The following is a 57,671-nucleotide window of genomic DNA, read 5'->3' as shown; positions in this document are numbered from 1 at the left end:
TATTAACCTCATTCTTGATAAAGATCATTTTTTAGCACTTATTCTGGCTTTTTTATAGTGATTATTTAGCATCATTTTTAACGCCTATACTATTGAAATTAAATAATTTAATTGTTGATTTAGTTTGTTAAGTAAGCACGCTTGCATGGTGTGATCATTGCAAAGAGAGGCTAGTGAGTGTTTTTTTATTGTTGAGGGGCAGTTCACATTCTTAGACGTTACGCGTAACATGTTACCCGTAACGTGATATTGTTTTTAGCAATATTAGTGACATAACTTGATCAACATAAGCAAGATGGATAGGGGAGCGGGATGAATAAACTACCTAGTGGTGCGGTATTGATAATAATGGGAGTCGCAAGCAGTGGTAAATCATCAATTGGCCAATCGCTGGCAAAAGCATTAAATATTAAATTCATTGATGGTGACGACCTACATCCTAAAGCCAACATCTTAAAAATGGCTTCTGGTCATGAATTAAATGATCAAGACCGTGTTCCTTGGCTAGAAAGAATTCGAGATGCGGCTTTTAGCATTGAGAAAAAGAATGAAAATGCAGTGATCGTATGCTCTGCGTTAAAACAAAAATATCGCCGATTAATTTGTGAAGATAACAATCAAGTAACTTTCTTGTTGTTACATGGCAGTTTTGAACTAGTGCTACAACGCATGCAGAATCGCCAAGGACACTTTATGCCGGTGGCTTTATTAAAAAGCCAGTTTGAGGCATTAGAATTACCCACTGCAGATGAAAAGAACGTCATTAAAATCGATATTGATGGTAGTGCCGAAGTCGTAGTGCAGCGTTGTATCGAAGCCACGCAGACGTTAATAAACTAGTTAACCTCAATTCAGGATGATGAAAACGTCTGTATATTTAAAGTCATATTATTGATTATACAGTGCTGCTCGTTTTGTAAAGTGTTGCTTATCCAGAACTGAGGTTAGTTATAAAATAGTTAAAGCAAACCATAACAGTAGCGGCATGCTTAATACCGATAATAGGTTGCCATACAACACCATAGAAGCAACGGTCGCACCATTCAACTGGTATCGCTCTGCAAGTAAATAATTCATAACTGCTGGTGGCAACATCGTAAATAACACCATCATTTGTAGTTGTAATTGGGTTAAAGGTATCCATAAATAGATCACCGCAAAGGTGATCGCGCCGCTTAATAATGAAGTCAGCGTACTTATTAAACCAATTTTAACTCCCGAACGATTAACATAAATGAGTTGGCTACCTAATGAAAAAAGCATCAAAGGGATCGCACTCTCACCGAGTAAATTAGCAGCCTCCCATACCGGTTCCCAAATAGATACATCGAATAGATTCAATGCTAGAGCAGTCACAGTGGCGTACATAATCGGCATGCTTAACAATTGTTTGAAACCTTGTTTATTAATGCCGCTAATAATCACAATGCCCAGTGTTAATTGCAAACAGGTTGAGACTATCATTAATAACACTGCATCACTTTTCGCAATTTCACCAAAGGTATAAACAAAAAGCGGGATCGCTAAATTACCGCTATTACGAAACATGTGTGGAGGCACCCAAACTTTCACGTTCCAATGATAGAAACGGCATAACATAGCAATCAAAAGGCCGGGTAATATCACCGCAATCACACTCGCGGCAATCAAATTAACCTGCTTGCTACCCAGGGGCATATTCACCAAAGAAGCAAACACCAGTGCCGGTACAAAATAATCGAGATTTAACTTATTAATCGGCCCCATGTCGATCGAAGTACGGCGTGCGCAAATATAACCGGCCAATACGACCACAAACATTGGGAATAAAATTTCTATAATGCGTAATAACATAATAATAATTCAACCGTAGCGGAAAGCGGAAGTTGACCGTCATATTGATAGGTAAAATAGCTGCTCTGTTATAACGAGAGAGCAGCTATCAATGTATATATTAGCTTTTAATCGTTTAGGAAAACCATCGCTCAACCTAAAGCCTAAAAGCTAGAACCTAGAGATTGTTGTAATGTAATCACCGTAATACCTTATTTAACGATTCCAGTTGAGATTAAATACTCTCACCATGGCGGATCTCAACCCCTAAATCAATCACTGCATCGGTGATCGCTTCACCTGCTAAACGTGCAATTAACTGTTGCGCGGTGACCTGACCTATCTTTTCACGCGGCGTTACCACAGTTGCTAACTTTGGCACCATAGACTGGCCTATATCGTGGCCATGGAAACCAGCAACTGCAATCTGTTCAGGAATTTTTAAGCCCATTCGTTGCGCTTCAAAAATAGCACCGATCGCCAAGTCATCATTGGTACAAAATAACCCATCTGTTTGTGGGTAGGCAGCTAGCGTACGAGTTAACAGTTCCGCACCAAGTGAAAATGAAGAAGCCGCTTCAGTCATCATACTTTTACAACTAAGGCCATGCTCTCGCATCGCTTTTTCATAACCTTGTTGTCTTAATTTCGTTCGAGTATCTAAGCGCGCCCCTAAATAAACAATATGCTGGTAACCTTTTGCAATCATCGCAGAAACCATCTGATAACTCGCTTCAAGATTATCAACTCCCACTGCTTGTTCAATTGCCGGTGACGCCACATCCATCATTTCTATCACAGGAATACCCGCCGTTTTAATCATCTTTAACGTTCTCGGGGTGTGCTGGCTTTCAGAAAGAATTAAACCGTCGATATGATAAGACAATAAAAAACTAATCCGTTTTTCTTCTAGCTCTGCACTGTATCCATAATGAGCAAACATGGTTTGATAACCCGCCGCTTCTGTCACTCGCTCAATACCACGAATCACTTCAGAGAATACTTGATTGGTTAAAGAGGGCACTAAGATACCAATGGCGTGGCTTTTTGCATTAGACAGTAAATCCGGTGCACGGTTAGGAATGTAACCTAATTCTTCTACCGCGAGCGATATCTTTTTTTGCATCTCTGAGGAGACTTGTTGTGGGTCTCGCAGGTAACGACTAATAGTCATTTTGGTTACGCCGACAATGTTAGCGACATCTTGGAGGGTAGGTCTTCTTTTCTTGCTCATAATCATAGCCTATGGAATGTTACCTGTAACATAACAAGACTCGTTAATGGATGCCACAACATTAATCAACTTGGCACAGACAAATAATAAAAAGTGTTAGCCAGTAACAAAAAATATCAAGTACGCAGTCATAGGACGAATTAATTAACCCTATGACTTTTTGCTATTTCAAAGTGAGCTGACTGCTACGCCAACGTAGTAGGTCGATGATACAAAACAGGGTTAGACTGACATCTGTTAAAGGTAAGGTATAACCTAGGATGAGGGTTATTTGAGTGTTTGTGTTGAGTTTTAACCAAGCTACGGTAAGGGTCTTTTGTTTTTTTGGGCTGGTGGTTTTTATGTTGCGACGACCTAGTTGTAACTATAAAAATATTCCTAATCTAGCGGTAACCCACATCCATGAAGCAGTCAATTCAATGTAATAATGGTCTAATGTGGGATCGATAAATAATAAAATGGAATTTATGGTGTTGATAATGCCGATCGAAGGAGCTGCATTATCAATTAATTGAAAGTTAGAGGTTGTCACTAAGGTACAAGAGGCTTCGACACTGTTTTAGGATCAGCTGTAGGAGTTACCTTAGGTGCCGCTTTGTTGACTTTTTTTGGTATTGTCTTGTGTGTTAGCGCTGGCAATAAATGCAATTTATGATGAATTGCATGGTGGATAAAGGATAGTTTAGTGCGCACAGCTTGCGTTAATACAAAAGGGTAGGCATCTGCTAATCCCATGCTCCGGTTTAAGGAGTTGAGGATCACTGAAAAATCGACCCACGTATCTAGAATATTACTGATCGCTGTTTGCCCTGAAAAAAAGTACGCATCTTGTGGTAAGTTTAATTCTCCTACCTCTTCAGAATCCGCCTGTTCACCAGATGTTGAGCCGGTAATGGAAAAGTTCTGTGCTGTTTCTAGGGTATCAATGATGTGCATATAATGCGCCCAAGACTCTGCCCAGTCTTCATAGGGGTGCATAGTGGCATATTCACTAATATAATGTTCAGGCCAATTTTTTGGTGCGCCATGTTGGTAATGCTGGTCTAGTGCTTCTTGATAATCGAGCTGATCATCACCAAAGTATTGCTTACATAATTGTTGTTTTTCTGGCGTATGGACGATTAATTGGTCAAAGTAGTAGTGCCCTAATTCATGTCTAAAATGCCCTAACAATGTACGATAACGTTCACCCATCGCATCTTTTGTTTGTGAGCGAGAAACATCGTCGGCTTCGGCTAGGTTGATAGTGATATGACCACAATCATGGCCAGTAAACACAGTTTCATGGCCGGCTAATGGGCTAGTAAAGTGGTCATTAACATTACGGTCGGTAATAAAATCAAAACTTAATCCATTGTCTGGGTCTTGCGCGATCGTCTTGAGCGGTAATGAAAGCGCTTTTAAGGTATACAATGCACGACGCTTTGCTACTTCCATTTTTTGCCATAACGGAATATGTTCAGCAATACTCAAATCGGGCACTGTTTCGTTAAAACGACAAGCAAAACACAACACTTCATCTTTGCCTTCAACAGGCACAAACGTATTTAAATTTACCATACCGTTACAGGCTTCAAATTGGGCGTTGTTATCACATTTTTGATAATGGATAGTGGGTGCAATCGCTTTAAAAAATGAACCTGTTACTTGATCAAATTCATAGGGCTCTACTTGATCAAAGTTGTCATCGAGCCCTACGGTTCTGTTACAAGCGAGACAATGACTGCTTTCAAAAAACAAAATAGGTTGATCCGCGCAGTCACATTGAAATGTTTTCATATAAATACTCTATTAACAAAAATAAAAAGCCAGCATATTTAATGCTTTAACTTGCAGAAATACACTTGCTTAAATACGACTTAATAGATCCGACTTTTTAGTATTGTACTCGTCATCTGTTAATGCACCCATCTCATGCAGTTGTGCTAATTTTTCTATGATATCAAGCGTCTGAGTAATAGATTTTTGGTCTTTCTGATCTATCGGTTGCTTGTTGTGGCTGTTGTTATCGTTGTTGATACCGTTTGTATTAGCTGAGTAATTGTTGTCTAGGTTGCCATTTGTTGATTGTTGTTGGCTACTGCTGTTATTCGCGCTGCTATTTAGGCCGTTATTATTGTTAAGGTTGTTATTACTAAGATTGTTATTTGTTGGCATGTTATTCATAGCAGGCGCAGCCACGTCAGCAAAATTAGTGTTCGCTACTACTGGTAATGGTTGACCTGTGATCAAAGGCAAACTGCTTACATTAATGGTGCCCCACTGGCTATTGAAAGTCAGAGAAGTGTTATTACCTTGCTGTTGGCTGACGCCACCAATGTTGTGATCTAATGTGTCATAGACGGACACTTGGCCATTCAATTCCACTGCTAGACGATTTGGAAAAACCGCATAACGGATATTGTTTTGAGCACCGCTACTAAACGGACTGCCGAGGTTACTTGGCCACCATTGATTGCTGCCTGGTGTACCTGCTGGAATGACCGGAAAAATTTGGTTGTTACTGAGTATGTTTGCTAACTCATTACATAAATTGTCGACGGTTGTTTTTAGGCCGTTATTAAACATATCGCCGACCATGGTCATACCACCGCGCATCCATTGTCCTGAACCACCTAATTCAGGGCAGTTAAATTGTGCCATAGAGCCGCCGCCATTATTCACTGCAACTAACATGTGAGTCACTGCACCGTAACTTAAGCCATAACGTGACGCTATATCATTGACGAGGTTTTCACCAACATTAGTTAGTTTTTGCATAATAATATGCCCTTTTTATAAATTGAGTGGGAGTAAATAGCCAAAGAAAAAGGCTGGGTTAGCGTCTGTTGTGTAATAGGGTGTTTAATAAACATCCTGCCTATATTACTCATACTGAATACCGCTTGATTATATCTTAAGGTCGTTTGTTTAACCGCAAGGTGGCGGTTAAAAGATGCACTATCATAGCATCATTCTTGAGCTTCTTAGCAGCTTTATCGAGCACTCTTTTTTATTTTTTTTTAATATAAATTAATCTCTTTTTTAATAGATACTTAAGAGCTCTGAATGATAGAAAAAGAGATTACAGGTAGTCTTTTTTATGATCCTTACATATCTTCAAAAGTTAGACGTTTTCGAACTATTTACATTGCTTTTTTCATCTCTTTAATCGTTTCTTTTTGATGCTTTAAAGAAAAAGATATATGGATTAAGTTATCTTCATTATTTTTTATATTTAATAGAATTGATTTTTAAATTCGATACGAATTAAATCTTTAAATGTTATTTTCCTCAAACATGTGTGATTAAACACTGTTCAATTGTATTTTTTATACGTATAAATGATATTAATTTCATTAAAGATTATTTAATATTTTGTACTTTTAAAGACATTCGCAGTTATAGCGCTTTGATAAGGTAAAGATAAAACAGAATCTTGTATGTATTGTTTTTTTTCTGTTCTAGCGCTGGTTTTTTCGCCAAAAATATTTTTAGTCTATTTGATTTTTAAGGGCTATTTTAGTGCATCACTGCACCATTTCTAAAAAGCTTCGCTATTTTAAAAGCCATTATTGAGCATATTAGCTGTTTAATTGTGCTGTTTGATGATTAATTAACCTAAAACCTTTGTTTTTTATGGTTTAAGTAAGTGGAATAAATATTGCACAAAATAAATACAATACTAAGAAAGATTTTCATGTTATCTATATAGCTGTAATTTATGAAAGGGGATTAGTCGATGACCATTACTGTTGGTATTTCACACCATACTGAATATAAATATGACCGTTCTGTTAACATGGGGCCGCATATATTTCGTTTACGACCCGCACCTCATAGCCGCACTAAGATTAAAAGTTATTCCTTAAAAATATTACCCGAAGATCACTACATTAATTGGCAACAAGATCCCTTCGGTAACTATCAAGCCCGCGTCGTATTTAACAAACCAACCACAGAGTTCAGTTTTACCGTCGATTTAGTCGCAGAAATGACGGTCATTAACCCCTTCGATTTCTTTTTAGAAGAATATGCAGAAGAATTTCCATTTGTTTATGACAGCGTTTCAAAATCGGAATTAGCACCTTATTTAAAAAAACGTAAAGCCAGCCCTAAAATGCTAGCGTTAGTTGCATCGCTGCAACCTAAAGAGCCGCTTCGCAGTGTAGATTTTTTAGTGGCGGTTAATCAGGCCATTTATGAGTTAGTAGGGTATGGCATTCGTTTAGAGCCAGGGGTGCAAACCGCCAATGAAACCCTGAGTAAAAAAACCGGGTCTTGTCGTGATTCATCTTGGTTATTAGTACAATTATTCCGTCATTTAGGGTTAGCTTCTCGTTTTGTTTCTGGTTATTTAATCCAATTAACTTCTGACCAAAAATCGCTGGATGGCCCGAGTGGTCCTGAAGAAGATTTTACTGATTTACATGCGTGGGCAGAAGTTTACATTCCGGGGGCGGGTTGGATTGGTTTAGATCCTACCTCTGGTTTATTTGCGGGAGAAGGACACATTCCATTAGCCTGTACCCCTGAACCAAGTTCTGCAGCACCGGTTACCGGTGGTATTGACGACTGTAAATCAGAGTTTAGCTTTTACAATAAAGTGACGCGTGTGCATGAAGATCCACGTGTGACTAAACCTTATTCAGAAGCACAGTGGTCTGCTATTAATCGTTTAGGTCAGCATGTTGACAAAACCTACGATGAAGAAGGTATTCATTTAACCATGGGCGGTGAGCCTACGTTCATTTCTATTGATGATATGGAACATGCACAATGGAATACGGAAGCCGACGGTAAAGAAAAACGTCAGTTAGCGCAAAACTTATTTGTAGAAATGAATAAGGTATTCACGCAAGGTGGTTTTACCCATTATGGACAAGGTAAATGGTATCCAGGTGAGCCATTGCCGCGTTGGCAATATGCATGTTATTGGCGCAAAGATGGGGTAGCTCTATGGGAAGATGCCAGTTTATTAGCGGATCCCAATAAAGACTACAAATTAGACCATACGGATACCAAGAAATTTGCTGAAAAGCTGAGTGATGCGTTAGGTTTAGGTAAAGAAGCATTGACCACTGCCTATGAAGATATTCTTTATCATCTCTGGCAAGAAGGGTCTTTACCTACCGAAGTTGGTCCCAAACAACCTGAATTATTGCATGCCATGAGCCGCCAAGGCTTTTTGAAAAAAATGGAGTTAGGCATAGAAAAACCAGTCGGTTATGTGCTGCCATTGCAATGGAATGGCGGTAAAAATTGCTGGCAATCTTGTACTTGGGAATTTACGCGCGGGCATTGTTTCCTCTTACCGGGTGAATCTCCATTGGGTTATCGCTTACCTTTAGACAGCCTGGAGTGGACAAGTAATATTATTGACCGCGACCCCTTTGATATTCCAGAAGAATTTTCTAAACCTAAAAAGCTGAAAAAAGGTTTTATTGGTAAAGAAATGATTAAAACGGCAATGGCATTAGAAGTACGAGATGGTCGTTTATATATCTTTATGCCACCGACTAGCCATTTTGAACATTATTTAGGTTTATTGACTGCCATTGAAGGGGTAGCAAAAGCATTGTCTATGCCGGTGGTGATTGAGGGTTATAACCCACCTAAAGACAGCCGTGTTGAAAAGTATGCGGTTACGCCTGATCCGGGTGTGATTGAAGTGAATATTCACCCTTCTAAATCGTGGGATCAGTTAGTTGAAAGAATGACTACCTTATATGCGTTAGCTAAAGAGGCACGTTTAGGGACGGATAAATTTATGGCCGATGGTCGCCATACGGGAACCGGTGGTGGTAACCATGTGACCTTAGGCGGGGAAACGCCGGCTCAAAGTCCGTTTTTACGTCGCCCTGATATATTAAGAAGCTTTATCACCTATTGGCAGCATCATCCTGGGTTATCTTACCTATTTTCTGGTTTATTTATTGGTCCAACAAGTCAAGCGCCTCGTGTTGATGAAGCCCGCGATGAAGTGTTATATGAATTAGAAATTGCATTTTCACATATGCCTGAAGGCGAGGTCCCGGAACCTTGGTTAGTTGACCGATTATTACGTAATCTGTTGGTTGATTTAACCGGTAATACACACCGTGCTGAGTTTTGTATTGATAAGTTATATTCGCCAGACTCTGCAACAGGGCGTTTAGGGATTGTGGAATTTAGGGGCTTTGAAATGCCTCCTCACTCACAAATGAGTTTGGTGCAAATGTTATTACTACGCACCTTGTTAGCTTGGTTTTGGAAAAAGCCATACCACAAACCATTGGTTCGTTGGGGTACTGAGCTACATGATAAATTCTTATTACCGCAATATGTTGAAAATGATTTGGCAGAAGTGTGTCGTGATTTACAACAATCTGGTTTTGCATTCCAATTCAGTTGGTTAAACCCATTCTTTGAATTTAGATTCCCTGTTTGTGGTACCCGTGAGTTGGATAATATTACCCTGGAATTAAGAACTGCGATTGAACCGTGGCATGTACTTGGTGAAGAAGCCAGTGCTTCGGGTACTGCAAGGTACGTGGACTCGTCATTAGAAAGGGTGCAGATAAAAGTGCAAGGTACCATGAGTGATCGTTATATAGTGACTTGTAATGGCCGCCGAGTTCCGCTTAAAGTGGTAAAAGGTAAAGCCAAAGATGAGCGTGTCGCGGGTATTCGTTACCGTGCATGGCAACCACCAACAGCTTTACACCCAACTATTGGCGTGCATGCCCCTCTGGTGTTTGATTTAATTGATACTTGGGAAGGACGCTCTGTGGGTGGCTTTGTTTATCATGTAAGTCATGCGGGTGGACGTAATCCTGAAACCTTACCTGTAAATGCATTTGAAGCGGAAGGAAGAAGAGTGGCTCGATTCTGGGAACATGGTCATACACCTTCTTTATTACCTTCAGATCAACCAAGTTGGAGCCCATCTGCGGTGACACACAGCTTCCAAGTCGCCAATTCAGTCAGTGAGTTTGTGGTACCGGAAGAAGAGAGTGTTAACCAAGATTATCCAAATACCTTGGATTTACGTCGCCAACCTGCTTTTAAATAAAAGAGAGCGACATCAGTCACTCTACCTGTTGATTGTTTAAGGTAGAGTGATTTCATGATCACAGATCTAATGACTGCTGATCATGATGTTTGATAAAACGGAGCAATGTTAAATTGTATATAAAAAACCACACCATGTCGGCCTTACCTAAATGGCTGTCTTTGTATTTAAATAAGGTCCATGTTCATGATGAGCTGGCTAATCATGGTGGGCGTTATCCTGAACATTGGGATACATTATTTAAGCGCTTAGGTAACTTAACTGCGGAAGATTTGAGTAGCCGTGCTGTTGAAATAAGCCAGTTATTACAAAATGGTAATACGCAACCTGAAAGTAATAAGCGCTGGCATTTTGATCCACTTCCTTTTATGTTTTCTAAGTCAGAGTGGACTTTTTTAGAAGAAGGGATCAAACAAAGAACAGTACTCTTAAATGCTATTCAGCAGGATATTTATGGCGAACAGAAGTTGTTACTTGAAGGTCATATCCCTGCACAACAATTATATCAAAATAGTAATTATTTAAGAGAGGGTTTTAGCTTACCAAGCAATGAATTGAAATTGTTTTTTACCGCTTTGGATATTTACCGAGCACCATCGGGTGAATTTAAAGTATTAGCGGATCATTGCCAATGCCCATTAGGGATGGGGTTGTTAGTTGAAAGTCGTATTATCGCTCGACGTGTGATGGCGGAAGAGTTTGCTGATTGTAATGTTCAGCAAATCAAAAACTTTTTGAAAATATTTCAAGAAGGGATCAATGAATATACTCAATATATGGATGATCCTCGTGTGGTTATTTTAACCCAAGGAACAGATGATCCTAACTATAACGAACATGCCTTTTTATCCGTTTATTTTGGTTATACCCTAGTGCAAAGCGCAGACCTAACGGTGCGTAATGGCGAGGTGTGTTTAAAATCGTTACAGGGTTTAGGCAAAATTAACGTGATAGTACGTTGGGTACCGGATCGCAGTATCGACTCTTTAGAGCAAACGGAGTATTCCTTACATGGCATTCCTGGTTTATTACAAGCGGTACGTGAAGGTGCTGTTAAAGTATTAAATCCATTTGGAAGCGGCGTTTTATCTTCTCCTGCTGTGCAATGTAATTTAACGCATTTATCGCAACATATTTTAAAACAGCCATTGATGATTGCCGAGCCTAATTACTATGATGTTGAAAAAGCTAAAACCTTAGATTGGTCGCTATTAGAGTTAGCGAGTTATAAAGATAGAAGCTTGAAGCTTGATGGCAGTGTTGATGCAGAGAAAATAAAAACGCTGATCAGAGCAAAACCTGAAGAATATTATTTTCAAGATAAACCCGTTTTTAGTACCGCACCTTTTTGGGACAATGGCAAGCTGATATCTAAACCAGTGGTTTTTAGATGTTATGCCCTAACTACTGAGAATGGAGTTGAAATATTACCTTCAGCGTTATGTTTTTCCAATGAAATTAGTAATGATCCGAGTGTTTCTGGTTGGATCAAAGATACTTGGATAAACACAGCAAGTGACACCGAGCTAGAAGCCGTTGTGTTGCCTCCGCCGATCAAGAAAAGAACTGATGTTGCGTTATTAGAAGGCGTTATCTCTAGCCGTACTGCTGAGCACCTATTTTGGCTCGGACGTTATTTGGAGCGGTGCGAGAATACGGTGCGTATTTTGCGTATCTTCATTGATAGGTATACGGAGTTGGCTATTTACCCCGATGCAATACGACATAGTATTGTAGGGCGCTTCTCCAACGCGATTAAGTCGCAGCATATTGTTTATCCTTACATTGAACAGGAGCCTAAATTAGAGGGCTTCGACCCTCTTTTATCTAAACAAGTCGCGTTTCAATTATTGGCCGATGAACAATCTGCTGGAAGTATTGTTAATACGCTTAAGTACTTGTCGAATACTGCTTTGCAAACGAGAGAATTATTATCGCATGATAGTCGACGCATGATTGATGATATTAATGATCAAGTTAAACAGTTAAGAAATACTACTCGAGATATCTCAACACGTGCCATGCAAAGCATATTAGATAAAGTGATCGGTTCAATTATGGCTTTTAATGGTTCGATTACAGATTGTATGCCTAATAGTAATGGCTGGTTTTTATTGGAGATTGGCCGTCGTATTGAACGCAGTATTCAAATCACTTCTTTAAGTTCAGCACTGCTGACTGAAGAGATGGATACGCCTAAAGAATTAGGGTTGTTAGAAGCAGTATTGAGCTGCCAAGTGAGTTTAATTACGCATAAACGTCGTTATCGTATGTACCAAACTATTGGCACCGGCTTAGAGTTGTTATTGCTAGATGCCGAGTACCCTCGCTCGTTATTGTTCCAACTCGAGCAAATAAATCAGCTTTGTCAGCACTTACCGACCAAGCGTCGACCGGGTTTAATTGCCGCCCACGAGAAAGCGATTTTACTGTCTAAAACCACTTGTTATTTGACTGAAAAAGATTACCTACAGAAAGCAGAAGATGGTAAGCGTAAACAATTGATAGAGTTCAGTCATAATATCCGAATGAACTTGAATACTTTCTGTGATGTATTGTTATTACAGTACTTCACACATACTAAAACGTCCCATAAATTAAATTGGACCAACATTGAGCAAGCTCAATCGTGAAATATAAAATAAAACATTCAACTACTTATCAATATGCTGATTATGTCAGTATATGTCAGAATCAAGCTCGCTTGACGCCAAAAACGGATCGCGGGCAAATCTGTCATCATAGCCGTATTGATATCTCTCCACCGCCCAGTTATTTACAGCAATTTACTGATTATTTTAATAATAATGTGACTGTTTTTGAGGTTGCAACACAACATAAGACGCTTAAGGTCACTATGACCAGTGAGGTTGAGCTATTAACGGATGCCAAGGCCAATATAAATGGTTTTGATATGCTATGGATAAAAGTACGAGATTTGCTGGAAAGTGCTAACACCATGGAGCTATTAAGGGCCTCTGAATTTGTATTACCTTCTCAGCTCACACCGCTGGAGAAAGGGATAAAAGAATATACGCTGGTATCATTTGCACCCGATGTTAACTTAATTGAAGGTTGTAAAGACTTAATGGCACGAATTTTTCATGAGTTCTATTATGACCCAGGTTTTACAACGATAAGTACGCCCTTAAGCGTTGTTTTTGCACAAAAAAGGGGCGTTTGCCAAGATTTTGCACACTTTGCGCTCGCGTGTTTACGAAGTGTTGGGTTAGCGGGGCGATATATTAGTGGATATATTGAAACCATGCCGCCCGAAGGTGAAGAAAAATTAGAAGGTGCTGATGCGACCCATGCTTGGTTTGCCGTCTATTTGCCTAATTTTGGGTGGGTTGATTTTGACCCTACCAATAATGTAGTACCCACAGACCAACATATCACCTTAGCAGTAGGACGAGATTTTTCCGATGTAACCCCTTTAAAAGGCGTTGTATTTGGTGGCGGATCTCAATTGCTAGACGTTGCGGTAGATATGATTCGATTAGAGTAATTTTAATATTTTATATGAGTTAATAATCAAAAGGTGGAGAAGTGTATGGGAATTGATTGGAAAGCGTATCAAACAAATGGTTTTTTTGATGAATTAATTGACGCTAAAGGGAACGTGAGATTACACGGCAATCAATTAGCTCAGTTTTTTTCGAGTTTATCAAATGAAGAGTTAGTCAAAGCACGGGCAGTTGCTGATTTAGCGATTAAAGAAATGGGGATCAGCTTCACCGTCTATGATGAAGGCAATATGATCGATAGAGCTTGGCCTTTTGATATTATTCCACGCACTATTGGTAAAAAAGAATGGCAAGGTATTGAGGTAGGTTTAAAACAACGCGTTGAAGCGCTTAACTTATTTATTGATGATTTATACCATGACCAAAAAATAATAAAAGATGGGGTTTTTCCAAAAGGTCTATTGGAAAAGTCAGTTAACTTCCGCAAGCAATGTGTAGGGGTTAACCCTCCTAACAAAATATGGGCACATATTTGTGGTTCTGACTTAGTACGTGATGGCAACGGCACCATGTATGTCTTAGAAGATAACTTACGTGTCCCATCTGGTGTTTCTTATATGCTTGAAAACCGATCGGTAATGAAGCGTGTTTTCCCTGAATTATTTGATCAAGTCTCGATCCTACCTGTTGATGATTACCCATCACAATTATTTGATATGTTAGCAGCTATGTCACCTCGTCCACAGGATAAACCTGAAGTGGTTGTTTTAACGCCAGGTGTCTTTAACTCAGCTTATTTTGAACATTGTTATCTAGCACAAGAGATGGGTTGTGAGTTAGTAGAGGGGCGTGATTTAGTCGTAGAGAAAGACGATTGCGTATATATGCGCACCATCACTGGTTTGCAGCGAGTTGATGTTATTTACCGTCGCATAGACGATCTATTTTTAGATCCCGAAGCATTTTTACCGGACTCTCAATTAGGTGTACCTGGATTAATGCGTGCTTGGGCAAAAGGTAATGTTGCATTAGTCAATGCTCCGGGTGCCGGCGTTGCCGATGATAAAGTCGTTTATGCCTATGTGCCTGAAATGATTAAATATTACCTAGGTGAAGATGCGAAATTAGCAAACGTGCCTACGTACAAGTGTTTGGATCCAAAAGAATGTGATTATGTGATTAAAAACATTGATAAATTAGTGGTTAAACCTGCCAATGAGTCAGGTGGTTATGGTTTGTTAATTGGTCCCAAGTCAACCAAGAAAGAACAACAAGAAACCATTGCTCAAATTAAAGCAGATCCTCGTAATTGGGTTGCTCAACCGACGTTAGACTTATCCACCGTGCCTACATTGGATGGAGTAGAACCCGATGGAAGACATGTGGATTTAAGGCCGTTTATTTTATCATCAGGGCATGATACTCAGGTCACTACAGGTGGATTAACACGTGTTGCTATGAACAAAGGCTCGCTGGTGGTGAATTCATCACAAGGTGGCGGTAGTAAAGATACTTGGATTGTTGACGAGGAGGCGTAATAATATGCTATCAAGAGTATGTGAAACTTTATATTGGGTGTCTCGCTATATTGAACGTGCTGAAAATGTAGCACGTTTAATTAATGTTAATAATATGCTGATCATGGATCTACCTAAAGGGGTGAGTACTGGTTGGGAGCCTTTAATTGATATTATTGGTATGCGTCAAGCCTATCAAGAAAATCATACTGACTTTTCAGAATCAAAGGCATTACGTTATTTATTAATCGGCTACGATAATAATTCATCTATCCTGAATTCTGTTATTAATGCTAGAGAGAATGCGCGTACTATTCGAGATGTAATACCAAGAGATGTGTGGGAAGAAATAAACTCTTTATATTATTATGTCAAAGATAATCAAAATGAAGGGCTGAGCAAGCGCGGACGCTTTGCTTACTTAAAAAAGATCATTGAATCAACGCATATGATCTTTGGTACTTTAGATGCCACCCTTAATCATGACCAGGGTTATACGTTTAGTCGATTTGGTTTAATGATAGAACGTGCAGACATGAGCTCACGTATTCTAGATATTCGATCTGCAACGCTGATCACTAATGAAGAAGGTAAACCCTTTGAAAATATTCAATGGATCAGTTTATTACGTTCAATGAGTGCATATCAAATGTATCGTCAGCAAATGGGAGTGCGTGTACAACGGGCTGATGTAATAGAGTTTATAATGCACAGCGAAGTCTTTCCTCGTTCGATTTTATTTTGTTTAAATGAATTAAAGAAAATGATGCAACCGATTATTCATTCTGAGGAGTTAATTAACCTCATTGATCAGGTATGTGACAGTTTAAAAAATGAAGATGTGAGAATGCTAAAGAATGGTGATCTGCATGATTATGTGGATAAAATACAGCTTAAATTAGCTGGTGTACATAATCAGCTCGCTGAACTGTATTTCTTAAAAGCACCTGAATTAACTGAAACTGAAGCGGCTGAATAAGCCACTTTATTAAAACAGTGAGCGAACCTTGTGCGATCAATAAAGCACAAGGTACTTGTGCCTGCTACTCACTTCTCAGGCAGGAAAATAGAGACAGATGCTACCAAGTGCTTGGCTCCTTGTCTGCTCTTGAAATTTTCATTCTAAGTAAAAATCCCCTTTATTCTGCAACCATAGGATTATTTTATGCAAGCGATTCAAATTCATCACCATGGCGATCCACTTTTATTGACTCAATGTGCTGACTTAAGCGTTACAGATGAGGATATTTTAATTGCAGTTAAAGTGGCAGGGGTTAACCCTGTTGACACTTATATCGCTGCTGGAAGCAATGGTTATACTGCTACTTTTCCTCACACCCCAGGCAAAGATGCTGCCGGTGTTATTACTGCGTTAGGGAGTAAAGTCACTGGTTTTAAGATTGGTCAGCGTGTTTATTGTTCGGGCTCTAAAACAGGTACCAGTGCAGAGTTTGCATTAGCAACATCTGCTCAAGTTTTTCCATTAGCCGATAGCCTCAGTTTTGAACAAGGTGCTTGCCTTGGTACTCCTTATGCCACCGCTTGGCGTGCTTTGTTTATTCGTGCAAATTGCCAGCCAGGAGAGACGATATTTATCCATGGCGCGAGTGGTGGTGTTGGTTTAGCGGCTTTGCAGTTAGCTAAAGCAGCGGGTTGTAAAGTTTTTGCAAGTGCGAGCTCTGAACAAGGCAGAGCATTATTACTGCAGCAAGGTGCAGATCTGGTTCTGAATCATCATGATCCTGAACATTACCAAAGCGTAAAAGAGGCCGGTGCAGTTGATATTATTTTAGAAATGCTCGCTAATCAAAATCTAGGTGATGATTTACCTCTACTCAATGTTAATGGCAGGGTAGTGGTCATTGGTAGTCGCGGGCAAGTGGAAATAAATCCGCGTGATTTGATGGCTAAAGATGCTTGTATAATGGGCATAGCGCTAGCAAATGCAAGCCCAGAGCAAGTCACATTAATACATGAAGGCTTGTATTCCGCCGCGCAAAAAGGCGATATTAGCCCCGTCATTGCGAAACGTTTTGAGTTGGCTGATACAACGGAGGCACATATTGCAGTAATGGGTTCTGGTGCAACGGGCAATATTGTTATTAACGTTCAAGAATAATTAAGTCCTCTGAATTCAAGCAATAAAAGTTTAATTATTTTGAAAAAGAGGCGTTATATAATTGAATTTTTGGTCTGTTTACTAACGACCTGAGATTAGTTTTTATGGACTAAAACGTAATCTCAGGTCGTTTTTCTTTTAATTCAACATTTATGCTTAATTTATTGCTGCCACTTAGAACATTGATTTTGTACTTTAGAACAGAGTGTGGGTTAAAGTTCATAGTATAAAGTACAGCTAATGGAGGAGATTCAGAAGCTAATCCCTAAACCCTCTCCTTAAACGCCATCAAACATACGAGTACGGGCATTATTGAGGTGGCTCTTCATTGCGTCTCTTGCTGCTATTGCATCTCCTGCTTTTATTGCGTCTACAATTGCTAGGTGTTCTTGTTGTACAAGCTCTAATCGAGAAGGAGGGTGTCGTAACGATAAGTTTCTGGTGATATTAATTCCTTCTTTGACACTTTTTTCCAGTGATTTCAGAACGGTACTATAAAAATAGTTATTGGCTGCATCGATAATTGCGTAATGAAAGCTGAAGTCTTCATCGGTAGCCAATTTACTAGACGCATTAGCTATATTTATTTTCTCATAGGCATCTAGAATGACTTCAAGCTGTAGATTAGTTCTCCTGCTTGCCGCTAACCCCGCTGCTTCAGCTTCTAAGTTAGCTCGAAACTCAAAACAGCGTTGAATATCTGCAATACTAGAAAGAGGAGAAAATTTTAACACATCACTATCAGGTTTTTTTATTACATAACTACCTGAGCCTCGACGTGAAGTAATTAACTCATCTTCTCGAAGGCGCGCTAAAGCTTCACGAAGAATTGGACGAGAAACTTTAAAGTCTTTACATAATTGCGTCTCTGCAGGGAGTTTTGTATTGAGCTCATAAACCCCTTCTATGATAGCTGTCAGTATTTGTTCATAAACGATCGCACCCAATGACTGTTGATGGCTTTTGGGTAGGTAGTTAGTTTTGCTCATAAGTTGTTTTCCAGCGTCCAGCTATTTATTCTTTATTGACTCTAGCACAGTACTAACATTTGCCTTTAAGGTGTTGATAGTATTGTGATGAAATGCTAATTCCACTGCGCAGCAGATCAATCTTAATGGTTAACACAAACGATAATAGTTTTAACGTTTCCATCAGTGTTTGCTATTAGCTTTATTAAAGAAAAATTATATCATTTTATTGATTAATATTTATTGATCGTAGCCAGTTGTTTAATGAACGCTATTTTCCGACCATTATCTTGGGTCATGGTTATTTAATTAACCGGTGTTATTAAAGCTTTACCAGAAAAATAGGCTTTTAAATTATCTACAACCATTTGTGACATATTCGCTCTCGTTTCTACAGTTCCGCTACCATGGTGTGGTGATAAAACAATATTATTTAAATCTTTAAAAATATCGCCATCACAAGGCTCTTTAGCAAAAACATCTAGCCCCGCACTATCAATAGTTTTGTCAGCAAGCGCTTCTATTAACGCAGCCTGATCCACTACCGACCCCCTTGCTACATTAATTAAAGTACCTTGCTTACCTAGTGCGATAAGTATTTGTTTGTTAATAAGCCCGACGGTGGCTTTACCGCCCGGGCAGCAAACAACTAAAATATCAGCCCATTTAGCGAGGTCAACTAATTGGCTTTCATATTGATAATCGCAATTATTTTGTTTACGACGACCGAAGTAAGCAATTTCTAGTTGCATTGCTTGCGCTCGAGCAGCGATCGCTTGGCCTATTCGCCCTAGGCCTACAATACCTAGTTTCTTTCCTGTCAATGAAGAGGTTAAAGGCATTGGCCCTTTTTCTGCCCATTGATTACTGCGTAGCCATTGGTCACCAAACATTAATCTACGACGGGTTGCAAGCATTAACATTATGGCGATATCAGCGACATCGTTGGTCATTAACCCTGGAGTATTACATACTTTAATGCCACGTATATTGCATAATTCAATATCGATAGCATCGTAGCCCACACCTGATGATGAGATGATTTTTAGAGCTGGTAATCGCTCAATAAGATCAGTTGTTAAGGCAATTGTACCGCTAGTGACTATTGCGATAATGGACGCTGCAACTTGTTCAGGCAATTGCTTTACAGGATTTGTCATGTTGAAAAAATGTAATGTGTAATTCTGCTCTAGTTTGGCCATTTGTTTTGCTTCAAGAGCGCGAAGTACCAATATATTTGGTTTCATTAATATATTCCTTAATAGGATACATGCTTGATTTTGAGATAAAATACAACGGATAAAAGCCTGATAAGTATCAGGCTTTAGTATTATGATAAAGTTTTTTAATTGATACGTTTACCATCTAGTAAATGCGACGTGGCATTTAGATTATCATCTCGAAGGTTTTTTGGAAGTAGCACTTGCGGTAAGTTTTGGTAGCATACTGGACGCAAGAAACGCTGGATAGCACCACTTCCTACGGAAGTGCTTCGTGAATCTGATGTTGCAGGGAATGGTCCTCCATGTACCATTGCATGGCAAACTTCAACACCTGTTGGCCAACCATTTACCATGACTCGACCCGCTTTTTCTTCTAGTGTTGGTAATAATGCAGTAGCCACTTCTAGATCGGCATCATCCATTTGTAATGTCGCCGTTAATTGCCCTTCAAGCTCCGTAGCCACTAAAAGCATTTGCTCGATATCTTTACATTCAACCACTAAAGACGTTGAACCAAATACTTCATCACGTAGTGCTTCATCTTTTAAGAAATCTTCTGCAGTGGTAATAAATAGCCCTGCCTGACAGCCGTTTGGTTGATCACTACTGATCCCATACCCTTTTGATTCAACTGTTTGATTATTAGCAAGTGCGCTTACACCCTGTTGATAAGCTTGATGAATGCCAGGTGTTAGCATGGTTTGGGCTGCAACATTATTAATTGCTTTTGTTGCTGTTGTTAAAAAATCTTCAAGTGCCTTTCCTCCGACCGCAATAACCAGCCCTGGGTTGGTACAAAATTGCCCTGCGCCCATCGCCAATGAAGCGATGAAGCCTTCACCCAACTCAGTTGAGCGTGCTTGAAGTGCTTGAGGTAATAAGAAAACAGGATTGATACTGCTCATTTCTGCATAAACAGGGATCGGTTGTTTACGAGATTGCGCGATATTCATTAATGCTAGGCCTCCACTACGCGACCCTGTAAAACCTACAGCTTTAATACGAGAGTCACTGACTAATGCTTGTCCAAGTTCATTTCCCGAACCATATAATAAAGAGAATACCCCTTCTGCTAAACCACATTTAGCAACGGCAGATTGAATCGCTCGGCCAACCATTTCAGAGGTTCCTGGGTGAGCCGAGTGCGCTTTGACCACAACAGGACAGCCTGCTGCAAATGCAGAAGCGGTATCACCCCCTGCGACACTAAATGCTAATGGAAAATTGCTTGCGCCAAACACCGCCACTGGGCCTAATGCGATATTTTGTAAGCGTAAGTCTGGACGAGGTAATGGCTGTCTATCTGGCATTGCAGGATCAATACGTAAATCTAGCCATTCGCCAGCACGTACTACTGAAGCAAATAATCGCAATTGTCCACAGGTTCGGCCTCTCTCACCCTCAATGCGCGCTCTAGGTAGCCCAGTTTCGAGCATTGTTCGTTCTATTAACGGGTCACCAATCGCGATGATTTCTTCTGCTATTGTTTCGAGGAATACAGCGCGCTCTTCTAAAGAGGTATTACGAAATTCGATACTGGCTTGTGTTGCTAATTCACATGCTTTGTTTACCTCAGCAATACCGCCTGAATAATAGGCTGGCTCTAACAATTCACCTGTTGCAGGGTTAATTGCTCTGATCTCTGCATTGCCAATCGCGACGCTTTTTTTACCTATTAATAGTCGTCCAGTTAATTCCATTTTTGTTCTCCTAAGTAGTTAATATATTGAGCTCTTTTGAGCCTTATTTAATTGATGATGAATTAGCCTAAAAAGGTTTTTTTAATGGTTTCTTGATCGCTAAGAAATACACAAAGACTAAGGTTAAAATGACAAAAAATAGGCTGTCATAATTAGTAAAGAATGTCATCGGGTTACCATTTGATAATGATAATGAGCGTCTTAAAAATTCTTCTAAGTTAGGGCCAAGGATAAATCCAAGAAGCAAAGTGATCACAGGGAAATCATGTTTTCTTAAGTAGTAAGCTAAGATACCTATGATCAATGACATCATCATTTGAAATGTTGAGAAAGTCGCAACGTAACTACCTACCACGGCTAATAAAGCGATGATGCCGTACAAAACATCTTTGCGGATTGCGACTATTTTTATAAAGTATGGGCCCAGTAAATATAGGGTTAATGGGATCAATATTAGTGCGCTAAACAGTAATGAAGCTAACATAGGTGCGATCAATTCCGCTTGTCCTACCATTAGCTGTGGACCTGGTTGGATACCATTGATCACTAATACGCCTAACATAATGGCTGTCACTGGGTCACCCGGAATACCGAAGGTCAACATCGGTACTAATGCGCCACCACATACAGCATTATTAGCACTTTCAGAGGCGACAATGCCCTTCGGGTTACCTTTACCAAAGGTTTCAGGCTCATCAGAAGTACGTACTGTTTCTGCATAAGCGAGGAAGCTACCCATTGAACCACCTGCGCCAGGCAATGTTCCTACTGCATATCCAATAAGGCTAGACTTTAGGTAGCACATTATCCCTATTTTACGTATTTCAGATAAAGGCGGAATAAAGTCTCGACGAGATATCGTTACTTTCTTTAACGCCTCAACCATTTTTTCGGCACAACCGTTTGATTTTGCTTGGATCAGAATTTCACTGATTGCAAATGTACCAATAATCATTGGCATTAAATCCAGACCGGCAGTGAGTTCGCTAGAACCAAAAGTAAAGCGAGTCATTGGCTCCATTGCATCTAACCCGACTGTTGCCAGCATCAAACCAATACAGGCAGCCATGCCCGCTTTAACTACTTTGCCGCGCTGTGCAATCACTATCACTACAATTGCAAAGGCTAATAATGAAAACTTACCCGTTGTTTTAACTAATAGCGCAACCTCTGCTACAAAGGGCGCGAGTACGATCAGCAATATGGCTCCTAATGCTCCACCGACCATCGATCCAAAAGCTGCATGGCCTAAAGCTAAAGGACCTTTACCTTGTAACTGCATTGGGTATCCGTCCAAAGCAGTCATCATCGATGAAGGTGCACCTGGAATGTTAATGGTGGTTGCTGTAATACTCCCTCCACACATACCTGCCATATAAATACTGGCACATGCCATTAGTGCAGTGGATACATCAAGGCTGTAGGTAAGTGGTAGTAAAAGAGCTAATGCAAGTGTTGCCGTTAATCCAGGAATTGAGGCAAAGATAGTACCAATCAGAAACCCTGCAACCACATAAAGAAGAATTTGAGGAGAGAGCAATAATGAAAAACTACCTAAAACAAGATTAATAAATTCCATGGTCTATCCCCATAAAGTCGGAAGTCTTACACCAAACATCTGTTCAAATACCAGATATCCAAAGGAGACTATGATTGTTGATATCACTATTTTTTGAAGCACTTTTTCCAGTGATGAAAAAATAATAATGATTGATAAAACAAATAAAATAGATGAGAAAAAGTAGCCTAGAGGTGAAAATAGCAAAATATATAAAAAGATTGATAGCATCACCGCAAGTGGTGCAAATCGGCCTTTCCCTGATAAAGCATTATCTGTTTGAGCGTCGTCTTCTAAAGAAGAAGCCTTACTTTTCATTAATTTCACTTCTCTATACAGCAAAATTGAACTGAACATCATTGCAAAAAGACCAACAAGCAAAGGAAAAGAGGATGGTTGCAATCCATTATTAATAAATGGAGCCCCTAAATTGATCGCAATCACAAAATATCCGACTGATAGAAAAAAAAGTAAAAAATGAAATACTACATTCTTGTTTAAAAGCATAACCCCTCCATTTACGCCTCAGTGTTTACGTGAGGCGTATATTACTAAGTCCTTATAGACCTAATGCATCCATCTCTTTGAACGTACTAGATTGAAGTTCGTCAACCCAAGCTTGCACATCTTTAGATCCTAACCAGCTAGGTGTAACACCCACTTTTAATATCCACTCTTGAAATTCAGTGCTGTCGTAAGCTTTTTTGAATGAATTTTCAATAATCGCAATGGTGTCTTTAGGCGTGCCTTTAGGCGCGGCTAATAATATAAAGCTACCTGTTTCTAGTTGATAACCGAGGGTACTGATTGGTGGGACATCTGGGAAAGAAGGATTCTGTTCAGAAGATAATTCGATAACACCTTTAGCATCACCTGATTCAATGATGCCGCTGAAATCACCTAAACTTGAAATTGCACCATCAAGTTCACCTGATAATAATGCTTCTGTTTCTGCACTTGATGAACCAGGGTAAGTAATAACGTTAAATTTAACACCGGTAAGTTTTTCTAACCGATGTACCGCTAAGTAAGGACCTGAACCTTTTGGTGCAACGCCAATTCGTACTGTATTTGGTTTGGCTTTTGCCGCCGCAATCAGCTCTTCAAAGCTGTTAAAGCCGGACTGTTTAGAAACAACAATGGAATCTGCTTCCTTGGTGATGCGTGCAATCAGTGACATTTTATCGAGAGAGTAACCTGGTACCATTTTTCCACGTGGCAGAGTGATCACACTGTCATAGGTTAAAACCCCAATTGTTTGACCGTCTGGACGTGCTCGCGTCATTTGCATTAAGCCAGTTGCTGTAACGGCTCCATTGACGTTTTCAACATAAATAGATTTAGGTAAACCTTGCTCTGCAATATTACTGATCTTGCGTGAAATACCATCTGCACCACCACCTGCTGCCCAAGGAACAATTAAACGAATATCTCTTGATGGGAAGTCTGCTGCTATGACTGAAGAGCTAAGAATACAAGCTCCTAATGCACACATTAATTTATTTTTTAATCCTTTGTATAACATAACTATTTTCCTTTTTTATAAAACGGTTGATAATTAAACAATAAATGAAATATATAAATAAACGATCCACTCTGTTTAATATTGGTCACTGTTTGTACTAATAAATGAAAAGCTGCTTGAATTAATTAGCCTCAGCTAATTTTGTTTGGTTATATTCTTCTAATACTTTGTCTGTTGGTGGGTAAAGACCGATGACTTTGCTGCCAGTGCGTACTTTAGCAATCACGTATGCTTCAAAACGTTCCATTGCTATTGCTTCAAGTGATATTTCTTCAGCAATTTCAAGTGGAATAACCATTACTCCATCGCCATCGCCCACTAATACGTCGCCAGGGTAAACGGCAACACTGCCACAGCCGATAGGAACTTGAAGTTCAACACCGTGGTGTTTGGTTAAATTTGTAGGTGCGCTAGGTTTGGCGCAAAAAATAGGTAAGTCCATATTTGATGAGTCATCAAAATCGCGAATACCGGCATCCGATACAAAACCACCACATTTTCTAAATTCTAATCGAGCTAATAAAATACTGCCTGCACTTGCTGCAGATGCATCTTGGCGACAGTCTGAAACTAGGATCATGCCTTCAGGCACTGTTTCTACTGCGACCCTTTGTGGATGTTGCGGATCTTTGAAAGCGGCAACCGTATCAAGGTCTTCACGAGCTGGTATGTAGCGCAATGTGTATGCTTGCCCAACCATTTTTACTTTCTTTTTGTTAACTCGGCTGACATTCTGGATGAAGGTATTACGTAACCCTCTTTTAAAAAGAGCGGTATGTAAAGTCGCTGTAGAAACTTTACGGAATCTGTTTATTATTTGTTCATCTAATTCTTGAATGCTATTTACATTACTCATTAATAATCCCCTTGTGTGTATGGCGTTTGACCATTAATAAGATATGACTAAAAAAAGGACAATTCAAACTAATTATTACTAATATTTACTAATTTAGGCGCGATATCTCACTTTCTTAAATAATGAGATATAGCGCATGTTTGCCTTTTATCCTTATTTTTAAGTGATAATTCATAATGATAACTGTTTTTGTTTCTATTAACTTATTGATATTTATTGTTTTTATTTTCATTGTGGAATTTTAGAATAAATAATAGATTTCGATATTGGTATTTTTGTTGTTTTATTTTGTTTACATATTATTACAACTATTTGGAGGTGAAGTATTACATTAATGGGTTATTAGCATTCATATTGCCGTTAGTGATTATTGTACTTTTTGAAGATATCGAGGATTGTGGGATCGACTAATAAGTGCGGCAATACTAATTGCAACACTTATTAGTTATTGAAGATAATTGATTTAAATTTATGTTATTAGGTAGACATAGACATAGACATAGACATAGACATTTATTTGTTGAAATAGATAAGAGTTTTTAGTCGTTTTTTATCTTAAAAAAGACTTAACTATAATAAAGTGAAATACGCTTACCCTACACTCTTGCAACAGCAAGCAGGGCCTTGCTATTAATTTATTTGTTGTGCAATCAGCGATGCCAATTCATCTAAACCTTCTGCAAGTGCAATCACCAATTGTTGATAACCTTCACTTTTTAGCGGTTTGATTATTTCGAAATTGTCACTTTGAATAACCTTGCCCTGTGAATTAATCAGTAACCACTCGCCACTTAATTCAGCATTACCGGTATATACGCCATTGAATCTAGAGAGAGAGAGGTGTAATTGCGGTTGATTATTCAAAACCATTGCTGCGTTTAATTGCACTGGCCAGTAAGCGCTTTGTTTCGCCCGTAGATTAAGTATCATTTGTTGATTAATTTGCGTCGATATCTTTTGTGCCCAGCGATTATGTTTGGCTAATATTACTTCGGTATCAGAGACCCTATACACTAAACCAACTTGATCTAAATACTCATCCAAATTTGTTTTAACTACTACAATCGGTGCACTTTTAGAGGCGACGACTGCAGCGCTATTCACTGGTAGTAAAAACAATGAATCTTGTTGTATTTGATTATTGCTACACCCAGCAATAAAGAGGGTGAATAACGTAAGCCATATTTTCATTAATTTACTCTCTTCGCTGGGATCGGATCTTGTACGGTGTCTGTGCCAAATATAAGTGAATTTGGTTTATCATTAATTTGTTTCAAAACAGGCTGTAATTCAGATATGACTTGCTCAAACTTTTTCATTGTTTGCTCTAAATCATTGTACATTACTGAGTTCGGACTGAACCCATCTAATGTTTTTTGTAGCTGTTTTAAACTAGTTTGAATATCTGCCGGTAGGTTTTGAGTTGCTTCTTCAGAAACCAAACCATTTAAGTTTTTGATGGTAGTATTGGCTGACACTAAGGCTTTATCTAAAGAGTTCATTGAGCGCGCCATCGACTCGACGGCATCATTTAAAGGTAGATCATTGACCTTGTTAAATAATGATGAAAGTTGCTGTTGCACCATTGCAAATTCCCCTTTTTTTGTTGGGAATACATTGTATTTACCAACTTCAGTCATCTTGAAGTTTGGCTCAGGTGCATCAAATTCAGTATCAACAAATAAAGCACCGGTTAATAAATTACCTGTTTCTAGTTTCCCTTTTAAGCCATTTTTAAAGTGTTGCTTAAAGGCTTGTTGGAACGTATTTAAAGAAATGTTGCTACCTTTATCAAACAGCCTACCTAGTTCGAGTTTTACTAAAATCTGAATTTTGTTTGATGATGCATTATTTTCAGAAAAGGCGACATCATAGGGCGCTTCTAATACGGTGCCGATACGTATACCTCGATACTCTACGGGAGCACCTGCAGTCAAACCTCGAATGCTTTCATCAAATTCCATAATAAACTTAACGTATTGTTTATAAAGTCCTTCTTTAACTTGTTCATAATTATCAAAGAGAGGCAGTTTAACTAATTCATCGTCAAAGGGTTGTCCAACATCTTCTCCCGCAGGAAGACCAAAAGTCACACCACCGGATAGTAGGCTTTGTAAAGAGTCGACTTGCACATTAAAACCATCGGCATTCAGTTTTACATCAATACCTGAGGTGAGCCAAAACTGTGAGCCGGAAAGAAGTAAACCATCATAGGGTTCAAAAATGAACAGTTGATACAGCGCTTTTTTTTCTGCTAAATCAAAAGATGTTTTTTCTACGCGCCCGACGGTAAAACCTTGATAGCTGACTGGATCCCCTATGTGTAGTTTTCCTGCTTGATCATGGCTTAATAAGACTCGTATCCCTTTACTACTAAGAGGGGTAATAGGAGGTAACTCTAAAGCAGTGAAATTGAGTTTGCTGGTCGTAGATTCACCGGGTTGAATCTGAATATAAGCACCGGATAAAATAGTCTCTAAACCTGAAATACCCGCACTACCAACCCTCGGTTTGACGACCCAAAATTGCGTTGTATCATTAAGCATTCGATCGGTATTTTTATTCATTTGAGCTTTTATTTTTATATAATCATAGGTTTCACTGAGCGTGATATCGGTCACCATACCTACTTTTACATTTAAGGATTTTATCTCAGTTTTTCCAATATTAATGCCTTCTGCAGTGGGCATGATAATAGTGATTTCTGGGCCTTTATTATTAATAAATTGAAATAGCATCCATAGTGCAATGCCCAGTGCAACTAATGGCAGAATCCATATCGCTGATATTTGGTTTTGTTTCTTTATATTAGCTTCTGTCTGAGTACTATTACCCGTCATTTTTTATCTCTTTTGCATTATTGGTTAAGTGAGAGGAACTATCTATTTTGCTGTGCACTTTTAGGTTTTTATTGCTGCTATCAGGCCAAAGCATTCTCGAATCAAATAACATCGCCGAGAGCATGGTAAATATAACCACAATAGCAAATGAAAGTGCAGCGGGTCCGGGATAAATCGCCATTAGGCTTTGTAATTGCACCAGTGCAACTAATATTGCCACCACAAAAACATCTATCATAGACCAGCGACCAATAAATTCGGTTATTCGATACACCTTTAGTTTTTTAAGTGCATCTTTATCAGGCGACGAGTGCATTTTTTTTGCGCTGATGAAAAGCCAGCAAAGCGCAAATATTTTTACTAAGGGGATAAAGACACTGGCAACAAAGATAACTGCAGCGATCGGGTAAGAGCCTAATTGCCACAATACAATAACGCCTTCCAAAATAGTCGATGGACTGCTTGAACCTAGGCTAACCGTGTACATTATCGGGTATAGGTTCGCGGGTAAATAAAAAATAATGGCTGTGAATAATAGTGCCCATACCTTTTGCAGGTTTGCTTGCATATTAAAGGGATGTATTGGGCTGTCACAACGAATGCAGGTGTGATTATTGGTTATTGGTTGAGGATTTATCTGGTGGCATACATGGCAGTTAAGATGGGTGTTGGAATGATGAGTATCACCTTGATAATCTTTTTTGAACTGTATCGAAGGAATAAATTGTTCCCAGAGCCAACTTTTATCAACTAAAGAAACGCACTTAACAACCAATACGGTATAGATGCAAAATGCAAAAAATGAATAACCGAGGCTAATATCTGCCAGTGACGAAATTTTTATAAGGCTGACTAATACACCCAATAAAAATACATCAACCATCAACCACGGCTCTATTTTTAGCAACAGTTTACAGAGTCGCTTAATATGCTTTTGCGATGATTTTACAACGAGGTTAGGCTTATTTTTGGCCGCCATAAAATACAGATACAGCATTGAACTGATGTACAGGGTCGGTAATACAATCACAGTGGCTAATAACAACAAGGCGAGTAATGAATTTTGAAATTGGTCGAGCATTTGCACAGCATGAAGCAGGGTTATTTGTTGCGTTAATCCCTGCACTGAAAATGACATAAATGGGAAACTAACGCTTAGCACCATCATTAGTAAACAGGCCGATGCATAGGCGATCGCTGTTTGATGAGGTTTAGTGATAGTTTGTGTCAGCATATGCGCACATCTTGGGCAATGGGCTTTCTGTGCTTGGTGTAATTTAGGTACAGCTACAACTAATCCGCACTCCTCACATGGGATCATTAAATTAACTGGCGTAGTGTTAATGTCTATTGTCACGTTATTGATAGGCTCACTTATTTTGCTACAGGTTAATTTGAAACTGGTACTGGTTAATTTAAAACTGTTGGCGGGTATATACCCGTCACTCTCTCATACGTAAAAATCAGTAAGACGTGAGGAGAACAGATTCTAGACATAAAGGTGAAGATCTAACCAACATAATAACAGAACTATTCTGTTTAGCGTTAATCCTGACAATTCACAGCATTATATTTCCAATAACATTAAGTTATGTTTTCAAAAACATTTTGTCGTGTTTTTTACCTTAAAAGTACTTTGTAACTATCAAAGTAACAACAAAGAGGTAATTCCTAATCTCTCTCTTTTTACACTGCAATTTCACATATCAACCACTTATGTTTACGCAATCATTTTTATCGTTATCTAGATCTCATTATGTTATTTGGCAAGGTGACCCACCTCTCAATATGTCCTTTATAAAAGAGACTCTGTCGTGAACACTGCTAATATTTACCAATGTTTACGAAAACATTATCAAACTTCCTTATTACTTTAAATAAACCGGAGAAACATCATGCCAATAACAATTCTTTTGTCATTTTTGTTCTTTACCGGCCTTGTGGTTTTTGTCACATGGACTCGTGTAAAGGCAGATAAAAATGACTCTAAAGATGGCTACTTCCTTGGTGGTCGTAGTTTAACAGGTGGTCTTATTGCAAGCTCACTAATCCTTACCAACCTTTCAGCGACTAGTTTTGTTGGCATGAGCGCACTTGCATATAAAGGCAATATGTCAGTAATGGGTTATGAAGTAGCGTCAGGTATTACCCTGGTCATCATTGCACTTTTTTTAGTGCCGCGTTATTTGAAGCAGGGCATAACAACGATTCCTGATTTCTTAGAATCACGTTATGACATGTCGGTAAAGAAATTTGTCACGATTCTTTTCCTGTTAAGTTACGTGATTAACTTATTACCTAACACGCTTTATGCTGGTGCTATGGTAATTGGTGGTATCTTCGATGTTGAAGCGCTACTCGGCATTGACCGCTTCCAGTCTGTGTTACTTATCTCTGCTGTTATCGGATTTTTAGGTTTGTTCTATGCTATTTACGGCGGTTTAAAAGCCGTTGTTATTGCCGATAGTATGAATGGTGTTGGTCTTATTGTTGGTGGTTTGATGATTCCAATCTTTGGCCTTTATGTCCTAGGTGATGGTAGCTTCATGGATGGTTTTACAATAATCACAACCCAAGCAACAGATAAATTACAGGCTGTTGGTGCATCAGATGATCCGAACGTACCATTCTCAACTATGTTTACAGGTCTGTTACTTGTTAACTTATATTACTGGGGTACTGACCAAGCGATTATCCAGCGTGCCCTTGGTGCAAAGAACCTTAAAGAAGGCCAAAAAGGGGTTATTTTAGCCGGTGCGATTAAAGTAATTACACCGTTATTCTTAATCATCCCAGGTATTATTGCTTATCATATGTTTGGTACTACCGATGCTGCTGGACAAGCCTTTGAAGCCGATACCATGTACACACGTTTAGTTGGCGAAGTACTGCCTAAGCCATTAGTTGGTTTCTTCATCGCAGCAATGTTTGGTGCTATTCTGTCTACTTTTAACGGTGTATTGAACTCATCAACAACGCTGTTTACGCTCAATGTATATAAGCCTTTCTTTGATAAAGAAAATAAGCTTTCTGACTTAGAGTTAGTACATAAAGGACGTGTATTTGGTGTGTTAATTGCAATCTCATCGGTGGTTATTGCCCCGTTTGTTATGTATGCACCAAATGGTTTATTTGATCTATTACAACGCCTTGCTGGTTTATTTAGTGTGCCGATCTTTACTATCGTATTTATGGGCTACCTTACTAAGTATGTTCCTGCTATCGCTGCAAAAGTTTCGCTAGCATTCTTCGTGGTTGCTTACGGTATTATTCAGTTTATACCAACTCAATTCCAAGATTCATTAGGCCCACTTAAACCGCTTGCACAGTTACATTTCTTCCATCAACTAGCAGTACTATTCGTTATCTGTTGTGGAATTATGTATGTTATCGGTAAATTGCGTCCTCGTGAAACTGCCTACGTCATGCCTGTTAATGAAAATATTGATATCACACCTTGGGCATTCCGCTTTGAAGCGTCAGGTATCATTCTTTATATGGTATTAGGTGCATACATTGTATTCTCTGACCTTGGTCTGGTAACCGGAGATAAAGGCTTGATGGTTATTTACGGCATCGTTGGTTTGGTTCTTCTTGTTGGTATGTACTTCAGAATTAAAACAAAACATAAAAGCATGCGCGAAATGGAAGCGTTATCTGCTAAATAATAGATAATATTTTACTCCTTCCCGAAAGCAGAGTTATTTAACTCTGCTTTTTTCGTTTGTAAAACGGCCTAATTTGTTTAGGATCGAAAACCTTGATTTGATTGATAACCTATTTTTTACTAAGTGTGTAAAATAAAGGTTTGCTTAAATAAACCCTATTCTCTCCTAGAAAGTTTGTTCGGTGTAACAAGGAAGTGAGGCTATTATTATGTGCTTGGTATTCACATTTACATTAACAGAAATGGAAACAGATTATGAATGTAACTTTTAAAGACGTTGCTAAACTAGCGAATGTATCCACGCAAACTGTTTCTCGTGTCACTAATGGCTCATCTAATGTGGCTGAAGAAACACGCATCAAAGTGAATGCTGCGATTAAAGAGCTTGGTTATATTCCCAATAAAGGCGCGCAAATATTAGGTCGAGCAAAATCAAATATGATTGGTGTGGTGACCATTGATATCTTGCTGCATGGTGCCTCACTGATTGCTAATGGTATTCGCGAGCAAGCAAAAAAATTAGGTTATGGGACTTCTTTAGCGGTTGTTTCCACGCATTCCTTGGATAAAATAACGGCGGCAATCGATGAGCTAAAGTCACAGCGCGTAGAGTTTATCATCATGAATATTCCACTTAGCAAAGAAGAGTCGGAAATATTGGTCGAGCGTTATGTGGGTATCCATTTTGTATTTATTGATGTACCGCTTGATAGCCGAGTCAATGCGGTATCTGGCGCCAATTATGAAGGTGCAAAAAAAGCAGCTGAATTGATGATCTCATTGCAAAGAAAACGTTTTTTAGTGATCACTGGACCACATGATTCAAGTGCTGCTGAACAACGTTTAAAAGGGTGGTTAGATGCACTTAATGAACATGATGATGTACAGGTTACTAGCCAATTTGAAGGTGATTGGCAAGCTGGCAGTGGTTATTTACATACGCATCATGCATTAACTGACGGTATTCATTTTGATGCGGTGTTAGTGGGCAGTGATCAGATGGCGCTTGGGGTATTAAGAGCATTAAATGAGTTTAACTTAAGCGTACCACAGCAAGTCTCGGTTATTGGCTTTGATGATACCGCGGATAGCGCGTATTTTTCGCCTCCACTGACTACGATCAGACAAGATTTTTTATTAATCGGAGAGCGCAGTGTATTAATGGCGTTAAGTATGGCTGAGAAACCGGATGCTGCGTTTAAGCAGGAATCTATTGTAACTGAAGTCGTTGAACGAAAAAGCACTCAAATCTACCAAAAAAATCTGACCGATAAACAGGTATTACGTAAATTACTCAAGCAATGTGAACAACTGCTTGAGTAATTATATATAAGGAAATATATGGTCTTAGTGATTTAGACTTTGATTATTTTACAGGTATTAGTTGAGCCTTCAGAATGATCATCTCCGTGCGTAATTAAGATCAGGTCACCAGTTTTTATATAATTAGCATCTTTTATCGTATCAATGGCATTACGGATATAGTCACTATTATTGGTGGCTGTGGAATTAAATCTAATCGGTGTAACCCCTCGATACAAAGCACAGTAATTAAGTGTTTGGGTATTACCAGACAGTGCAAAAATAGGTAATCCAGAACTTAAGCGCGACATTAATAATGGTGTCGAACCTGACTCAGTTAAGGCAATAATAGCTTTGATACCTACTGTATGGTTTGCCGCAAACATTGCTGTCATTGCTAGGGCTTCTGTTGGGTCATCGAAGGTACAATCCATACGATTTTTAGATATATTAATACTTGGATGTTTTTCTGCCCCTAAGCAAACTTCACTCATTGCTCTCACGGTTTCTAATGGGTATTCACCTGCGGCTGTTTCTCCAGATAACATCACCGCATCGGTACCATCTAATACCGCATTAGCAACATCCATTACTTCAGCACGAGTAGGCATTGGGGCGCTGATCATTGATTCCATCATCTGCGTCGCAGTGATCACCACTCTATTTAAACGACGAGCAGTACGGATCATGTTTTTTTGCACACCCACTAAGCGTGCATCACCGATTTCTACACCGAGATCTCCACGTGCCACCATCACTACATCAGATGCTAAAACAATATCTTCTAATGCTTCTTGTGTTTCCACTGCTTCAGCACGTTCTACTTTAGCGACTATTTTGGCATGACTACCTGCTTCTTTTGCCAATTGGCGAGCATAGTGAATATCAGCGCCATTACGAGGAAAAGACACCGCGAGGTAATCGCAACCAATCTCAGCTGCTGTAATAATATCTTTTTTATCTTTTGGGGTTAAAGCTGGAGCAGATAAACCACCGCCTTTTTTATTGATGCCTTTATTGTTGGATAAAGTACCGCCGATTGAAACAATGGTGTGTACTTGGCTACCCGTTACCTTCTCAACAATCAGTTGGATACGGCCATCATCTAACAGCAATACATCTTCTGCAGCCACTTCTTGTGGTAATGTTTTGTAATCTAAGCCGACCGCTTGTTGATCGCCTTGGCCTTTATCGATATTGCTGTCTAATATAAATTTATCACCGATAGCGAGTTGAATTTTACCTTCTTTAAAGGTCGATACGCGGATTTTAGGACCTTGTAAATCACCCATAATGGCAACTTCAATACCTAAGCGTTGAGCAATATCTCGCACTTCTTTTGCACGTTTTATATGGTCTGCTGGTTCGCCATGAGAAAAGTTCATGCGCACCATATTGGCACCCGCGGCGATAATTTTTTCTAAGTTATTATCACGGTCCGTTGCAGGGCCTAATGTTGTCACTATTTTTGTACGTCTAGTCATGTGAGTTCCTCATTATATATTGGGTTTTTTTATGACGTTTAATCAGTTCAATGTCAGATAGTGTGTGTTGATTGTTTATTATACTAAACATGTTCACTTATTTATCTTACAATTTGAAGTCATTGTTTGAATTTATAACGACTCACTATTGATATAGTGGGCCGTTATATAGAGGGGTTAGATTTTTTTCAAAGAAAGTATCAGTGCAGATTCAGGATCAAGGATCGGTAATGTTAGCCCAATTTCTTTAATATTTTCACCACTTAAGGTTAATGTTTTATCTAACCATTGCGGGCGTTGCTTCATCAGCTGGAAACTAGTCTCTGGCATCTCAACTATCTGCACTTGGTATTGTGCATCTGTATCAATACAGCTAATCAGTAGCGGTGATGGCAGTGCATAATCAGGCATGGTTAGCTGACAAACAGTCAGCAACATTTCTTGATCATTTTGTACACCATAGATGTTTTGGCGCTTATCGGGTGTATCTAAACGGAAACTGCGACCACTGTGCAATAATTCACGGTATTGTTTATGTAATGCGATGTATTTAGCGAATGCTTGTCTTTCATCTTCAGGTACTTTCACTGGATCTAATTCAACACCCATATGGCCACCCAGTGCGGTAATACCACGCATATTGATATGGTGACGACGATTAGTTGAATGACATTCTTCAGGCCCAATATGTGACCCCATTACTTCTGGCGGAAAGAAATAACTCATACCACGTTGGATTGCCTGACGCTCTAATGCATCGTTACAGTCGGATGCCCAAAAACGATGGGTACGCTTAAGAATTTCAAAGTCAATTCGACCGCCACCCGATGAACAAGATTCAATTTCTACTTCACTATGTGCTGCTAATAATTTATCTAATAATGCATATAATGCTTTGGTTTGACCATTTACTGCCGGTTTTCCTTCGTGACCTGGTTGAACTAACTCACGGTTCATATCCCATTTTAAGTATGAGATATTGTAGGTAGTGAGTAGATCATTGAGGCGATCAAATAAATAGTTAAAACAATCTGGATTTTGTAGATCCAGCAGATACTGCCAACGACCTGATGGTTGATGATAACCCTTCAGCTCTAAAACCCAATCAGGGTGTTCGCGGTAAAGATTTGAGTCTTGGCTAATCATCTCTGGTTCAACCCACAGACCAAACTCCATGCCTTGATTATTAACGTGTTCGATAACAGGTTCTAAACCATTTGGATATTTATTCTTATCTAGGTACCAATCACCTAACGACGTGCGATCATCATCGCGACCAATAAACCAGCCATCATCAATAATAAAGCGTTCAACACCCATTACTGCCGCTTCAGTTGCCATTTTCATTATGTATTCAGGATCATGCTCGAAGTAGATACCTTCCCACGTATTAAGATGCACTGGACGTGGTTTATCAACGGGGAGTCTTAAAATGTTGTTGCGTACAAAGTGGTGGAAATGTTCAGAAATACCATTTAAACCGTTGGCACTGTAAGTTGCGTATAACCAAGGTGTTGTATAGCTTTGTGATTGTTCAAGAACGGTTTCACCCGCCAGTAGTAATTCACCTGCTTGTACAAAACGACGACCATCACTTTTAACATCAGCACGTAGTTGGTGATTACCGCTCCAACCTAAGTGAAAACCCCAAACCTGTCCATTTTGTTCAGTAAAGTGATCCGTGCCCACAAATAAACCAGGGAAGTTTTCGTGAGAGGTTCTGCCGCGACGGTTTTCTTGCATGAAACCACCGTGCGAAAATGATTGACGATGTGTTTGGAATTCTCGTGTCCAGCGACCATAGAAAGTCATTAATTCATTAGCATGGTTTGGCACTGGTAACGTAGAAGAAAGCTTGGTGAGATGGTATTTACCTTCACCAACATTAGTGACGGTTACGCGTTTTTGCACAACATCACTTTCAAAATCAAGCTTCAGTTCAATATCTAATTGTAGTTTGGCGACATTGTCTTGTAGTGTGAATGTAACAGATTGCTCTGTGAGCACTTGCTCGATGACTTCAAAAACCGGTGCCCAATCATGGCTATTGCGATGTCCTTCGATACCTGGTGCATTAAAGTGTCCGCGCCCAAGCTCTGGACATAAAGACAAAGGCACATCGACGTCAAGGCGAGCTTGAGAAATAGGGCGCTCAGTAGATAACATAATATCAGGGTCAATCTGACTTATTTTTGCGCCCCAATGTAACACCTCAGGAGTACGATCAACCTTGATTATTAGGCTACAGCTTTTGCTTGTTAGGTGAATAATGTCGCTCATTTTATCTCCGGTGCATAAAGAATATTTTAAAAGTTGAGTTGTTTGCGAAAACATTGATTTAGATTGTCACTTTTTAAGCGCTTTGTCAGCCTTTAAGTTGATATATGTGATATAGGGCAATAGATTTTTTGTAACCAATTGTTTTTGAAAACACACACTGAGCTTTTGTATTTAGTTTGTAAGTGAATGATAAGTCCTCCATAACATAAAATCTGTTAATGTGATTAGAGTCTGTTAATTTTTGTGCTTTTTAATTAAAAAATTGGAAACGTTAACATCTTCTGATTTTGAGCATCGATAACGTTATAATGATTACACTAATGAAACTAAATAAACTTCTTTTAAGAGAATCAAATGGCAACCATTAAAGATGTAGCGAGAGAAGCTGGCGTATCCATTGCGACGGTATCAAGGGTGATAAATAATTCCCCTAAAGCAGGGAAATCATCAATAAGCGCGGTGCAGTGTGCTATGAAAAAATTAGGTTATCGTCCTAACGCCAACGCACGCGCTTTGGTTAGCCAAAACTCAAATACTATTGGCGTGTTGGTGAGTGATATTTCAGATCCCTTTTTTGGCACTTTAATTAAAGCGGTTGATCAAGTTGCACGAGAAAATCATAAACATCTGTTAATTGGCAATGGTTACCATGACGCCGATAGTGAACGCGAAGCGATTGAGCTGTTGATTAATAGCTGTCGAGAGTCACTTATTATTCATGCTAAAGCATTAAGTGCAGAAGAGCTGATTGGCTTTGCCAAAGAAGTACCAGGTTTAGTCTTGATTAATCGATATATTCCTGAAATTGCAGAGCGTTGTATTGCCTTTGACAATTTTCAAGGTACCTATATGGCGACGGAATTTCTGATTAATAATGGCCATAAGCATATTGCTTATATTAACTCTAATCATCAAATTGATGATGCTTCGGAACGTCAAGCAGGTTATCTAAAGGCTTTGAAGGACCATAATTTACCTTCACCAATGCAATATATTGCTGCTGCAGATAGCAACGATCAAGGCGGTAAATCTGCAATGATCGAATTATTATCTAAAAATATCCCAATTAGTGCGGTGTTAACTTACAACGATTTTATGGCTGCTGGCGTACTCAGTGCTCTGGAAGAAAATAATATTGCGGTACCTGAAAAAATATCGTTAATAGGTTTTGATAACAGCTTAATTTCTCGTTATGTTCACCCTAAATTAACAACTATTAACTATCCCATTGAGATTATGGCTAAACAAGCGACACAACTGGCACTTAAACTTGCTAAAAAAGAACAATATGCTCCCGAAACTCGTATTTTTTCACCGACATTGGTGAAGCGTTTGTCGGTTAGCAAACATGATGTAGAGTGAATATAATCGAGCGCAGTGAGCAGAAAAATTACTGCTCATGGTGCATTTTGTTGTTTGCTTGAACTCAAGTAATAAATCGATAGGTGGTTTGATAATGGTATTCTTGTCCCACTTGTAAAATAGCGCTAGGCTGCCATTCAGGGTGGTTAACCGCATCGGGTAAAAACTCTGTTTCTAAGGCTATGCCTGCATAGTCTTGATACTCTCCACCACTGCGATTAGGGGTGCCCGCTAACCAATTCCCTGTGTAAAGTTGTAGCGCAGGTTTATTGGTAAACACCTCTAGTGCCAGATCATTATCTGCACTACTCAGCAATGCCGCACGGGCACCTTGTTGGCAAGGACTGTTAAGCACAAAAGCATGGTCATAACCTTTTGCTAATTGCTGTTGTGGCTCGGTCAGGAAATCATTTGTAATGGCTTTAGGCTGACGAAAATCAAAACTGTTCTTCTCTACAGAATCGGGTCCATCAAGTGGAATGCCGACTTTATTAGTAGGCAGGTAATGGTCAGCATCGATTTGCAGTGTATGATTTCTGCAGTCCGCATCCGACTCAGCACCGGAAAGGTTAAAATAAGCATGGTTAGTTAGGTTAATTGGCGTGGGTTTGTCAGTGCTTGCGTGATAACTGATAATAACCTGATTATCATCGCTTAATTGATAGCATACTGATACCTGTAATTGCCCTGGAAAACCTTGGTCACCATCCTCTGAGACAAGAGCAAAGCGCACTAACCCCTGCGTCTGCTGTTCTATTTCCCAACGACGTTTATCGAAACCATCAATCCCACCATGTAGTGTATTGCCATCTTGATTGATTGATAATTGGTAGGGATAACCATTAATACTAAATTGTCCATCTGCAATACGATTGGCAAAACGACCCACTGTCGCACCTAAATAGATGCCCTGTTTTTTAAAATCAGCCATTGTAGATACACCTAATAAAACCTCTCGCTGCTGATCGGCGATGGGGACTTCACAACTCAGCCAAGTTGCACCGATGTCCATAAAAATAACCGATAGGCCATTTTTATTCTGCAATTTAACTAATTTTGCAGGTTGACCATCAAAAGCGACTTCTTCAGTCATGGTTTTAAAAAGTGTATTCGACATGATGATTACCTTTCGTATTAAATAACGCCTGCACCATTTTGTGGTGTGCAAATATAAATAGATTCTTTAATGCCTGTTTTTGCTTGATACTTAGCTTCAATAGCAGCCTGAACTTGAGGCACCATTTCTGTTGGCATCAAGGCAACACAACATCCACCAAAACCACCGCCGGTCATGCGAGCACCACCTTTGTTACCTAATGCTTCAGCTAATACTTCAACAATATAGTCAATCTCTGGCACCGTAATTTCAAAGTCATCGCGCATAGAAGCATGCGAAGCATACATATATTCACCGACTTTTTGTAAATCACCTGCAATCAACGCATCAGCACAGGCTACAGTACGTTCATTTTCAGAAATAACATGATGTGCACGTTTATAAACATCTGAGCCTTTTTCAATACTTGATGCATCTAACTCTGCTAACGTTGCATCTCGCAATGCCACTTTACCAAGCAAACGAGAAGCTTCTTCACACTGTTCACGCAGTGCGTTATAGGCACCATCAACCAAGCTATGGGTGACATGCGAATTAACAATCATAATGCTGACACTTTCAGGTATGTGTACGGCTTTGCTTTCTAAGCTACGACAATCAAGTAATAGCGCATGGCTTTTTTCGCCACAGGCAGAAATCATCTGATCCATGATGCCGCATTTACAACCTGCAAAATTATGCTCAGATGCTTGCCCAATAAGTGCTAAATCAGACTGTGTAACATCTAGCTCGTAGAGTACTTTCATTGCCTGACCTGTAACCACTTCAAGTGCCGCTGAAGAACTTAATCCAGAGCCGAGTGGAACATTACCAGTAATAGCAATATCTGCGCCGCCAAGCGAATAGCCCTTTTCTTTTAAGAAATGAATGACACCACGCATGTAATTAGCCCATAACTTATCTTCTGTGGGCTTTATTTCTTGGTTAACAACAAATGAATCTTGCACATGGTCATAATCCACAGAGATCAAACGGATCACACCATCGTCGCGTTTAGCGCAGGCAATAACCGCTTGATAATCAATGGCGCAGGGCATAACAAAACCGTCATTGTAATCGGTATGCTCACCGATCAGGTTGACGCGGCCGGGTGCTTGTACAAAGGTTGTTGCAGAATAACCACATACATCTTGGAATGCATTTGCTGCACGTTGTTTTAATTGTTTACTTGGCATGCTGTCAATCTCCGTCCTTATTGTTGTTCTTTGTAGTGAACATCACTCACATCACGTAACTTCTGAGCCGCTTGCTCTGCAGTCAGATCACGTTGAGATTCAGCCAACATTTCGTAGCCCACCATAAATTTACGGATTGAAGCAGAGCGTAGTAGCGGAGGATAAAAAATGGCATGTAATTGCCAATGGTCAATATTAGTGCCAGCATCAAAGAAGGGCGCGTAGTGCCAGCCCATCGAGTAAGGGAAAGAACACTGGAATAGGTTGTCATACCGACTGGTTAATTTCTTCATAGCAACAGCAAGGTCGTCGCGTTGCTCATTAGACAGTTCACTCATACGACGAATCGCTGTTTTTGGTAATAGCATGGTTTCAAATGGCCATGCAGCCCAATACGGCACAACGGCAATCCAGTGCTCAGTTTCAACAACAGTACGTTCACCATCTTTCATTTCAGCTTGAACATAATCAAGTAATAGGTTTGAACCCTGTTGGTCGTAATATTCTTTCAGGTGCTTTTCTTTGCGTTCAATTTCATTAGGAAGGAAGCTATTCGCCCAAATTTGACCGTGTGGATGTGGTTGTGAACAACCCATTGTCTCGCCTTTGTTTTCAAAAGCTTGTACCCAAACGTAATCTTTACCTAATTCTTCAATTTGCTCATTCCAAGTATTAATAACAGCACGGATTTTATTCACTGGTAGCTCAGGTAGTGTTTTACTGTGGTCAGGAGAAAAACAGATCACACGACTTAAACCACGTACACCTTGGGTTTTAAAGAGCGGATTTTCAGATTCTGGTGCTTCTGGCGAATCCGTCATTAATGCCGCAAAGTCGTTAGCAAAAACATAAGTACCTTTATAATCTGGATTTTTGTCACCAGAAATACGTGTGTTATTAGCACATAAAAAACAGTCTTTATCGTAGCTTGGTAATTGTACGTTTGAAGGTTTCTCATCTTGACCACTCCACGGGCGTTTAGCACGATGTGGAGAGACTAGGATCCATTGTCCCGTTAATGGGTTATAACGGCGATGTGGGTGATCAATTGGATTAAATTTAATATCAGACATAGTTATTCTGTTTCCTGTTTATCATGTCAGGCATTGCTTACTCAGCACCTAACATTTGGGATAATTATTAATAGCCTTGAGGATTTTTTGACTGCCAATTCCACGTATCTGCGGTCATTTCCATAATGCTACGGCTGGCTTTCCACCCTAAATCTTGTTCAGCTTTACTGGTACTTGCCCAACACTCTGCGATATCACCCGGACGGCGTGGACAAATTTCATAGGCGATCTCTTTACCAGAGGCTTCACTGAAGGCATTAACCATTTCAATGACGCTAGAACCATTACCTGTGCCTAGGTTATAAATATGTAATCCAGATTTTTGACCGACCGTATTTAATGCAGCGATATGGCCATCAGCAAGATCCATAACGTGAATATAATCACGTACACCGGTACCATCAGGCGTTGGGTAATCATCACCAAAGACAGACAATTTATCGCGACGGCCAACGGCAACTTGCGCAATAAATGGCATTAGATTATTAGGGGTCCCCTGTGGATCTTCTCCCATAGAGCCAGAAGGATGTGCGCCAACAGGATTGAAATAACGCAGTAATGTAATGCTCCAATCCGGCTGAGAGTCATAAAAATCAGAGAAGCAACATTCCACTATATATTTACTACGGCCATAGGGGTTGGTGGTTGCGCCAACGGGAGAGTCTTCTGTGATAGGTACGCTTGTTGGGTCGCCATAAACCGTTGCAGAAGAGCTAAAAACAATACTTTTTACACCTGCAGTGCGCATTGCGCGTGCTAGTACTAAGGAGCCATTAACATTGTTATCATAGTATTCCAAAGGCTTCGCTACTGATTCTCCCACCGCTTTGAGGCCGGCGAAATGAATAACAGATTGAATATCATGTTCACTAAAGACTTTATCTAGAAATGCTTGGTCGCGAACGTCACCTTGATAAAATATTGGGCGCACTTTTGTCAGTGCTTCAATACGATCCAACACGGCCAATTTACTGTTGCAAAGATTATCAACAATAATAGGCTCTAGGCCAGCTTGTAACATTTGTACACAGGTGTGACTGCCTATATACCCCATACCACCAGTAACGAGAACTTTCATGACAAACTGCTCCTATAGCTATTCAATTAAGATAAATAATAACAATTAAAATGTTGAAAAGAAGTGATCTAACGCACGTAATGTAAACGTTTACATTTTCTTTGCAAAGCGTTTTTTATGGGCCGATTGCAGGCGAACAACTCATTTTTTAACGCTAATATTCTTCTATTTTGTTGATTATAATGCGATTTAAATAATTTTATTGCACATCGAAGTAAGGATAAAAGATTGAATTAGGCGAGTTACAGGCTCTCTTTGTATGAAAACGTCTGTGTAAGCGTTTCCATTGTGTGCTATAAATATGACTATATTGTTCATTTTTTAGCGGTTTTATTATGTCAGAAGCACTTATTCCAAATATCGAATCGTTCATTGCTAATATCGATCCATTTAGTCGCTTACCAGAGGCATTACTGCAAAAAGTAAGTGCGACAATTAAGATCGTTTATCTTGCCAAAGGAGAGGTGATCCCACCGCCTTCATCGGAGCAAGATAACTATTTATTTATTGTCAAAACGGGCGCTATTGAACAACGATGCGTTGATGGCAGTCTAAGAGGGCGGCTGGAAGAGGATGATGTATTTGGTTTTAGCTTATTTTCTAACTCAGAAGCGCGCTATCAAATAGAAGCAATCGACAATACCTTACTTTATTTAGTGCCAGCCAAAACTATTTATTATATTCAATCTCAATATCCTGAATATGCACAACATTTTACTGCCAAACCTGAAGACCGTATTGATTCTGCACTTGAGTCAACTTGGTCTGATAGTAGTCAGAACTCTTTTTTTAATCGCGTCGAACAAGTCGCCAGTGAACAATTTGTGCAGGTGAATAGCGACGATTCAATTGCGCAAGCAGCTAAAGTGATGCGAGATAACGATGCCTCTTGTTTAATTGTAAAGGCGAACAATCAGTTAGTTGGTATTGTGACCTGTACGGATCTTATTGGCCGAGTGATTGCGGAAGAGAAAAATACACAATCACCCGTCAGTGAGGTTATGAGTACACTACCATGCACTATTTCTCCAAAGGCCAGTGTTTTTGATGCCGCTATCTGCATGATGGAAAACAATATTCAAAATTTGCCGATTGTCGAACAGGGTAAAGTACTTGGTTTGCTATCTTTAAATCAACTTTTTCAAAATCAACGTATTGAAGCTATTTATCTGATTAATAAAATAAAAAAATCAACGAGTGAAAATAAATTGGCAGAGCATATGCCTGAACGTGACCGCATCTTTCAAGCATTAGTTAATGATAAAGTACCTGCAGATTTAATAACTACTATTTTGAGTACGATCATGGATGCTGTGAATCAGCGTTTAATTGATATTGCCATTGACCGACTTGGCCCTGTGCCCTGTGAGTTTTCTTGGGTAGTATCAGGCTCACATGCGCGTAAAGAAGCACATATTTTGTCGGATCAGGACAGTGCGATTATTTTATCGAATGAGGCGACAACAAAAGATAAAGTGTATTTTCGTCACCTTGCTATGGTCGTCACTAAGGGGCTCGACCTGTGTGGTTATGAGCTTTGTCCCGGTAAGTTTATGGCGGTAACGGCGAAGTGGTGCCAACCTTTATCTGTCTGGCAAGCATATTTTAAAAAGTGGATCCGCAATCCAGAATACGAATGTCTTTTGAACCTCAGTGTATTTCTTGATACTAGGGTTATATATGGGAATAACCAATACAGAACAACGCTAGTAAATGAATTTAAAGAAATGCTTTCTAGCCGTATTTTTTTGAGCAAATTAATACGTGATGCAGTAGAAAACCGTGCACCTTTAGGGATCTTCCATAATCTGGTGTTAAGCAAAAATGAACATAATGAAAAGACACTTAATATCAAACGTTATGGTATTAATATTATCGTCGATTTAGCGAGAATTTACGCGTTATCCGCTAAGTCCGATGCCTGTAATACCACTGATAGGTTAATGGCAGTGAACAAAGCTGGGCTGATGGATGATGCAACTTTAAAAAATATTCTTAGTGCGTATAACTTTCTTAAGAACTTTAGGTTTTCTTATCAAGTGGACATGATCAATAAGGGCGAAGTACCTAGCAGTCAGATCAATCCTGATTATTTTGGAAGTTTTGAACGTAAACATATCAAAGATGCTTTTCGCCTCATTGATGATTGGCAACAATATACAAAAATGAGATTCAGTTAATGTTTAGCCTGTTTAAAAAAACGAACCGTTGGGATGAGCTAACCATTAAACGGGCTGAGTGTTTGAAATCAACTCTGCCTTATGAGGTTGAATTGAACTTAAGCCAGCCCTTAGTTGATAAAAATACACTTTTTAAGGCGCTGCCTTTTCTTGTTGTTGATTTTGAAACCACAGGGTTTGAGTCGAATAGCAACGATATTATTAGTATGGGGTGGGTCGAAATTGTCAATATGCAGATAGATCTTGAGCGGAAACAGCATTTTTACATTAGTAACAGCCAACAGATCAATCATGAAACAGCGGTTATCAATCAAATCGTCCCGCAAATGATCCAGAATAATGGCATCCCGCTTGAGGAGGCAATTAATAAATTACTCAATGACAGTAAAGATAAAATATTAGTGGTGCATGGTAAGGTCATTGAGAAAAACTTTCTGGATTTTCATGCGCAAAAATTCTTAGGGATCCCTGAGTTACCTTTGATGTGGATTGATACCATGAAAATAGAAGAGTGGAAAACTGCAAAAACGGGAGGCAACACAATATCCCAAGATAATCGACTTTCAGCAGTCAGAAAACGCTATAACCTGCCTCAATATACCGCTCATAATGCTTTGATTGATTCCGTTGGCACGGCTGAGTTGCTGCTGGCACAAATCGCGCACATGTATCGAGATCGACACGTTACCCTTGAAACACTATATGAAATGAGCCAATAAGTAAGAGTAATTCTTTCCGAATGTCGTTAGCGTAATCATTTGGTGATTAGCTAGCCTTATATTGATATTCACACAAAAAAAAGAAGCTGTTATTAACAGCTCCTTCTTAGAACCATGTGTATGATTACTTTTCAGCGATCTGCTCTTTAGTTGTCTACTCCGAGCTATCTATTTTTTGAAGGTACGTTCACGCACTTTTTCTAAACGTTTAAGAATGCTATCAAGTCGCTCTGGTTTTACCATAAACTCTTGGAAACCTTTCATGGCTTCTTTAGCCATACCCGGATCGGTATCTCGGTCAAAGAACTGCGCGGTTCCATCCGCGTTATTTAGCATGGTAACCCCTTTATTTAGGAAAGGATTATCAACCGCTTTTGCTTTTTTATTCGGTGGGATTTGCAATAGCGCTTTGTTGACTAAGGTTTGGTTTTCAGGTCTTGCCATAAAGGCGAGGAAAGCACGCGCATCTTTTTTGTTTATTGCTTTCGATGGGATATGCAAAGTATCCATTGGTGCATCTTCAGCAATACCAACTTCTGGATTGATCACAGGGAATTGCATAAAGGCCATTTTGCCCTCTAGCTCTGCTGGGAAGTTAGGAGTAATGAAGTTACCGATTAAATACATGGCCGCTTCGCCGCGGTATAAAAACGGCTGTGCCTCTTGCCAAGAGTAAGTCGCATGATTTTTCAAGTAGTAACCTGGCTCAACCATTTGCTTCCATGTGCTAAAAGTTTTTTTCACTCGTTCGTCTGTGTAAGGGATTTTTCCATCCATCAGATCCATATGAAAATCTAAACCATTCACTCGTAAATTAATGTAATCAAACCAACCGGCGGTGGTCCAAAGGTATTTAGTACCAATGGCGACGGGGGCAATGTCATTTTTTTTCAAGGTGGCACTTGCAGCGAGAAATTCATCCCATGTTTTAGGTTCAGCAATGCCATATTTATCAAAGATATCTTTACGGTAATAAATACCCCATTGATAATAGGTATATGGTACACCCCATTGTTTGCCATCTATGGTCATTGCTGGTTTAGAGCTGGCAAAATCTTGGTGCATATCATTAGCGTTCCAAACATCAGAGACGTCTTCAAACAAACCTTTGTCGACAAATGCTTTCATGCGATTACCCGCATACCAAAATACAACATCTGGTGGCGATGTAACTAACCAATTACGAATAGTGGTTTTATAACCTTCATGATCATAAAGGTTATAGATGACTTTAATATCTGGATTTTCATTTTCAAAGGCGGTAATTATTTCCTTAAATGCCGCTTTTGGTGCTGGATCTGAAGCATCTGAATTGATCACTAAGTTACCAGCATAGGACATGGATGATAGCGTCACGGAAAGCGCACTAGCAGCCAATATTGTATTGAACTTTTTCATATTTTTTCCTTGTAAGTAATGGCAGCATCTTGTCGCCAATGGTTATTTAAACTTGATCTATAAGATCGCTATTATCCTTTTGTTGCACCGAGTGTTAACCCTGCAATGAAGTGACGCTGCATGGCAAAAAAGAGTGTTACAGGTGGTAATGCGGCCACGACTGCACCCGCTGAAATGAGATTCCAAGACGCTAACCATTGGCCTTGTAATGAACTTAGGCCAGCCGTCACAGGGCGCACGGTATCACTTTGTACCAATACCAATGCCCAAAAGTAATCATTCCAAATAAAAGTAAAAATAAGTACAGAAAGTGCTGCAAGTGCAGGGCGTACTAAGGGTAAAACAATATACCAAAATATTTTAAACTCACTAACGCCATCAACCCGTGCAGACTCTAATAATTCATTGGGTAAACCGACGATAAAGTTACGCATAAAGAGGGTGCAAAATCCGGTTTGAAAAGCGATGTGAAACATAATTAATCCCATGTGAGTATCATACAAACCTAAAGAGATGGTGAGGTCTCGTACTGGGATCATTAAAATTTGAAAAGGCACAAAGTTACCGCCAATAAAAATAGCGAGCATCCAAATATTAGCTTTAAATTTATACTTAGCTAAAGCAAATCCCGCTAAGGTAGAAAGGGCAACGGCACCCATTACCGCGGGTAGGGTAATAATTATTGAATTAAGTAAATATTGTCCCATTTCCGTTGATTGAAAAACCATATTATAGTTTTCAATGAAGTTAAAGCTGGTTGGCCAACCCCAGTAATTACCTTGGTTAATATCCTGAATAGATCGTATCGAGGTCATCATCACAGCGGCTAAGGGCATTAACCATAATAAAATAGTTATCGGCAGTGAAATACGATAAAGAATGTTAGTTAAAGGTGATGCATGTTTTATCGGTGTTGGATACATTATCTTTCACTCCTCAACATATTAACTAAGAAATAAGCAATATAGACAGCCATAATCAAAAACAACACAACGGCAACAGCCGCGCCGTAACCCATGCGATAATTGAATATAGATTCTTCATACATCATGTAAGCGAGTACGGTTGAGCTTCCCCATGGCCCTCCGGCTGTCATGGTTGCCACTAAGTCAAAGGACCGTAGTGCACCTATCACGGTTACGACGACGGCAATAAATGTTGCAGGCGATAGTTGTGGTAAAATTATGTAGCGCAACATTTTCCAACCTTTTGCACGGTCCAAGCGAGCGGCTTCAATTTGATCGGGGTTGAGACTATTTAGCCCAGTGAGATATAAAATCATACAATAGGCTATTTGTGGCCATAAACCGGCGACAATGATGCCGTAGGTAACATATTCTTCGCTAGATAATAATGCGATGGTTTGAAAGCCAAATACATCTAAAATGGTATTCAGCAGTCCTAAATGGGGGTCATAAAACCAAGAAAAGACTAACCCGATAACGACTTGGGAAATAACAAATGGGAAGAAAAAGAGCGCTTTAACTAAGCGGATACCGGCGACTTCTTGATTCAAAAACAGTGCGATTGCTAATCCAATTGGCGGCGCCAGCATAAACAGAATCATCCATAACACATTATTCTTTAATGCCGTCCAAAACGATTCTGAATCAAATAGTTGAATATAATTATCGAAACCAATCCAGGTTTTATCCCCAAGGCCATCCCAGCTATAAAAACTAAGCATAAAGCTACTAGCGATAGGGTAGAGAACATATAGGCTAAATAATAATAAGGCAGGCGCCATGAAAATCCAGGGCACAAAGCGTTTGGATATTATACGTTGTGGCTTTGGTGACTGATTTGGTCGTTGAATTCCCTTAGTTTTAGCTGTTGATTGCTGCAACATATCTGCTCCATCACATTGTTATCATATAATCCTCAGTTGCGATTATGTTTACGCAAGACATTTTAAGTCTTTATTTCTCTGTATTTTAATAAACGTGATTAATTACTTTAATAAGATAAACATTTTTATTAGCGATTTCAGTTTAGAAACTAAAAATTGCGAGGTGAGTCTCTCTCCATTTTTTCGTACAAATAACTCAAAAAAAGCAGTGAGATCCCAGTCATACTTATTAAGTTTTGTATTTTTGTAGATCACATTAAATATACGCAAGCCTTTCTGCGTGAGGATAGTTGCGATAACGTAAATTTCTTTATTCCACAGTTTTCGCAAACATTTTTTTTCGCTTGAAAAGCGATTTTAATAGCACGTTCTTAATAGGATAATTAATCATGGCTGCAATTTCATTACATCAGGTTGTTAAGCGCTTTGGAGAAACTGAAATTATCCATGGTGTTGATTTAGAAATAAAAGAAGGCGAGTTTACTGTATTTGTAGGTCCTTCTGGTTGTGGTAAATCGACGTTATTAAGACTCATTGCTGGGCTTGATGATATTACCAGCGGCGCCCTGTCTATTGGTGACATAGATGTCACTAATGTTGAACCTGCAGATCGCGGCGTGGCCATGGTATTTCAATCCTATGCACTTTACCCTCATATGACGGTTGAAGAAAATATGGGATTTGCTTTAAAAATGGCTAATATCGAGAGCGGCGAAATTAAAAAACAAGTTAAAAAAGCCAGTGATATTTTACAACTAGAACCCTTATTAAACCGTAAACCAAAAGAGCTATCAGGTGGGCAGCGGCAACGTGTAGCAATCGGTAGAGCGATTGTTCGTGACCCGGAAGTGTTCCTATTTGACGAACCATTATCTAATTTAGATGCAGAGTTACGTGTAGAGATGCGCTTACAAATCGCTAACTTACATTCACAACTTGGCAATACCATGGTTTATGTTACCCATGATCAAGTTGAAGCCATGACCCTAGCAGATCGAATTGTCATATTACGAGATGGAAGAGTGGAGCAAACTGGCAGCCCAATGGATCTGTATTACCGCCCTGGTAATGATTTTGTTGCTGGATTCATAGGCTCCCCTAAAATGAATTTTATTAGTGCAACATTACTTGATGTTAAGGGCTCTCAAGTTAGCGTCGCTTTACCTGACGGGCAGTCGGTATTAATTAATACGCATTCCAGCAATTGCCAAAAAGGCGACCAAGTTAAGTTGGGTATCAGACCGGAACATATACAATTAGCTGCTACGGAAGCAAATGCACTGACGCTATCATTTCTGGCTAACAACGTGGAGCGTTTAGGTAATAGTACTTATCTATTTGGGCATTACCAGAGCAATGATAATTTCATTGTACACATTCCTTCGGATCAACAAGTGAATAGAGGCGATAAAATGTCTTTATACGTACAGCAGTCTGATTTGCATTTATTTGATCAAGAAGGACTATCATTACGTGATTATGAATAATGGGGGGTAGGTGGTTATTGATAGTCATTTGTTTAATGAACCTATATTAAGGAGTGTTTAAACACTCCTTTTATTTTCAACAAAATCAATTTCCTAATATTGATATAGTTTAACATGATAGAAATAAGTGGTTGCCAAAGCGCTACTACATCTTTGCCAAACCGCTACTATAACTTCGACAAACCATTCTACGAATGAGTAAACCATTGCTGAGCGGTTACTAAATCCTTGCTAAAGCACGACGACACTGTCAGTAAAAAATAGGCTGCTTATTTGGCGAAACCACCGATTGGTGTCATCATTACCGCACCGGCAAATGAAGCTTTCAGCTCCTCACTGACTGAGCTATAAATAACAACTCTTGATATATCGACAGCCGCAATAAAACGTGCCGCATTTTTTCCCCATGTTGTAAGGTGCGCCTTTGCTGCCGCTTCATCTGCATAACGTTCGTAGATATGAATGGTGCTACCATCTTCAGCTAAGGTCCATTCGTAATTGAGTGATCCAACTTCTTTTGACGTGACTTCAATCATGTCGTGCATCACCGTATTAAGGGCTGTTCCTTGCCCTTCTTTAATTGAACCTTCAACAGCCCATATAACGTTTTTACTCATTGTTTTGTCCATTGCTTTTTGCATTTTTTACATTTCGCTTGTTATTAATTAAATCGCTTCAGCGAGTTAAGCACTGTTTTTTGCTTGTATCAGGCGTTGATAAAGTGAATCTTTCAATATCCCCCTAACATGCTTCAGCTGATGCATTGCTTGATCAGTGATCGGCTCATTATTTAACTCCAACTCGCGGATTTCTTTATCATGCGTGTTGTAATCTTTGCAGTCTTCAGCAAAGGTTTGATCGCTTTTGCAGAGCTGAAAAATAAGAGCTTTGTATTTCGGAAATTCATTAATAAGAGAATGATCTTCACCTAACATAGTGACTCCTTACTGACTAATTACACTGCGTGACTGGAATGGTCACACAGTGATGAAACCAAGAGATAAACTTTATTATCAACAGAGCATAACCAGGTTATTACTTGAGTCGGTTGTCGCTACTCATTGTCGGTATGTGTTATCGCTATTAGTTGTCAGTATTATTTTGCAAATCCACCTAGTGGTTTTAATAAAAGAGGCGCAAGCGCGGCATGTTTTTTTCTAAGTTCTTCAGGTAAGTCACCGAGATGTACCATACGTGTTGGCGTTGCTGCTGCAATCCAAGCTTCTGCGTGATCATTCCAGTTTTCAATGTGAATAAATGACGCTTCAAGATCTTTAAATCGTTCATAAACCATAATGTCACCTTGATCAGAGATATAGTACTGGTAGTTCAGCGTACCTTCTTCAGTTAATGCTCTTTTAACCTGAGAATCCATCACTGCTTTGAAATTTTCCAGTTGGCCTTCATTAAGTTTTGCTTCAACTATCCAACCAAAGTTTTCAAAGGTAGTTTGACCGTCTTTTTTAAGCATGCTGCCTTCAGCTTCTTCTCTTGCAAATCCACCTAATGGTTTTAACCAAAGTGGATCTAGCGCAGCGTGACGCTGTCTAACATCTTCAGGTAGCTCGCCCAGATGCACCATACGTGTAGCGGGTGCGGCTGCAAGCCAGCGCTCAGCATGAGCATCCCAATTTTCAATATGTTCGTGTGATGAGTCCGCATCTGCAAAACGCTCATAAACCATAATGTCGCCTGCATCAGAGAGGTAATATTGATAGTTTAGGGTACCTTTCTCAGTCAATGCTCTGTTTACTTGAGAATTCATTACCGCTTTAAAATTTTCCAATTCGCCTGCGTTTAATTTTGCTTCAACTATCCATCCGAAATTTTTAAACATTACTTTCTCCGCTATCATTATATTTGCCCTAAACATGTAAAGGGATGATTAAAAGGTGGAAGCAAAACTATTATTATCTGCTTCCTATCTATCGCTTAACATTTAAGTGATTAGATGATGTGACACAGCTTAACAGTACTCCTTCACGATGATAATCAACGAAAAAAGCGAATCAGTTTATAGAAAACGTTAATAATGAAGTATGACTTGGTGTGGATAGTAAAAAGGTATCAGGCATATGAAGGTGCTAATCCTGTTTAGTCTTTGAGCTCACAATAGTTACCATACCCCCGTCGATGCTTTCACAGTAAAACAATGAAATAAACAATTAACGAGCACTGAGTCTATGGTTTCTATAGAGGAGGGATTTCAGTTTGTGGGACTGTTAAAGCAAACTGTCATTTAGTAAAGAGTAATCGCTTCGTTTTATTAGCAGCTTTTTTATTTCAGGCTTTAAAGCGATCAGTGCCATCGATTATTTAGTTAGAGCATTTTCCATATTCCTTTAGAGATTACCTCAATTGCTACCTTCTAACTTATTCCCTTCACTTTCTCCTCATTTTATCGACCTTACCGCTAGATCTACTTCAAACGGAAAAATGTCCGAACGGGCTTATTATCAATATAAACTATAAAGTGATTTTAAATTTAGCCATATTATCAACAGTTTTATGTTTCAGTATACTGATCCACACAAACTTCAATCACTCACTAAGGTAAAAAATAAAATGAAAAAAATTATTATGGCAGCGGCTTTATTGATAGGTTTTACAACCTATCATGCTTATGCGGCTAAATTACAATCTGAATTATTCTTAAGCCTACCGGAAACATTTAATTCTCCTGCAAGTAGTGATTTTGATAAGGAAGGTAATATCTATTTTACGTCTCCCAACTTTCACAATGACGCATTAATCAAGTCCGGTGAGATGCAAAAACCAGCGCTACCAACGATTGGGAAAATAGACAAACTTAATAAATTAACGACTTGGTATACCTTTAAGGCTGAGGATATGGAGAAGTCTTCGGATAAGGTAGCCCCAATGGGCATAGGTTTTGGCCCTGATGGCAATGCTTATGTTGCGGATATGCAGTTGTGGTTTAATGGCGAATCAAGGTTGATAAGAATCAATGTAAAAGATGGCAAAGCGGTCAGTACGGATGTGGTTATCACTGGTTTCACATTTCCTAATGGCGCGGTATGGAAAGGTAATGAATTATTTGTTTCTGACACCGTTTTAAAATCTGAAAATGGCACAACTATCAGCGGTGTTTACAAATTCAATATCCAGGAACTAAGCGCGGACAAACCCATTCAAATTAAACCTTTTGTAAGTTATGAAGACAATGATGCACATTTATTTGAAACCTTTGAGTCAACAGGCTTACTTAATTTTGGTGCAAATGGTTTAACGATAGACGGTGACGGTAATCTTTATACTGCAATCATGGAAGAAGGTTCTGTTCATAAAACAACGATGGACAAAAACAATAAGAAGATTAAAACATCTATTTTTGCTACCGGCATGATAGCAACCGATGGCTTGAAATGGGATAAACGCACCAATAAAATTTATATTGCAGACCTATTTGCCAATGCAATCTACAGTATTGATATGAATGGCAAGCTTGAATTATTAGCACAAAATGGTGATACCGATGGATCTAATGGAGAGTTAGATGCCCCTGCTGAAGTGATTGTCAGAGGAGATGAAATTATAGTGACGAACTTTGATGCCGTCTTTGATAGTGCTGCAATGACAAATAAAACAGCAGAAAAACCAATTACCCTCTCAGTGATAAAATTAAAATAAATATGCCTGGAGGATAAAACCTCAATCTTCCACCATATTTTTTAAAATTGAAAAGTATCAACACAGCTGTTGATACTTTTTCTATTTAGGCCCCTGCAAGACAGTGCTTTATATCGCACAGTCAACTTATCTGAGCTAAACATTCAAAGCTAATTAAACCCGCCTTAACCTAAATACTAAATGTAACTAGCCCAACCTCATTCAACACAGCAATATTCATGACACCCCCTTTAAGCTGGGCTTTAAGTAAACTTAAAATAAGTCCTGTTTACTTCTTTTTAAGTGTGTGAAGTCGGTGTTATAGACTACAACTGCTGAAAGTATGATCTTAATAAAATCATTTTGGATAGGTTAATATTGGAAGTCTTTAAGATAATAACTGCGTGCTGTTTTTCTGTAAAAAGTCATCGAAACTATTGGACGGTTATTGTATCTTTCCTTTTGCTTGTATCATTTGAAATAAAGGAAGAGTGGTGTTTTACGATGTCTATAAGCTATCATTGATTAAGAAGTATTATATTATATTATTTTATTCCTATTAAAGAATAAAAAGGAACAAGTAGTGAAAAAAATAGCGGCTCCGTTAGACATGCTTAATGGAAGTAAGTTTAAGACCAATAAACATGGTTATGTGAGTGTTGTAGAATATTACAATTGTCATACTGTCATTGTTGCTTTTGAAAATACAGGTAACATTCGAGCTATTAGCGCAGCAAAACTCAGAAATGGTAACGTACCTGATCGTGACATTCCGCCTGAGTCAGTTTTGGTCGGTGAGCGAGTTAAATCCTTGAAACACGGATGGTTAACAATTACTAAGGTTGAGTCGGAAAACATTGTGTTAATGGTGAATGATCAAAATGAAGAAATTCAAATGTTGTTGCCTGCGGTACAAAAAATGAAAAATAAATTGAATGAAATGGAGGCAATAAAATCTGATCCGAATAAACCTATCTCATTGAAAGATCTAACAAAGAGAAATAAAAAAATCAATTCTATAGTGAAAAAAATGCTAACAGATTACGGTAGTTAATCCACTGTTCATCTTGTAACTACTTGTTTATTAAAGCTTACCTGGCTTTCTGTTTTTTTATCACTGTTAATCCTTCCCTTTTTATTCTTTTAAAATACCACATCACAACAAAAATCTATTGATGTGACATGCGTCGCAAGATCACTTTTGTTTCGCGACGTCCATCACGTTCGATTTTTTCTCATTCGGCTATGATTCGGCCAATCAATTAGGAAAGCAATCTTGCATTCAAGTTCACCAAACAAAGGAATAATGAGATGAAAAAAATACTAGTAGTGTGTGGAAATGGTTTAGGTACGTCATTGATGATGGAAATGGCTGTAAAAGATGTGGTGAAAAAAATAGGCCTTGATGCAATGGTTGATCACGAAGATTTATCTTCTGCTACTGGTAGCAAAGCTGACATTTGGGTTGCCGCTGCAGATGTTGCTGCGCAATTAAAAGAAGCGGGCAAGGAAAATATTATCAGCTTAGTTAATATTTTCGATAAAGCTTCAATTGAAGAACAGTTAAATACTATCCTAAACGATTAAGGTCATTATTATGGTTAATTTTTTTGAATTTATGCTTGGTTTATTAAAAGAACCAGCACTAATGGTTGGTCTTATTGCTTTCATTGGTTTAGTTGCTCAAAAAGCCGATACATCTACGATTTTAAAGGGAACTATTAAGACAGTAATGGGTTTTTTAATCCTTGGGTTCGGTGCTGGAGCGCTGATTGGGGCTTTAAATAACTTCTCAACTATATTCACTCAAGCTTTTGGCGTAAGCGGTGTAATTCCAAATAACGAAGCGATTGTAGCAATTGCACAAGAAGCTTTTGGTTATGAGATGGCACTTATTATGTTCTTTGCATTTGTTGTAAACATTGTATTAGCACGTATTACTCCATTGAAATATATTTTCCTAACTGGGCATCACACCATGTTTATGTCTATGTTGGTTGCTGTAATCCTTTCTACAGCAGATATCACTGGGGTTGCATTAGTTGCATTAGGCTCCACTATCGTTGGCTCATTGATGGTTATCATGCCTGCTATAGGACAAAAATATACTGAAAAAGTAATGGGTACAGATCAACTTGCTATTGGGCATTTCTCGACATTATCCTATGTGATTTCTGGTTATATCGGCAGTAAGTTTGGAGACACTTCTAAATCAACGGAAGAGATAAATGTACCAAAGAGTTTAATGTTCTTACGTGATACTCCGGTTGCGATTGCGACAACGATGGGAACCTTTTTCTTACTCGCTTCTATCGTTGCTGGTAGTGATTTTGTTGAAGAAATTTCAAATGGACAAAATTGGGTTGTATTTACCTTTATTCAATCTTTAACCTTTGCAGGTGGTGTATACATAGTATTGCAAGGTGTGAAGATGCTTATTGCTGAAATTGTACCTGCATTTAAAGGTATTTCAGATAAGTTAGTACCCGGCGCAAAACCAGCTTTAGATTGCCCTATGGTATTTCCAGTTGCACCAAATGCAGTGCTTATTGGTTTCTTATGTTCTTTCGCTGCAGGTCTTGTTGCGATGGGAATTCAAGGTGCTTTTGGTTGGACTATCATCGTGGCGGGTGTTGTACCTCACTTCTTTGTTGGTGGTGCTGCTGGCGTTTATGGAAATGCGACAGGTGGTTTACGTGGCGCGGTATTAGGGTCATTTACGCAAGGTTTATGTATTTCATTCTTACCAATGTTATTACTTCCTGTACTAGGTGGACTAGGCCTAGAAGCTACAACGTTTGCTGATTTTGACTTCGGTGTTGTCGGGCTTATTCTTGGATGGATGGTACAATGAGTCTATTTGATTTAATTGGTAATGACGGAATTGTTATTACCAACGAAGAAAACTTAAGTATTGATAATGCACTCGATTTGACCTGCTCTACACTCATTGCAAGGGGTAAAGTTAAGCCAAGTTATGCTGATGCGATCAAAGCAACACATAAAAAAATTGGTCCTTATTATGTGTTAGCACCTAAGATTGCAATGCCACATGCACGCCCTGAAGATGGAGTGAATGAAACTGCATTACAGCTGACTGTGTTTAAAAAAGGTGTCGATTTAGGATCTACTGATAATGGCGATGTATATTTCTCAATAACATTAGCGGCAGTAGATTCTGATGGTCATTTACTCACTATTATGGCTCTTTCAGAGTTATTCCAAAATGATGAGGATATTGAAAAGATCATCAATGCTGAAGATAAAGTAGAAATCATTAAGGTACTTAAAAAATACTAAGTTGAAATACTTAGTTATAGAGGGCGATAATAAAAATTATCGCCTTTAACCTCTTTAATACTTCCCCATCTAAAAATCTAATTCGGCTGAAAGTTACTTGTTAATCTCATGAAAGTTGAGTGTAAAACGAGAATTAAATCAAACAGTATTAGTGAACACTGAACACCGGGGCCTGTCATTGCATGTGAGCGGACTTGCATGGTACCAACTGATTTGATTACACAGAGCAAGTGGTGTGAAATAGCCAAACTAATCCAAACGCTATAAGTTATTAATTTAAGTATAAAGCGGCTTAATATCGTTCGGTATGTCATTCTAATTTTATATGTTAAAAAATGGTAACTACTCAGCACCTAATTCACATTTTTGATAGTTTATAGAAGATCAAAAAGGATCAACTTGATTGATCCTTTTTAGTCGTTACTCTAACTACTTTCTTCCTATTCCTATGATGAGGCAAAATGAAAGTAAGTGGTCTCGATATTGAGAGTAATGTCGAAAAGATAAAACAACAGATAGAAGCCGATAAAACATTATCGCCTTCTATGCGCACAACGTTAGATTTATTACTGCTTATCGTTAATTTGCTTTGTCAGCGTCTCGGCCTCAACAGTCGTAATAGTAGTAAGCCACCATCAAGTGACCCTAATAGAGAAAAGTCCCCAAAAAATAATAGTTCAAATACAACTGGTGGGCAAAAAGGCCATAAAGGGTCAAC

The 57,671-nt window shown here is 39.1% G+C and carries 45 protein-coding genes; 19 read left to right on the top strand and 26 right to left on the bottom strand.

Annotated elements, in window-relative coordinates:
• The first annotated feature begins 312 nt into the window (after positions 1 to 312).
• Positions 313 to 840 (top strand): gluconokinase, encoded by a 528-nt coding sequence (locus H592_RS0106440; RefSeq protein ID WP_028868047.1) that lies wholly within the window; start codon positions 313 to 315, stop codon positions 838 to 840.
• Positions 841 to 948: 108 nt separating this feature from the next.
• Here the strand turns inward: H592_RS0106440 and H592_RS0106435 are convergent, their stop codons facing one another.
• The 4 genes from H592_RS0106435 to H592_RS24550 all read right to left on the bottom strand — a co-directional run bounded on the left by H592_RS0106435 (position 949) and on the right by H592_RS24550 (position 5,806).
• Complete coding sequence (locus H592_RS0106435; protein ID WP_028868046.1) at positions 949 to 1,833, bottom strand: AEC family transporter; 885 nt, start codon at positions 1,831 to 1,833, stop codon at positions 949 to 951.
• A gap of 214 nt (positions 1,834 to 2,047) precedes the next feature.
• Positions 2,048 to 3,046 (bottom strand): gluconate operon transcriptional repressor GntR, encoded by a 999-nt coding sequence (gntR, locus tag H592_RS0106430; RefSeq protein ID WP_028868045.1) that lies wholly within the window; start codon positions 3,044 to 3,046, stop codon positions 2,048 to 2,050.
• Positions 3,047 to 3,577: 531 nt separating this feature from the next.
• Positions 3,578 to 4,825 carry a zinc-binding metallopeptidase family protein gene (locus H592_RS21640; RefSeq protein WP_051369045.1) on the bottom strand — a complete coding sequence of 416 codons (1,248 nt, stop codon included), beginning with the start codon at positions 4,823 to 4,825 and terminating at the stop codon, positions 3,578 to 3,580.
• A gap of 69 nt (positions 4,826 to 4,894) precedes the next feature.
• Positions 4,895 to 5,806, bottom strand: a complete 912-nt coding sequence (locus H592_RS24550) for an SHOCT domain-containing protein (protein ID WP_028868044.1) — start codon at positions 5,804 to 5,806, stop codon at positions 4,895 to 4,897.
• 961 nt (positions 5,807 to 6,767) lie between these two features.
• On the opposite strand from H592_RS24550, the gene H592_RS0106415 reads away from it, so the two are divergent.
• The 6 genes from H592_RS0106415 to H592_RS0106390 all read left to right on the top strand — a co-directional run bounded on the left by H592_RS0106415 (position 6,768) and on the right by H592_RS0106390 (position 17,182).
• Positions 6,768 to 10,079: a transglutaminase family protein gene (locus tag H592_RS0106415; protein WP_028868043.1), complete on the top strand. Its 3,312-nt coding sequence runs from the start codon at positions 6,768 to 6,770 to the stop codon at positions 10,077 to 10,079.
• Positions 10,080 to 10,192: 113 nt separating this feature from the next.
• On the top strand, positions 10,193 to 12,712 hold the full coding sequence (locus tag H592_RS0106410) for a circularly permuted type 2 ATP-grasp protein (protein ID WP_028868042.1): 2,520 nt from the start codon (positions 10,193 to 10,195) through the stop codon (positions 12,710 to 12,712).
• Positions 12,709 to 13,587, top strand: a complete 879-nt coding sequence (locus tag H592_RS0106405) for a transglutaminase family protein (protein ID WP_028868041.1) — start codon at positions 12,709 to 12,711, stop codon at positions 13,585 to 13,587. The genes H592_RS0106410 and H592_RS0106405 overlap by 4 nt, the downstream gene beginning before the upstream one ends.
• A 45-nt stretch (positions 13,588 to 13,632) precedes the next feature.
• Entirely contained in the window at positions 13,633 to 15,084 is a 1,452-nt protein-coding gene (locus H592_RS0106400; protein WP_028868040.1) for a circularly permuted type 2 ATP-grasp protein, read from the top strand.
• 4 nt (positions 15,085 to 15,088) lie between these two features.
• Positions 15,089 to 16,042 (top strand): alpha-E domain-containing protein, encoded by a 954-nt coding sequence (locus tag H592_RS0106395; RefSeq protein ID WP_028868039.1) that lies wholly within the window; start codon positions 15,089 to 15,091, stop codon positions 16,040 to 16,042.
• 186 nt (positions 16,043 to 16,228) lie between these two features.
• Entirely contained in the window at positions 16,229 to 17,182 is a 954-nt protein-coding gene (locus H592_RS0106390; protein ID WP_028868038.1) for an NADPH:quinone reductase, read from the top strand.
• A 278-nt stretch (positions 17,183 to 17,460) separates the two neighbouring features.
• Here H592_RS0106390 and H592_RS0106385 read toward each other — a convergent pair whose 3' ends face one another.
• From H592_RS0106385 to H592_RS21635, 10 genes are all read right to left on the bottom strand, one after another.
• Entirely contained in the window at positions 17,461 to 18,171 is a 711-nt protein-coding gene (locus tag H592_RS0106385; RefSeq protein ID WP_028868037.1) for a FadR/GntR family transcriptional regulator, read from the bottom strand.
• A 284-nt stretch (positions 18,172 to 18,455) separates the two neighbouring features.
• Positions 18,456 to 19,397, bottom strand: coding sequence for a 2-hydroxyacid dehydrogenase (locus tag H592_RS0106380; RefSeq protein ID WP_028868036.1), 942 nt, complete (start codon positions 19,395 to 19,397; stop codon positions 18,456 to 18,458).
• A 98-nt stretch (positions 19,398 to 19,495) separates the two neighbouring features.
• Positions 19,496 to 21,073, bottom strand: a complete 1,578-nt coding sequence (locus H592_RS0106375) for an aldehyde dehydrogenase (NADP(+)) (RefSeq protein WP_028868035.1) — start codon at positions 21,071 to 21,073, stop codon at positions 19,496 to 19,498.
• A 67-nt stretch (positions 21,074 to 21,140) separates the two neighbouring features.
• On the bottom strand, positions 21,141 to 22,652 hold the full coding sequence (locus tag H592_RS0106370) for a tripartite tricarboxylate transporter permease (protein ID WP_028868034.1): 1,512 nt from the start codon (positions 22,650 to 22,652) through the stop codon (positions 21,141 to 21,143).
• Positions 22,653 to 22,655: 3 nt separating this feature from the next.
• Positions 22,656 to 23,138: a tripartite tricarboxylate transporter TctB family protein gene (locus tag H592_RS0106365; RefSeq protein WP_028868033.1), complete on the bottom strand. Its 483-nt coding sequence runs from the start codon at positions 23,136 to 23,138 to the stop codon at positions 22,656 to 22,658.
• A gap of 52 nt (positions 23,139 to 23,190) precedes the next feature.
• Positions 23,191 to 24,156, bottom strand: a complete 966-nt coding sequence (locus H592_RS0106360; RefSeq protein ID WP_028868032.1) for a Bug family tripartite tricarboxylate transporter substrate binding protein — start codon at positions 24,154 to 24,156, stop codon at positions 23,191 to 23,193.
• 121 nt (positions 24,157 to 24,277) lie between these two features.
• Positions 24,278 to 25,012 (bottom strand): ribonuclease activity regulator RraA, encoded by a 735-nt coding sequence (locus tag H592_RS0106355; RefSeq protein WP_028868031.1) that lies wholly within the window; start codon positions 25,010 to 25,012, stop codon positions 24,278 to 24,280.
• A 630-nt stretch (positions 25,013 to 25,642) separates the two neighbouring features.
• Positions 25,643 to 26,203, bottom strand: a complete 561-nt coding sequence (locus H592_RS0106350; RefSeq protein WP_028868030.1) for a PqiC family protein — start codon at positions 26,201 to 26,203, stop codon at positions 25,643 to 25,645.
• Positions 26,203 to 27,852, bottom strand: coding sequence for an intermembrane transport protein PqiB (gene pqiB, locus H592_RS0106345; RefSeq protein WP_028868029.1), 1,650 nt, complete (start codon positions 27,850 to 27,852; stop codon positions 26,203 to 26,205). Before pqiB ends, H592_RS0106350 begins: the two co-directional genes overlap by 1 nt.
• On the bottom strand, positions 27,842 to 29,209 hold the full coding sequence (locus H592_RS21635) for a paraquat-inducible protein A (RefSeq protein ID WP_245600374.1): 1,368 nt from the start codon (positions 29,207 to 29,209) through the stop codon (positions 27,842 to 27,844). Before H592_RS21635 ends, pqiB begins: the two co-directional genes overlap by 11 nt.
• A 538-nt stretch (positions 29,210 to 29,747) precedes the next feature.
• On the opposite strand from H592_RS21635, the gene H592_RS0106335 reads away from it, so the two are divergent.
• Entirely contained in the window at positions 29,748 to 31,520 is a 1,773-nt protein-coding gene (locus H592_RS0106335; RefSeq protein ID WP_028868028.1) for a solute:sodium symporter family transporter, read from the top strand.
• Between the two features lie 254 nt (positions 31,521 to 31,774).
• Positions 31,775 to 32,842, top strand: coding sequence for a LacI family DNA-binding transcriptional regulator (locus H592_RS0106330; RefSeq protein ID WP_028868027.1), 1,068 nt, complete (start codon positions 31,775 to 31,777; stop codon positions 32,840 to 32,842).
• Between the two features lie 32 nt (positions 32,843 to 32,874).
• Here the strand turns inward: H592_RS0106330 and pyk are convergent, their stop codons facing one another.
• Both pyk and H592_RS0106320 read right to left on the bottom strand, forming a co-directional pair.
• Positions 32,875 to 34,305, bottom strand: coding sequence for a pyruvate kinase (gene pyk, locus H592_RS0106325; RefSeq protein WP_028868026.1), 1,431 nt, complete (start codon positions 34,303 to 34,305; stop codon positions 32,875 to 32,877).
• Between the two features lie 177 nt (positions 34,306 to 34,482).
• Positions 34,483 to 36,585, bottom strand: a complete 2,103-nt coding sequence (locus H592_RS0106320) for an alpha-galactosidase (RefSeq protein WP_028868025.1) — start codon at positions 36,583 to 36,585, stop codon at positions 34,483 to 34,485.
• A gap of 354 nt (positions 36,586 to 36,939) precedes the next feature.
• Between H592_RS0106320 and H592_RS0106315 the strand changes: the two genes are divergently transcribed.
• On the top strand, positions 36,940 to 37,947 hold the full coding sequence (locus tag H592_RS0106315; protein WP_028868024.1) for a substrate-binding domain-containing protein: 1,008 nt from the start codon (positions 36,940 to 36,942) through the stop codon (positions 37,945 to 37,947).
• Positions 37,948 to 38,011: 64 nt separating this feature from the next.
• Here H592_RS0106315 and galM read toward each other — a convergent pair whose 3' ends face one another.
• The 4 genes from galM to galE form a co-directional block, all read right to left on the bottom strand.
• Complete coding sequence (gene galM / locus H592_RS0106310; protein WP_028868023.1) at positions 38,012 to 39,064, bottom strand: galactose-1-epimerase; 1,053 nt, start codon at positions 39,062 to 39,064, stop codon at positions 38,012 to 38,014.
• A 17-nt stretch (positions 39,065 to 39,081) separates the two neighbouring features.
• On the bottom strand, positions 39,082 to 40,239 hold the full coding sequence (galK, locus tag H592_RS0106305) for a galactokinase (RefSeq protein WP_028868022.1): 1,158 nt from the start codon (positions 40,237 to 40,239) through the stop codon (positions 39,082 to 39,084).
• Between the two features lie 17 nt (positions 40,240 to 40,256).
• Positions 40,257 to 41,312: a UDP-glucose--hexose-1-phosphate uridylyltransferase gene (locus tag H592_RS0106300; RefSeq protein WP_028868021.1), complete on the bottom strand. Its 1,056-nt coding sequence runs from the start codon at positions 41,310 to 41,312 to the stop codon at positions 40,257 to 40,259.
• Between the two features lie 67 nt (positions 41,313 to 41,379).
• Positions 41,380 to 42,390, bottom strand: a complete 1,011-nt coding sequence (gene galE, locus H592_RS0106295; RefSeq protein WP_028868020.1) for a UDP-glucose 4-epimerase GalE — start codon at positions 42,388 to 42,390, stop codon at positions 41,380 to 41,382.
• 335 nt (positions 42,391 to 42,725) lie between these two features.
• On the opposite strand from galE, the gene H592_RS0106290 reads away from it, so the two are divergent.
• Both H592_RS0106290 and H592_RS0106285 read left to right on the top strand, forming a co-directional pair.
• Positions 42,726 to 44,570, top strand: a complete 1,845-nt coding sequence (locus H592_RS0106290) for a DUF294 nucleotidyltransferase-like domain-containing protein (protein WP_028868019.1) — start codon at positions 42,726 to 42,728, stop codon at positions 44,568 to 44,570.
• A complete protein-coding gene (locus H592_RS0106285; RefSeq protein WP_037071132.1) occupies positions 44,570 to 45,289 on the top strand; it encodes an exonuclease domain-containing protein in 720 nt (239 codons plus the stop codon). Before H592_RS0106290 ends, H592_RS0106285 begins: the two co-directional genes overlap by 1 nt.
• A gap of 168 nt (positions 45,290 to 45,457) precedes the next feature.
• Here H592_RS0106285 and H592_RS0106280 read toward each other — a convergent pair whose 3' ends face one another.
• The 3 genes from H592_RS0106280 to H592_RS0106270 form a co-directional block, all read right to left on the bottom strand.
• Positions 45,458 to 46,687: an ABC transporter substrate-binding protein gene (locus H592_RS0106280; protein WP_028868017.1), complete on the bottom strand. Its 1,230-nt coding sequence runs from the start codon at positions 46,685 to 46,687 to the stop codon at positions 45,458 to 45,460.
• A gap of 71 nt (positions 46,688 to 46,758) precedes the next feature.
• Positions 46,759 to 47,610, bottom strand: coding sequence for a carbohydrate ABC transporter permease (locus H592_RS0106275; RefSeq protein ID WP_028868016.1), 852 nt, complete (start codon positions 47,608 to 47,610; stop codon positions 46,759 to 46,761).
• A complete protein-coding gene (locus tag H592_RS0106270) occupies positions 47,610 to 48,536 on the bottom strand; it encodes a carbohydrate ABC transporter permease (RefSeq protein ID WP_084296216.1) in 927 nt (308 codons plus the stop codon). The genes H592_RS0106275 and H592_RS0106270 overlap by 1 nt, the downstream gene beginning before the upstream one ends.
• A gap of 389 nt (positions 48,537 to 48,925) precedes the next feature.
• Here H592_RS0106270 and H592_RS0106265 point away from each other — a divergent pair, with 389 nt between their 5' ends.
• Positions 48,926 to 50,023, top strand: a complete 1,098-nt coding sequence (locus tag H592_RS0106265; RefSeq protein ID WP_028868014.1) for an ABC transporter ATP-binding protein — start codon at positions 48,926 to 48,928, stop codon at positions 50,021 to 50,023.
• A gap of 269 nt (positions 50,024 to 50,292) precedes the next feature.
• Here H592_RS0106265 and H592_RS0106260 read toward each other — a convergent pair whose 3' ends face one another.
• The 3 genes from H592_RS0106260 to H592_RS0106250 all read right to left on the bottom strand — a co-directional run bounded on the left by H592_RS0106260 (position 50,293) and on the right by H592_RS0106250 (position 51,860).
• Positions 50,293 to 50,640, bottom strand: a complete 348-nt coding sequence (locus tag H592_RS0106260; RefSeq protein ID WP_028868013.1) for a putative quinol monooxygenase — start codon at positions 50,638 to 50,640, stop codon at positions 50,293 to 50,295.
• A 66-nt stretch (positions 50,641 to 50,706) separates the two neighbouring features.
• Complete coding sequence (locus H592_RS0106255; RefSeq protein WP_028868012.1) at positions 50,707 to 50,958, bottom strand: HP1242/YdcH family protein; 252 nt, start codon at positions 50,956 to 50,958, stop codon at positions 50,707 to 50,709.
• 161 nt (positions 50,959 to 51,119) lie between these two features.
• Positions 51,120 to 51,860 carry a putative quinol monooxygenase gene (locus H592_RS0106250; protein WP_028868011.1) on the bottom strand — a complete coding sequence of 247 codons (741 nt, stop codon included), beginning with the start codon at positions 51,858 to 51,860 and terminating at the stop codon, positions 51,120 to 51,122.
• A gap of 728 nt (positions 51,861 to 52,588) precedes the next feature.
• Between H592_RS0106250 and H592_RS0106245 the strand changes: the two genes are divergently transcribed.
• The 6 genes from H592_RS0106245 to H592_RS21630 form a co-directional block, all read left to right on the top strand.
• The gene (locus H592_RS0106245; RefSeq protein WP_028868010.1) at positions 52,589 to 53,674 is read left to right on the top strand and encodes an NHL repeat-containing protein; all 1,086 of its coding nucleotides are present in this window, start codon (positions 52,589 to 52,591) and stop codon (positions 53,672 to 53,674) included.
• A gap of 562 nt (positions 53,675 to 54,236) precedes the next feature.
• Entirely contained in the window at positions 54,237 to 54,707 is a 471-nt protein-coding gene (locus H592_RS0106240) for a hypothetical protein (protein WP_028868009.1), read from the top strand.
• A 257-nt stretch (positions 54,708 to 54,964) separates the two neighbouring features.
• The gene (locus tag H592_RS0106235) at positions 54,965 to 55,240 is read left to right on the top strand and encodes a PTS sugar transporter subunit IIB (RefSeq protein WP_028868008.1); all 276 of its coding nucleotides are present in this window, start codon (positions 54,965 to 54,967) and stop codon (positions 55,238 to 55,240) included.
• A 10-nt stretch (positions 55,241 to 55,250) separates the two neighbouring features.
• Positions 55,251 to 56,507 (top strand): PTS ascorbate transporter subunit IIC, encoded by a 1,257-nt coding sequence (locus H592_RS0106230; protein WP_028868007.1) that lies wholly within the window; start codon positions 55,251 to 55,253, stop codon positions 56,505 to 56,507.
• Positions 56,504 to 56,953 (top strand): PTS sugar transporter subunit IIA, encoded by a 450-nt coding sequence (locus H592_RS0106225; protein ID WP_028868006.1) that lies wholly within the window; start codon positions 56,504 to 56,506, stop codon positions 56,951 to 56,953. The genes H592_RS0106230 and H592_RS0106225 overlap by 4 nt, the downstream gene beginning before the upstream one ends.
• A 461-nt stretch (positions 56,954 to 57,414) precedes the next feature.
• On the top strand, positions 57,415 to 57,671 hold a 257-nt coding region (locus H592_RS21630; RefSeq protein WP_037071130.1), incomplete at its 3' end, for a DUF6444 domain-containing protein.

Source organism: Psychromonas arctica DSM 14288, assembly GCF_000482725.1.
Taxonomy (GTDB): Bacteria; Pseudomonadota; Gammaproteobacteria; order Enterobacterales; family Psychromonadaceae; genus Psychromonas; species Psychromonas arctica.
The sequence above is the reverse complement of the archived record's forward strand: the minus strand, read 5'-3'. Positions and strand labels throughout refer to the sequence as shown.

What these genes read in the sequence shown, in the direction of transcription:
- H592_RS0106315 (WP_028868024.1), top strand. Translation starts at nt 36,940, where the DNA reads ATGGCAACCATTAAAGATGTAGCGAGAGAAGCTGGCGTATCCATTGCG.
- pyk (WP_028868026.1), bottom strand. Translation starts at nt 34,305, where the DNA reads ATGACTAGACGTACAAAAATAGTGACAACATTAGGCCCTGCAACGGAC.
- gntR (WP_028868045.1), bottom strand. Translation starts at nt 3,046, where the DNA reads ATGAGCAAGAAAAGAAGACCTACCCTCCAAGATGTCGCTAACATTGTC.
- H592_RS0106355 (WP_028868031.1), bottom strand. Translation starts at nt 25,012, where the DNA reads ATGAGTAATGTAAATAGCATTCAAGAATTAGATGAACAAATAATAAAC.
- H592_RS0106395 (WP_028868039.1), top strand. Translation starts at nt 15,089, where the DNA reads ATGCTATCAAGAGTATGTGAAACTTTATATTGGGTGTCTCGCTATATT.
- H592_RS0106235 (WP_028868008.1), top strand. Translation starts at nt 54,965, where the DNA reads ATGAAAAAAATACTAGTAGTGTGTGGAAATGGTTTAGGTACGTCATTG.
- H592_RS0106370 (WP_028868034.1), bottom strand. Translation starts at nt 22,652, where the DNA reads ATGGAATTTATTAATCTTGTTTTAGGTAGTTTTTCATTATTGCTCTCT.
- H592_RS0106260 (WP_028868013.1), bottom strand. Translation starts at nt 50,640, where the DNA reads ATGAGTAAAAACGTTATATGGGCTGTTGAAGGTTCAATTAAAGAAGGG.
- H592_RS24550 (WP_028868044.1), bottom strand. Translation starts at nt 5,806, where the DNA reads ATGCAAAAACTAACTAATGTTGGTGAAAACCTCGTCAATGATATAGCG.
- H592_RS0106400 (WP_028868040.1), top strand. Translation starts at nt 13,633, where the DNA reads ATGGGAATTGATTGGAAAGCGTATCAAACAAATGGTTTTTTTGATGAA.
- H592_RS0106230 (WP_028868007.1), top strand. Translation starts at nt 55,251, where the DNA reads ATGGTTAATTTTTTTGAATTTATGCTTGGTTTATTAAAAGAACCAGCA.
- H592_RS0106360 (WP_028868032.1), bottom strand. Translation starts at nt 24,156, where the DNA reads ATGTTATACAAAGGATTAAAAAATAAATTAATGTGTGCATTAGGAGCT.
- H592_RS0106415 (WP_028868043.1), top strand. Translation starts at nt 6,768, where the DNA reads ATGACCATTACTGTTGGTATTTCACACCATACTGAATATAAATATGAC.
- H592_RS0106250 (WP_028868011.1), bottom strand. Translation starts at nt 51,860, where the DNA reads ATGTTTAAAAATTTCGGATGGATAGTTGAAGCAAAATTAAACGCAGGC.
- H592_RS0106375 (WP_028868035.1), bottom strand. Translation starts at nt 21,073, where the DNA reads ATGGAATTAACTGGACGACTATTAATAGGTAAAAAAAGCGTCGCGATT.
- H592_RS0106440 (WP_028868047.1), top strand. Translation starts at nt 313, where the DNA reads ATGAATAAACTACCTAGTGGTGCGGTATTGATAATAATGGGAGTCGCA.
- H592_RS0106380 (WP_028868036.1), bottom strand. Translation starts at nt 19,397, where the DNA reads ATGAAACCAAATATATTGGTACTTCGCGCTCTTGAAGCAAAACAAATG.
- H592_RS0106225 (WP_028868006.1), top strand. Translation starts at nt 56,504, where the DNA reads ATGAGTCTATTTGATTTAATTGGTAATGACGGAATTGTTATTACCAAC.
- H592_RS21640 (WP_051369045.1), bottom strand. Translation starts at nt 4,825, where the DNA reads ATGAAAACATTTCAATGTGACTGCGCGGATCAACCTATTTTGTTTTTT.
- H592_RS0106280 (WP_028868017.1), bottom strand. Translation starts at nt 46,687, where the DNA reads ATGAAAAAGTTCAATACAATATTGGCTGCTAGTGCGCTTTCCGTGACG.
- H592_RS0106390 (WP_028868038.1), top strand. Translation starts at nt 16,229, where the DNA reads ATGCAAGCGATTCAAATTCATCACCATGGCGATCCACTTTTATTGACT.
- galE (WP_028868020.1), bottom strand. Translation starts at nt 42,390, where the DNA reads ATGAAAGTTCTCGTTACTGGTGGTATGGGGTATATAGGCAGTCACACC.
- H592_RS0106365 (WP_028868033.1), bottom strand. Translation starts at nt 23,138, where the DNA reads ATGCTTTTAAACAAGAATGTAGTATTTCATTTTTTACTTTTTTTTCTA.
- galM (WP_028868023.1), bottom strand. Translation starts at nt 39,064, where the DNA reads ATGTCGAATACACTTTTTAAAACCATGACTGAAGAAGTCGCTTTTGAT.
- H592_RS0106275 (WP_028868016.1), bottom strand. Translation starts at nt 47,610, where the DNA reads ATGTATCCAACACCGATAAAACATGCATCACCTTTAACTAACATTCTT.
- H592_RS0106350 (WP_028868030.1), bottom strand. Translation starts at nt 26,203, where the DNA reads ATGAAAATATGGCTTACGTTATTCACCCTCTTTATTGCTGGGTGTAGC.
- pqiB (WP_028868029.1), bottom strand. Translation starts at nt 27,852, where the DNA reads ATGACGGGTAATAGTACTCAGACAGAAGCTAATATAAAGAAACAAAAC.
- H592_RS0106270 (WP_084296216.1), bottom strand. Translation starts at nt 48,536, where the DNA reads ATGTTGCAGCAATCAACAGCTAAAACTAAGGGAATTCAACGACCAAAT.
- H592_RS0106435 (WP_028868046.1), bottom strand. Translation starts at nt 1,833, where the DNA reads ATGTTATTACGCATTATAGAAATTTTATTCCCAATGTTTGTGGTCGTA.
- H592_RS0106320 (WP_028868025.1), bottom strand. Translation starts at nt 36,585, where the DNA reads ATGAGCGACATTATTCACCTAACAAGCAAAAGCTGTAGCCTAATAATC.
- H592_RS0106300 (WP_028868021.1), bottom strand. Translation starts at nt 41,312, where the DNA reads ATGTCTGATATTAAATTTAATCCAATTGATCACCCACATCGCCGTTAT.
- H592_RS0106290 (WP_028868019.1), top strand. Translation starts at nt 42,726, where the DNA reads ATGTCAGAAGCACTTATTCCAAATATCGAATCGTTCATTGCTAATATC.
- H592_RS0106335 (WP_028868028.1), top strand. Translation starts at nt 29,748, where the DNA reads ATGCCAATAACAATTCTTTTGTCATTTTTGTTCTTTACCGGCCTTGTG.
- H592_RS0106265 (WP_028868014.1), top strand. Translation starts at nt 48,926, where the DNA reads ATGGCTGCAATTTCATTACATCAGGTTGTTAAGCGCTTTGGAGAAACT.
- H592_RS0106385 (WP_028868037.1), bottom strand. Translation starts at nt 18,171, where the DNA reads ATGAGCAAAACTAACTACCTACCCAAAAGCCATCAACAGTCATTGGGT.
- H592_RS0106245 (WP_028868010.1), top strand. Translation starts at nt 52,589, where the DNA reads ATGAAAAAAATTATTATGGCAGCGGCTTTATTGATAGGTTTTACAACC.
- H592_RS0106255 (WP_028868012.1), bottom strand. Translation starts at nt 50,958, where the DNA reads ATGTTAGGTGAAGATCATTCTCTTATTAATGAATTTCCGAAATACAAA.
- galK (WP_028868022.1), bottom strand. Translation starts at nt 40,239, where the DNA reads ATGCCAAGTAAACAATTAAAACAACGTGCAGCAAATGCATTCCAAGAT.
- H592_RS0106330 (WP_028868027.1), top strand. Translation starts at nt 31,775, where the DNA reads ATGAATGTAACTTTTAAAGACGTTGCTAAACTAGCGAATGTATCCACG.
- H592_RS0106285 (WP_037071132.1), top strand. Translation starts at nt 44,570, where the DNA reads ATGTTTAGCCTGTTTAAAAAAACGAACCGTTGGGATGAGCTAACCATT.